This is a genomic window from Glycocaulis sp. (assembly GCF_051859565.1).
Classification (GTDB): Bacteria; Pseudomonadota; Alphaproteobacteria; order Caulobacterales; family Maricaulaceae; genus Glycocaulis.
Genome location: NZ_JBHYFK010000008.1, coordinates 54753 through 110686, shown reverse-complemented (window position 1 = coordinate 110686; position 55934 = coordinate 54753). Strand labels below are relative to the sequence as shown.

General features: G+C 63.2%; 51 protein-coding genes (2 of these 51 cut by a window edge). 29 read left to right on the top strand and 22 right to left on the bottom strand.

Annotated features, from left to right (window positions below; all coding sequences use genetic code 11):
• Both ACTIGC_RS12355 and ACTIGC_RS12350 read right to left on the bottom strand, forming a co-directional pair.
• Positions 1–354: the 5' portion of a reverse transcriptase family protein gene (locus tag ACTIGC_RS12355; protein WP_439634702.1), read on the bottom strand. It extends 549 nt beyond the left edge of the window; only the first 354 of its 903 coding nucleotides appear in the window; it begins with the start codon at positions 352–354; its stop codon lies off the left edge, out of view.
• Positions 355–366: 12 nt separating this feature from the next.
• Positions 367–669, bottom strand: coding sequence for a helix-turn-helix domain-containing protein (locus ACTIGC_RS12350; protein ID WP_439634701.1), 303 nt, complete (start codon positions 667–669; stop codon positions 367–369).
• A gap of 602 nt (positions 670–1271) precedes the next feature.
• Here ACTIGC_RS12350 and ACTIGC_RS12345 point away from each other — a divergent pair.
• The 10 genes from ACTIGC_RS12345 to ACTIGC_RS12300 all read left to right on the top strand — a co-directional run bounded on the left by ACTIGC_RS12345 (position 1272) and on the right by ACTIGC_RS12300 (position 10582).
• Positions 1272–2684 (top strand): M20/M25/M40 family metallo-hydrolase, encoded by a 1413-nt coding sequence (locus ACTIGC_RS12345; protein ID WP_439634700.1) that lies wholly within the window; start codon positions 1272–1274, stop codon positions 2682–2684.
• Between the two features lie 219 nt (positions 2685–2903).
• Entirely contained in the window at positions 2904–4427 is a 1524-nt protein-coding gene (gene ffh, locus ACTIGC_RS12340; protein WP_439634699.1) for a signal recognition particle protein, read from the top strand.
• 28 nt (positions 4428–4455) lie between these two features.
• Positions 4456–4938 carry a 30S ribosomal protein S16 gene (rpsP, locus tag ACTIGC_RS12335; protein WP_439634698.1) on the top strand — a complete coding sequence of 161 codons (483 nt, stop codon included), beginning with the start codon at positions 4456–4458 and terminating at the stop codon, positions 4936–4938.
• 158 nt (positions 4939–5096) lie between these two features.
• The gene (gene rimM / locus ACTIGC_RS12330; RefSeq protein ID WP_439634697.1) at positions 5097–5621 is read left to right on the top strand and encodes a ribosome maturation factor RimM; all 525 of its coding nucleotides are present in this window, start codon (positions 5097–5099) and stop codon (positions 5619–5621) included.
• Between the two features lie 83 nt (positions 5622–5704).
• Positions 5705–6346 (top strand): hypothetical protein, encoded by a 642-nt coding sequence (locus ACTIGC_RS12325; protein WP_439634696.1) that lies wholly within the window; start codon positions 5705–5707, stop codon positions 6344–6346.
• A 10-nt stretch (positions 6347–6356) separates the two neighbouring features.
• Entirely contained in the window at positions 6357–6998 is a 642-nt protein-coding gene (locus tag ACTIGC_RS12320) for a hypothetical protein (protein ID WP_439634695.1), read from the top strand.
• Between the two features lie 47 nt (positions 6999–7045).
• Positions 7046–7750, top strand: coding sequence for a tRNA (guanosine(37)-N1)-methyltransferase TrmD (gene trmD, locus ACTIGC_RS12315; protein WP_439634694.1), 705 nt, complete (start codon positions 7046–7048; stop codon positions 7748–7750).
• Positions 7747–8130 carry a 50S ribosomal protein L19 gene (rplS, locus tag ACTIGC_RS12310; RefSeq protein WP_127568899.1) on the top strand — a complete coding sequence of 128 codons (384 nt, stop codon included), beginning with the start codon at positions 7747–7749 and terminating at the stop codon, positions 8128–8130. Before trmD ends, rplS begins: the two co-directional genes overlap by 4 nt.
• 156 nt (positions 8131–8286) lie before the next feature.
• Complete coding sequence (locus ACTIGC_RS12305) at positions 8287–9369, top strand: glycerophosphodiester phosphodiesterase family protein (RefSeq protein WP_439634693.1); 1083 nt, start codon at positions 8287–8289, stop codon at positions 9367–9369.
• A 58-nt stretch (positions 9370–9427) separates the two neighbouring features.
• Positions 9428–10582 carry an FAD-dependent oxidoreductase gene (locus ACTIGC_RS12300; RefSeq protein ID WP_439634692.1) on the top strand — a complete coding sequence of 385 codons (1155 nt, stop codon included), beginning with the start codon at positions 9428–9430 and terminating at the stop codon, positions 10580–10582.
• A 180-nt stretch (positions 10583–10762) separates the two neighbouring features.
• Here the strand turns inward: ACTIGC_RS12300 and ACTIGC_RS12295 are convergent, their stop codons facing one another.
• The 7 genes from ACTIGC_RS12295 to ACTIGC_RS12265 all read right to left on the bottom strand — a co-directional run bounded on the left by ACTIGC_RS12295 (position 10763) and on the right by ACTIGC_RS12265 (position 17346).
• Positions 10763–12052: an adenylosuccinate synthase gene (locus ACTIGC_RS12295; RefSeq protein ID WP_439634691.1), complete on the bottom strand. Its 1290-nt coding sequence runs from the start codon at positions 12050–12052 to the stop codon at positions 10763–10765.
• A 125-nt stretch (positions 12053–12177) separates the two neighbouring features.
• Positions 12178–12741 (bottom strand): acyloxyacyl hydrolase, encoded by a 564-nt coding sequence (locus ACTIGC_RS12290; RefSeq protein ID WP_439634690.1) that lies wholly within the window; start codon positions 12739–12741, stop codon positions 12178–12180.
• 298 nt (positions 12742–13039) lie between these two features.
• Positions 13040–13564: a DUF3299 domain-containing protein gene (locus ACTIGC_RS12285; protein WP_439634689.1), complete on the bottom strand. Its 525-nt coding sequence runs from the start codon at positions 13562–13564 to the stop codon at positions 13040–13042.
• A 65-nt stretch (positions 13565–13629) separates the two neighbouring features.
• Entirely contained in the window at positions 13630–14397 is a 768-nt protein-coding gene (locus tag ACTIGC_RS12280; protein WP_439634688.1) for a ZrgA family zinc uptake protein, read from the bottom strand.
• Positions 14394–15284 carry a hypothetical protein gene (locus ACTIGC_RS12275; RefSeq protein ID WP_439634687.1) on the bottom strand — a complete coding sequence of 297 codons (891 nt, stop codon included), beginning with the start codon at positions 15282–15284 and terminating at the stop codon, positions 14394–14396. Before ACTIGC_RS12275 ends, ACTIGC_RS12280 begins: the two co-directional genes overlap by 4 nt.
• Before the next feature lie 1256 nt (positions 15285–16540).
• Positions 16541–17023 carry a bacterioferritin gene (gene bfr, locus ACTIGC_RS12270; protein WP_439634686.1) on the bottom strand — a complete coding sequence of 161 codons (483 nt, stop codon included), beginning with the start codon at positions 17021–17023 and terminating at the stop codon, positions 16541–16543.
• A gap of 122 nt (positions 17024–17145) precedes the next feature.
• The gene (locus ACTIGC_RS12265; protein ID WP_439634685.1) at positions 17146–17346 is read right to left on the bottom strand and encodes a (2Fe-2S)-binding protein; all 201 of its coding nucleotides are present in this window, start codon (positions 17344–17346) and stop codon (positions 17146–17148) included.
• A gap of 234 nt (positions 17347–17580) precedes the next feature.
• Between ACTIGC_RS12265 and ACTIGC_RS12260 the strand changes: the two genes are divergently transcribed.
• Positions 17581–19017, top strand: coding sequence for an NAD(P)-dependent oxidoreductase (locus ACTIGC_RS12260; protein ID WP_439634684.1), 1437 nt, complete (start codon positions 17581–17583; stop codon positions 19015–19017).
• Entirely contained in the window at positions 19014–23528 is a 4515-nt protein-coding gene (gltB, locus tag ACTIGC_RS12255) for a glutamate synthase large subunit (protein ID WP_439634683.1), read from the top strand. Before ACTIGC_RS12260 ends, gltB begins: the two co-directional genes overlap by 4 nt.
• A gap of 7 nt (positions 23529–23535) precedes the next feature.
• Here the strand turns inward: gltB and ACTIGC_RS12250 are convergent, their stop codons facing one another.
• The 4 genes from ACTIGC_RS12250 to ACTIGC_RS12235 form a co-directional block, all read right to left on the bottom strand.
• Positions 23536–26406, bottom strand: coding sequence for a PAS domain-containing protein (locus ACTIGC_RS12250; RefSeq protein ID WP_439634682.1), 2871 nt, complete (start codon positions 26404–26406; stop codon positions 23536–23538).
• A gap of 183 nt (positions 26407–26589) precedes the next feature.
• Positions 26590–26736 carry a hypothetical protein gene (locus tag ACTIGC_RS12245; RefSeq protein WP_170175577.1) on the bottom strand — a complete coding sequence of 49 codons (147 nt, stop codon included), beginning with the start codon at positions 26734–26736 and terminating at the stop codon, positions 26590–26592.
• A 148-nt stretch (positions 26737–26884) separates the two neighbouring features.
• Positions 26885–28666: an N-acyl-D-amino-acid deacylase family protein gene (locus tag ACTIGC_RS12240; protein ID WP_439634681.1), complete on the bottom strand. Its 1782-nt coding sequence runs from the start codon at positions 28664–28666 to the stop codon at positions 26885–26887.
• A gap of 46 nt (positions 28667–28712) precedes the next feature.
• Positions 28713–29660: a bile acid:sodium symporter family protein gene (locus tag ACTIGC_RS12235; protein WP_439634680.1), complete on the bottom strand. Its 948-nt coding sequence runs from the start codon at positions 29658–29660 to the stop codon at positions 28713–28715.
• A 150-nt stretch (positions 29661–29810) separates the two neighbouring features.
• Here ACTIGC_RS12235 and ACTIGC_RS12230 point away from each other — a divergent pair, with 150 nt between their 5' ends.
• Positions 29811–31553: a M28 family metallopeptidase gene (locus ACTIGC_RS12230; protein ID WP_439634679.1), complete on the top strand. Its 1743-nt coding sequence runs from the start codon at positions 29811–29813 to the stop codon at positions 31551–31553.
• 56 nt (positions 31554–31609) lie between these two features.
• Here the strand turns inward: ACTIGC_RS12230 and ACTIGC_RS12225 are convergent, their stop codons facing one another.
• On the bottom strand, positions 31610–32530 hold the full coding sequence (locus tag ACTIGC_RS12225) for a hypothetical protein (RefSeq protein ID WP_439634678.1): 921 nt from the start codon (positions 32528–32530) through the stop codon (positions 31610–31612).
• A gap of 238 nt (positions 32531–32768) precedes the next feature.
• Between ACTIGC_RS12225 and rarD the strand changes: the two genes are divergently transcribed.
• Both rarD and ACTIGC_RS12215 read left to right on the top strand, forming a co-directional pair.
• The gene (gene rarD, locus ACTIGC_RS12220) at positions 32769–33719 is read left to right on the top strand and encodes an EamA family transporter RarD (RefSeq protein WP_439634677.1); all 951 of its coding nucleotides are present in this window, start codon (positions 32769–32771) and stop codon (positions 33717–33719) included.
• Positions 33720–33722: 3 nt separating this feature from the next.
• Complete coding sequence (locus ACTIGC_RS12215) at positions 33723–34691, top strand: alpha/beta fold hydrolase (protein WP_439634676.1); 969 nt, start codon at positions 33723–33725, stop codon at positions 34689–34691.
• Here ACTIGC_RS12215 and ACTIGC_RS12210 read toward each other — a convergent pair.
• Complete coding sequence (locus ACTIGC_RS12210; RefSeq protein ID WP_439634675.1) at positions 34688–35539, bottom strand: LytTR family DNA-binding domain-containing protein; 852 nt, start codon at positions 35537–35539, stop codon at positions 34688–34690. The genes ACTIGC_RS12215 and ACTIGC_RS12210 overlap by 4 nt on opposite strands.
• 184 nt (positions 35540–35723) lie before the next feature.
• Between ACTIGC_RS12210 and ACTIGC_RS12205 the strand changes: the two genes are divergently transcribed.
• The gene (locus ACTIGC_RS12205) at positions 35724–36872 is read left to right on the top strand and encodes an acyltransferase family protein (RefSeq protein ID WP_439634674.1); all 1149 of its coding nucleotides are present in this window, start codon (positions 35724–35726) and stop codon (positions 36870–36872) included.
• Here ACTIGC_RS12205 and ACTIGC_RS12200 read toward each other — a convergent pair.
• Together ACTIGC_RS12200 and ACTIGC_RS12195 are read right to left on the bottom strand one after the other, a co-directional pair.
• Positions 36862–37656, bottom strand: coding sequence for a class I SAM-dependent methyltransferase (locus ACTIGC_RS12200; protein ID WP_439634673.1), 795 nt, complete (start codon positions 37654–37656; stop codon positions 36862–36864). The two genes, ACTIGC_RS12205 and ACTIGC_RS12200, sit on opposite strands and share 11 nt — an antisense overlap.
• Before the next feature lie 205 nt (positions 37657–37861).
• Positions 37862–38680, bottom strand: a complete 819-nt coding sequence (locus ACTIGC_RS12195; protein ID WP_439634672.1) for an enoyl-ACP reductase FabI — start codon at positions 38678–38680, stop codon at positions 37862–37864.
• A 254-nt stretch (positions 38681–38934) separates the two neighbouring features.
• Between ACTIGC_RS12195 and ACTIGC_RS12190 the strand changes: the two genes are divergently transcribed.
• Both ACTIGC_RS12190 and ACTIGC_RS12185 read left to right on the top strand, forming a co-directional pair.
• The gene (locus ACTIGC_RS12190; protein WP_439634671.1) at positions 38935–39864 is read left to right on the top strand and encodes an acyl-CoA desaturase; all 930 of its coding nucleotides are present in this window, start codon (positions 38935–38937) and stop codon (positions 39862–39864) included.
• A 114-nt stretch (positions 39865–39978) separates the two neighbouring features.
• Positions 39979–40476 carry a DinB family protein gene (locus tag ACTIGC_RS12185; protein WP_439634670.1) on the top strand — a complete coding sequence of 166 codons (498 nt, stop codon included), beginning with the start codon at positions 39979–39981 and terminating at the stop codon, positions 40474–40476.
• Here ACTIGC_RS12185 and ACTIGC_RS12180 read toward each other — a convergent pair.
• Positions 40452–40865, bottom strand: a complete 414-nt coding sequence (locus ACTIGC_RS12180) for a DUF1499 domain-containing protein (protein WP_439634669.1) — start codon at positions 40863–40865, stop codon at positions 40452–40454. The two genes, ACTIGC_RS12185 and ACTIGC_RS12180, sit on opposite strands and share 25 nt — an antisense overlap.
• 136 nt (positions 40866–41001) lie before the next feature.
• On the opposite strand from ACTIGC_RS12180, the gene ACTIGC_RS12175 reads away from it, so the two are divergent.
• The 3 genes from ACTIGC_RS12175 to ACTIGC_RS12165 are packed head-to-tail and all read left to right on the top strand — an operon-like array spanning position 41002 to position 44619.
• Positions 41002–41949 carry an ABC transporter ATP-binding protein gene (locus tag ACTIGC_RS12175; protein ID WP_439634668.1) on the top strand — a complete coding sequence of 316 codons (948 nt, stop codon included), beginning with the start codon at positions 41002–41004 and terminating at the stop codon, positions 41947–41949.
• A 3-nt stretch (positions 41950–41952) separates the two neighbouring features.
• Positions 41953–43425, top strand: a complete 1473-nt coding sequence (locus ACTIGC_RS12170) for an ABC transporter permease (RefSeq protein ID WP_439634667.1) — start codon at positions 41953–41955, stop codon at positions 43423–43425.
• Between the two features lie 6 nt (positions 43426–43431).
• Positions 43432–44619: an LL-diaminopimelate aminotransferase gene (locus ACTIGC_RS12165; RefSeq protein WP_439634666.1), complete on the top strand. Its 1188-nt coding sequence runs from the start codon at positions 43432–43434 to the stop codon at positions 44617–44619.
• Positions 44620–44632: 13 nt separating this feature from the next.
• On the opposite strand, the gene ACTIGC_RS12160 is transcribed toward ACTIGC_RS12165, so the two are convergent.
• The 3 genes from ACTIGC_RS12160 to ACTIGC_RS12150 all read right to left on the bottom strand — a co-directional run bounded on the left by ACTIGC_RS12160 (position 44633) and on the right by ACTIGC_RS12150 (position 49396).
• Positions 44633–46594: a calcineurin-like phosphoesterase C-terminal domain-containing protein gene (locus tag ACTIGC_RS12160; RefSeq protein ID WP_439634665.1), complete on the bottom strand. Its 1962-nt coding sequence runs from the start codon at positions 46592–46594 to the stop codon at positions 44633–44635.
• A gap of 139 nt (positions 46595–46733) precedes the next feature.
• Entirely contained in the window at positions 46734–48809 is a 2076-nt protein-coding gene (locus tag ACTIGC_RS12155; protein ID WP_439634738.1) for a M3 family metallopeptidase, read from the bottom strand.
• Between the two features lie 374 nt (positions 48810–49183).
• A complete protein-coding gene (locus ACTIGC_RS12150; RefSeq protein WP_127568954.1) occupies positions 49184–49396 on the bottom strand; it encodes a cold-shock protein in 213 nt (70 codons plus the stop codon).
• A gap of 264 nt (positions 49397–49660) precedes the next feature.
• Between ACTIGC_RS12150 and ACTIGC_RS12145 the strand changes: the two genes are divergently transcribed.
• The gene (locus tag ACTIGC_RS12145) at positions 49661–49960 is read left to right on the top strand and encodes a hypothetical protein (RefSeq protein ID WP_439634664.1); all 300 of its coding nucleotides are present in this window, start codon (positions 49661–49663) and stop codon (positions 49958–49960) included.
• Here ACTIGC_RS12145 and ACTIGC_RS12140 read toward each other — a convergent pair.
• Positions 49957–50286: an ArsR/SmtB family transcription factor gene (locus ACTIGC_RS12140; RefSeq protein WP_439634663.1), complete on the bottom strand. Its 330-nt coding sequence runs from the start codon at positions 50284–50286 to the stop codon at positions 49957–49959. The two genes, ACTIGC_RS12145 and ACTIGC_RS12140, sit on opposite strands and share 4 nt — an antisense overlap.
• A 69-nt stretch (positions 50287–50355) precedes the next feature.
• On the opposite strand from ACTIGC_RS12140, the gene ACTIGC_RS12135 reads away from it, so the two are divergent.
• From ACTIGC_RS12135 to sucD, 7 genes are all read left to right on the top strand, one after another.
• Positions 50356–50805, top strand: coding sequence for an SRPBCC family protein (locus ACTIGC_RS12135; RefSeq protein ID WP_439634737.1), 450 nt, complete (start codon positions 50356–50358; stop codon positions 50803–50805).
• A 148-nt stretch (positions 50806–50953) separates the two neighbouring features.
• On the top strand, positions 50954–51508 hold the full coding sequence (locus tag ACTIGC_RS12130) for a hypothetical protein (RefSeq protein WP_439634662.1): 555 nt from the start codon (positions 50954–50956) through the stop codon (positions 51506–51508).
• Between the two features lie 82 nt (positions 51509–51590).
• Positions 51591–52211, top strand: a complete 621-nt coding sequence (locus ACTIGC_RS12125; RefSeq protein ID WP_439634661.1) for a CPBP family intramembrane glutamic endopeptidase — start codon at positions 51591–51593, stop codon at positions 52209–52211.
• Positions 52212–52315: 104 nt separating this feature from the next.
• Positions 52316–53575, top strand: coding sequence for an MFS transporter (locus tag ACTIGC_RS12120; RefSeq protein WP_439634660.1), 1260 nt, complete (start codon positions 52316–52318; stop codon positions 53573–53575).
• Positions 53575–53847: a hypothetical protein gene (locus ACTIGC_RS12115; protein ID WP_439634659.1), complete on the top strand. Its 273-nt coding sequence runs from the start codon at positions 53575–53577 to the stop codon at positions 53845–53847. Before ACTIGC_RS12120 ends, ACTIGC_RS12115 begins: the two co-directional genes overlap by 1 nt.
• Before the next feature lie 126 nt (positions 53848–53973).
• Complete coding sequence (sucC, locus tag ACTIGC_RS12110; RefSeq protein ID WP_439634658.1) at positions 53974–55170, top strand: ADP-forming succinate--CoA ligase subunit beta; 1197 nt, start codon at positions 53974–53976, stop codon at positions 55168–55170.
• 5 nt (positions 55171–55175) lie between these two features.
• A protein-coding gene (sucD, locus tag ACTIGC_RS12105) for a succinate--CoA ligase subunit alpha (protein WP_439634657.1) crosses the window boundary here: on the top strand, positions 55176–55934 show its 5' portion. It continues 150 nt past the right edge of the window; the window shows 759 of its 909 coding nt (coding positions 1–759); its start codon is at positions 55176–55178; the stop codon falls past the right edge of the window.

The window sequence follows — 55934 nt, the reverse complement described above, 5'->3', positions numbered from 1 at the left end:
GTGAGCTCTAACGTTATTAAAAAATGACTTAATATCCACCTTGATAAGGTTGACGTCTGCTCGGTGAGCGCTAGCATTAGTTATATATGAACGCCCACGGATTGCCGAATGGAGGTAATCTGGTGTTTCGATGCGGCTTAGCCACCGGGCAATTTTCTGGTGAATCTTCTTCAGCCGGTCCTTCGGCTCTTGGACAGGTCGCTTCTTGGTCTTTCCAGCGTCGAAGCGCTTATAGTTATCGTGACGATTGGCAAGCTCTTCCAAATCGCACAACTCAACCTCGAGCCGCCGAGCAAGGTCCGCTGGCGAAGTTACCTTGTACAGTTGGGATTGGTTGGGAGGGTAGCGCTTCATCCGACCAGCCCGCTACTCGCGTTCATGGCGGGAAATGGACGACACCCAGTCAAGCATTCTTAGCGCCTTATCGGCAACGAATGTTCTCGCCGCTTCAGAAAAGTCGGCATCGACAGTCCGCTCCGCAAAAAGCATGAGCGACGATACCGGTATATCAAAATACTCGGAATATCGTTCCAGCGTATCGATAGTGACTTTCTTGTTTCCACCTTCTAGCTCGGTAATGAAAGACCGAGAAAATCCCAACTCTCGGGCAAGCTCTGCCTTGCTCATGTCGTGGTAAACCCGAACAAGTCTCAGCGCTTCATTTAGCATTTTTCCTCCAAAACAATAGTAACTTAGAGGTTCTCAATCACCCAACGGACAGCGCGAAACATCGCCACGATTGATGTGGCTAGCTTCAGGACACACAGCAAGAAGCTGCGCTTCCAGCGTCCGCGGCGGCTCCACTTCGAGCGTACCGCAGGCGTTACGAGATTGCTTGACCCGGCGACCGGGGGATCCTTGTCAGAAACTGACATAACTGAGTCCTTTCGTCTCAGAGCACTGGACGGGATTGTCCAGCGTCACGCTCTCAGAGACAGGCTCAGGCCAAGCACCTCTAAGCTACCGTGATCGCCCGCTCACGCGGGGCGATCCTTACCGTGCCGCACGCCCGCCCACCGGAACCCGGGGAACGACGCCGCGCCGCCGACAAGAGGAAGAGACCAAAGCCTCCAAGCGTCTAATGACGCCGCATCTGCGTGGTGCCTTCCCGGTCGCACACCACATCTAGTATGCTGTTCGCGCATGGTCAACAGTTGTTCGCAGCACGCGAACATGCGCCCCCATCCTTGCCCGCCTTTCCCGCGGCGCGTAGATAAGGCCCCTCACGCCTTACCTCACGCCTTACCCCTCGCGACACCGGAGAGACCGCCATGGACGGACACACCAAATCATCCAGCACGCTGGACGCGGTTCTGGCCCGTCAGGAGGCGGGGTTTGAGGCGGCGCTGGCGCGCTATGACCAGCTCTTGCGCATCAAGTCCATCTCCACCGATCCGGCCTACAAGGCCGACTGCCTGCAGGCTGCGCAGAGCCTCGCCGATGAATTGAGCGCGCTGGGGTTTGACGCCCGCGTTGCGCCGGCGATTGGCCATCCCTTTGTCGTCGCCCACCATGAGGGGGCCACGGCCGATGCGCCGCACGTATTGTTCTACGGCCATTACGATGTGCAACCCGTCGATCCGCTGGAGCTGTGGGAGGCCGACCCGTTCGAGCCGGAGATCAAGACCAGAGCCGATGGCAGTAAATACATCCGCGCGCGCGGCGCAGCCGATGACAAGGGCCAGCTGCGCACCTTCATCGAGGCCTGCCGCGCCTGGAAGGAAGAGACGGGCACCCTGCCCTGCAAGGTGACGATCTTCTTTGAGGGCGAGGAGGAGAGCGGTTCGCCCAGCCTTGAGCCCTGGCTGACTGAGCACGGGCAGGAGATCAAGGCGGATTTTGCCCTCGTGTGCGATACAAACATGTGGGACCGCAAAACCCCCGCTATCACGGCGAGCCTTCGCGGCATGACGGCAGGCGAAGTGACCCTGAAAGCGGCGAGCCGTGATCTCCATTCCGGGCTCTATGGCGGCGCGGCACGCAACCCGATCACGCTTCTCACCCAGATCCTCGGTAGCATCCATGACGAGACGGGCCGGGTGACGCTTGAAGGCTTTTATGACGGCGTGGAGGACGTGCCTGCGCCCGTGCTGGAACAATGGAAGGCGCTGAACTTCTCTGACGCGCGTTTCCTCGGCGATATCGGCCTCTCCGTGCCCGCAGGCGAACAGGGCCGCATGGTGCTGGAACAGATCTGGACGCGGCCCACGGCTGAAATCAACGGCATTATCGGCGGCTATACCGGCGAGGGCTTCAAGACCGTGATCCCGGCGCAGGCCAGCGCGAAAATCTCCTTCCGCCTGGTGCCGGGGCAGGACCCGGACAAGGTCTGGAAGGCGTTTGAGGCCCATGTCACCAGCCGCCTGCCCGCGGACTGTGAGGCCGTCTTCCTGCGCCGCGATACCGGCGCGCCTGCGCTCTCGGTGGACGTCACCAATCCCGCCCTGCAGGCCTGCGTGGAGGCGCTGCGCGATGAGTGGGAGACCGAACCCGCCCTGATGGGCTGTGGCGGCTCCATCCCCATTGTGGGCGATTTCAAGCGGCATCTGGGGATGGATACCATCCTCGCCGGCTTCGGCCTTGAGGACGACAATATCCACAGCCCGAACGAGAAGTATGAGCTGGAAAGCTTCCGCAAGGGCATCCGCTCTTGGGCGCGGATACTGGACCGGCTGGCGGGATAACCCCCTCTTTCCTTGACTCTTGGCTGTCCCGCGCGTAATGCCACGCCCTCATAAGCAAGCGTAACGACCGCTTGCCTTGCCAGCACACGGAGCCGTTTCCCGCATCGACGGGGCGGAACAACTCCCGGAGGCTGGGAAGGTGCCCTGCCCGGCGAAGGCTCGCCCGGCGGGGTGGTTTTGCGTTTGCGCGGTATGCAGACCAAGGGTTTGGACAGCAACATGTTCGACGCGCTGAGCGAAAGACTGTCAGGCGTATTCGACCGGATCACCGGCCGGGGCGCGCTGTCTGAAAAGGACGTGGACGCGGCGCTGCGCGAAATCCGCGTGGCCCTGCTGGAAGCCGATGTCGCCCTGCCTGCGGTGAAGGATTTCGTCTCCAAGGTCCGTGAAAAAGCGGTCGGTGAAGCGGTCATCCGCTCGGTCGCGCCCGGCCAGCAGGTCATCAAGATCGTCCATGACGGGCTTGTGGAGCTGCTTGGCGGTGAGGGAGAGCCTGAGCGTCTGGTGCTCGAAGGCGAGCCGCCGGTTGCCATCCTGATGGCGGGCCTGCAGGGCTCGGGCAAGACCACCACCACCGCCAAGATCGCCAAGCGCATTGCCGAGCGCGAGAAGAAGAAGGTGCTGGTCGCCTCGCTCGACACGCGCCGCCCGGCCGCCATGGAGCAGCTCGCCCAGATGGCCGAGAAGGCCGGTGTGCCGAGCCTGCCCATCGTTACAGGCCAAACGGCCGTCGAGATCGCGCGCCGGGCGATGAGTTCCGCGCGTCTGCAGGGCTTTGACGTCGTCATCCTCGATACCGCAGGGCGCACCACGCTCGATGAGGAGATGATGGGCGAGGCGGCGAAGATCGCCTCCGAGACCCGTCCGCGCGAAATCCTGCTGGTCGCCGATGCGCTGACCGGTCAGGACGCGGTGGAAACCGCCAAGCGCTTCAATGAGCGGCTGAAACTGACCGGGCTTGTCCTCACCCGCATGGATGGTGACGGGCGCGGCGGCGCGGCGCTCTCCATGCGCTGGGTCACGGGCCTGCCGATCAAGTTTCTCGGCACGTCAGAAAAGATCGATGGGCTCGACGCGTTTGACGCCAAGCGCCTTGCGGGCCGTATCCTCGGGCGCGGCGACATCGTCTCGCTGGTGGAAAAGGCCGCTGCCGAGATCGACCATGAGAAGGCCGAAGCCCTCGCCAAAAAGATGGCGAAGGGCAAGTTCGACCTCAATGATCTGCGCGACCAGCTGGTCCAGCTGCAGAAAATGGGCGGGCTTGGCGGCATCATGGGCCTGCTGCCCGGCATGAACAAGCAGATGAAGGCGCAGGCCGCCGCGAGCGGCTTTGACGACAAGGCGCTCAAACGCCAGGAAGCCATCATCCTCTCCATGACGCCGCAGGAACGCGCCAAGCCGGACCTGCTCAAAGCCAGCCGGAAGAAGCGCATCGCCGCAGGCGCGGGCGTCGGCGTGCCGGAGGTGAACCGGCTTCTCAAAATGCATATCCAGATGGCCGACATGATGAAGCGCGCCGGCAAGGGCAAGGGCCTGCCGGGCATGCCGGGCGGGCGTATGCCTCCCGGAATGGGCGCTGGCATGGGCGGTCTGGGAGGGCTTGGTGGCGGCCTCGGGGGCGCTGCCGATGACCTTCTGAAAGGAAAATCCCCTGCGGGATTAAGTGGTTTGCCGGGCCTGCCGGGCACTGGCGCACCTTTGGGGCCTGATGGCCTGCCGCCCGGCTTCCCGAAGAAGAAATAATCGTTTCAACACCAAAAGGACTACGAATATGGCCGTTAAAATCCGTCTTGCCCGCGCGGGCGCCAAGAAACGCCCCTACTATCGCATCGTCGTGGCTGACAGCCGCGATCCCCGCGATGGCCGCTTCATCGAGCGTATCGGTTCCTACAACCCGATGCTGCCCAAAGACCACGCCGAGCGCGTGACCTTCGACGCCGAGAAAGCCGCCGCCTGGATCAAGAAAGGCGCCAAGCCGACCGACCGCGTCGCGCGCTTCCTCGCCGCTGAAGGCCTCTATGAGTGGAAAGCGGGCAATAACCCGAAGAAAGCCGAGCCGGGCCAGGCCGCCAAGGAGCGTGCTGCCGAGCGCGCCGAGAAGGAAGAAGCCAAAAAGGCCGCTGAAGCCGAAGCCAAGGCCGCCCCGGCTGAAGAAGCGCCTGCTGAAGAGCCGGCTGCCGAGGAAGCTGCCGCCGAGGCTCCAGCCGAAGAAGCCCCGGCTGAAGAAGCTGCTTCTGAAGAAGAAAAGGCCTAAGGGCTTTTTCCTCCCCCGTTTACGGGGGAGGTGCCTTCGAAGCAGGCGGAGGGGGGCTTTTTAATATTCCCCCCCCCTCGGCCTTTCAGGCGTTCGAAGCTTCGCTTCTCACCCCGCCCGCAAGCGGGGGGAGAAAAAGGTATGAGGCCATACAAAACATGACCAACCCCCTCATCGTCATTGCCGCCATTGTGGGCGCCCATGGGGTGAGGGGCGAGGCGAAGCTGCGCGCCTTTGGCGATGCGGCCAATGTCGCCTCCTACGGCCCGTTCCTCGATAAAAACGGCAAGCACATCCTGACGCCGAAAACCGCCCGCTCATCGGGTGGTGAAGCCGTGATCGTCTCCTTTAAAGAGCCCGTCACGCGCGAGCAGATCATGGCGATGAAGGGCACGCTCCTTCACGTGCCCCGCTCCGCCCTGCCGGAACCGGACGAGGACGAGTTCTACTATTCAGACCTGATCGGCCTTTTGGCCGAACATCTGGACGGCGCGCCCGCAGGCCGGGTGAAGGCCGTGCATGATTTCGGCGCAGGCGAGATACTCGAGCTTACCACCCCTGAAGGCGCGCTCTTCATCCCCTTCACCCGCGAGGCGGTGCCGGTGGTGGAGCTTGCCAAATCCCGCCTCGTCATCAACCCGCCCGAAACGATCGATGCGGGCGATGAGGGGGTGGAGAATTAGCGCGCAGCCCTGTTTGCGCTTGCGCCTCTGACTTTTGCCCGCTTAACCTTCTCCTGTAAGTTGCAGGAGATGGGGGCTGCGCAATGATCCTGATACTGGCAAGTGCCTTCGCGCTGATATCCGAACCGGTGGTGTGCGAACTCGCTCCGCAGGGCCGTGACATCCAGCAACGTGGCCCCACAGGCTTCACCGTGGCCTGCCCGGCAGATCACGAAGACGCCGCCGCCATCCAGTCTGCTGCGGAAGCCTCTCTTGCCGCGATGGATCTGCCGCTGCCGCGCCCGCGCCGTCAGGGCGTAAACCCGCGCCCCCCGGTGGGGGGGGCGCGCCAGATGACCATGCAGAGTGAAAACGGTGTTTGGCAGCCCGCGCCCGGTCAGTCATTGGTTCAGGCAGCACCGGTCCTGTCTGGCCGGACCACGGCGCGAGGATCAGTCAGCATTCTGTGCGCGGTAGGGTTCACGCCCGGCGCAAACGGGGCAGATCCGCAACCAAGCGCAGCATGTGCCAGCAACCCTGTGGCAGACTCCATCGTGCAGCAGCAAGTCTCGGCGATGACGCAACTGGCATCACTCTGGCGCTTTGCGCCTGTTGGCGCCTCGTACTGCGTGGACAGACGCTTCGAGGTTTCGGCCACCCGGCTGGACCGCGCTACCGGCGAGCAGGAAGAAGCACCGCCCAGTCCCGATCCGGCCCTGCTGCCGGATTTGTGCGAACCGCGATAAGGGGGCCACGATGATCCTGTTACTGGCAATCGCTCTGACCGCTTCCCAGCCTGTTACTTGCGCTCTGACGGCGTTGGGGAGCGATATATACGATCAGGGACCAACCGGCTTCACCGTAGAATGTCCGGCTGATCACGCGGATGGGGCCGCCATGCAGTCCGCCGCGGAAGCCGCGATTGCCAGGATCGACTTGCCCTTGCCGCATCAGCGCATCACCGGCCGCGGCAATCGAGCTGTCCATGAAACGGCAGATGCATTGCTGATGGAGCGCGCGGCCGGCGGTGTGTGGAGACCGTCCCTCGGCCAGGTCCTTGTAAGAGGCGTGCCGGTCTTCCCTGCCCGCGCAGTTGAAAATCGCGCCCGTCACATGATGTGTGCGCTCGCTCTGCGTCCTGCGGCCGACGGCGCTGACCCCGCGCCTGAGGTGCAGTGCGTCAGCAATCACAACAGCACCTTCGTCATCCGTCTGCTCACAGACGCCATGCGAGTATCCGCAGAACGTTATCGGTTCGCGCCTGTCGATGTCCGGTACTGTCTGGATGAACAGGTGTCAGCCCACGCCACGGTCATAGTAATGCCGGGAAGGCGGCTCGAGCAGCCCGCGCCGCCACCCGATCCTGACGTGCTGCCTGATTTGTGCGCGACGGGGTAGCCCCGCCCCTTGCCCCGTAGCGCCTGCTGGCGCATACACCCCCTCCCATGACCTTCACCGCCACCGTTCTCACCCTCTATCCGGAAGCCTTTCCCGGCGCGCTTGGCGTGTCGCTGATCGGCACTGCGCTCAAAGAGGGCAAATGGGCGCTAGAGACTGTGGACATCCGCGCATTTTCCCGTCATAAGCACGCCTCCGTTGACGACACCCCCGCTGGCGGCGGCCTTGGAATGGTGCTGCGCCCGGATGTGATTGCGGAGGCGGTAGACAGTGTGGAGCGTAAGGCGCGCCCGCTGATCTGCCTCACACCGCGCGGCAAGCCGCTCACCCAGACAAAAGTCAGGGAGTGGGCGGACGGGCCGGGCGTGATTTTGGTATGCGGGCGCTTTGAAGGCTTCGACCAGAGGGTCATCGAGGCGCGCGGCATGGAAGAGGTAAGCGTCGGCGATGCCGTCCTTGCCGGTGGAGAGATACCCGCGCAATACCTCATCGAGGCGTGCGTGCGGCTGATCCCCGGCGTACTGGGCAAGATGGCCTCGACCGAGGAAGAGAGTTTCGAGGGTGATCTCCTCGAATATCCCCAATACACCCGCCCGCGGGTGTGGGAGGGACGGGAGATCCCCGAAGTGCTGCTGGGCGGCGACCATGGAAAGGTCGCCAAATGGCGGCGCGAGCAGGCAGAACAGGCAACGAAGGACCGCCGTCCGGATCTCTGGGCGAGACATCAGCGGCGGGATGGAGAGACGAGATGAACCTCATTCAGAAGCTCGAGCAGGAAGAAGCCACGCGCGTTCTTGGCGAGAAAGTGCTCCCGGAATTTTCCGCCGGTGACACGCTGATCGTCGGCGTGCGCATCCGCGAAGGCGAGCGCGAGCGCGTCCAGCGCTTTGAAGGCGTGTGCATCGCACGCAGCGGCGGCGGGCTCAATGAGAGCTTCACCGTGCGCAAGATCTCGTTTGGCGAAGGCGTCGAGCGCGTATTCCCGCTCTACTCGCCGCTGATCGACAGCATCGAAGTGAAGCGCAAGGGCCATGTGCGCCGCGCCAAGCTCTACTATCTGCGTGACCGCCGCGGTAAGTCCGCCCGTATCGCCGAGCGCACCTCGGGCCACGGCATCGAGAGCCGCGACTAATTCTTTCGGCTTTGCCGGAATGCAAAGACGCCCATCGGCAACGGTGGGCGTTTTTCGTGTTGGCATACCGCCCGGCCGTCATGGATTTGTCACTGCCACTGGCAGGCCAGACCGGCTAACCTCCCGGCCGAAACGAATCCAGCCTTGGGGGCCATCATGTCATTCCTGCGCACCAGTCTTCTCCTGCCTGCCCTGCTCGTAGCGCTGGCCGCGTGCAATCCGGCAGACGAGCCGCCCGCTGGGGACGTGGCCCCGCCCCAAGGCGCGCCTGATGCAATTTCCGGCCAGCTGGCCGAGGATGCCGCAGAGATCGGCACTTTCCCCACACTGACAGGCGAGCTGCCCGCCATCATCGCCCATAGGGGCGCCAGCGGATATTTCCCCGAACATACCCTGCCCGCCTTCCAGCTCGCCAATGAGCAAGGCGCGGACATTCTCGAACCCGATCTGATGGTCTCGCGCGACGGCGTGCTGATCGTGCGTCACGACCCGTATCTCTCCACTTCCACCGATGTGGAAGCCCGCGAGGAGTTTGCCGACCGCCGCCGCGAACTGATGGGCCGCAATGACTGGTGGGTGATGGACTTCACCGCCGGGGAGCTGCAATCGCTCAACGCGCGGCAGGTCTTCCCCGACCGCTCGCAAGAGCATAATGACCGCTTCTCGGTCATGACCTTTGGGGACTTCCTCGACATGGTGGACGGTATGCAGGCGCGCTGCCGCTGCGAAATCCCGGTAGAGCCCGAAATCAAGCTGCCGGCTGAACACACCGCCATGGGGCTTGATCCGGCTCCCATCCTCATTGCAGAGCTGGAGGCACGCGGCCTCAATACAGAAGACTCCCTCGTTATCATCCAGTCCTTTGACGCACCCTTCCTGGAGCGCTTGCGTCCGCTGACGCCGCTGCCGCTGGCCATGCTGCACTATGGTGATGAGGAAGGCGGGAACATGAATGGCTACAGCCTGGAGCAGGTGGCCGGGTTCGCGGACGCTGTAGGTGCCTACAAGGGCCTGCTGCTCAATCCTGACGGCTCCAGCACCGGTTATCTCGAACGCGCCCATGCCCTCGGTCTGGTGGTCCACACCTGGACCCACCGCGATGACCGCCCCTCCCTGCTCACAGACGGCGATACCGATGACGAGCTGCGCGCCCTGTTCGCGCTGGGCGTGGACGGCGTGTTCACCGACTTTCCCGACACGGCCGTGCGCATCCGCGAGGAGATGCTGAACGCGGAATAGATTTTTTGCTGGGCTAAGGGCAGGCTTGGCGCCTTCGACATCCTCGTGAGGCCAGCCCATGGACCGCCGTTCCGCCCTGAAACTCCTGTCTGGCGCGGGCCTTGGCCTTGCCGCCGCGCCTCTGGTCTCTGCGGGCCGCGCTGGCGCACGCACGCCGTCGCTGGACCAACCGCCCAACTTCGTGCCCGCCGACATCTCACCCCGGCGCATCATCCGGCAGGTGGTGGGGCTGAGGCCCTTCCGCGAGGCAGGCTATGTGGTGCGCGCCGAACGCTTCGACCGCCGCAAGACGCTTGTTCACCACTACGGCCATGGCGGCGCGGGCGTGACGATGAGCTGGGGCACCGCCGCCGAGGCCGAACGCGCGCTTCTCACCGCCACCTCCGAGCGCTCTGTCGCCGTGCTGGGCTGCGGGGTGATCGGGTTGACGACGGCGCTGCTCCTGCGCCGCCGGGGCATGGACGTGACCATTTATGCGGACGCGCTGCCGCCACATACCACCTCGAATATCGCAGGCGCGGTCTGGGGACCGTCCAGCCTCTATCGCCGCCACGCGGTGGACGAGGCTTTTGTGGCGCGCTTCATGACGGCGGCACGCGTCAGTCAGCGCGCCTTCCAGCACTATGCCGATGATCCGCGCTACGGGGTTTACTGGCTGCGCCAGTATGATTTTTCCTTGCGTACGCCCGATGCCCCGCGCGAGCCGCAGCCGCTCGACCATCTCTATCCGGGCCTCATCCGTCATACCGACCCGGACCGCTGGTTCGGCTATCCAAGCGTAGTTGAAAACCACGTTCTGATGATCGACCCGGACATTTATCTGCGCGCCCTGATGGGTGAATTTGAGAATGCAGGCGGGCGCATCGTGACAGCGCGTTTCGAAACGCCGTCAGATGTGGCGCGCCTCTCCGAGCGGGTGATCGTCAACTGCACGGGGCTCGGCGCGCGCGATCTCTTCGGCGATGACGAGCTGCGGCCCATGGCGGGCCAGCTGACCATGCTCCTGCCCCAGCCGGAGCTCGATTACGCCTATAGCGCGTGGGAGGGCGGGATACTCTACATGTTCCCGCGCCGCAGCTCGGTGGTGCTGGGCGGTACGACAGACCTTGATCTGGCCGACACCCACCCCTCAGCCGACGAAACCGCCCGCCAGCTCGACGGCCATGCCCGCATTGCAAGGCGGGTTGCGGGGCTGGAGAGGGTGGGGGAGTAGTGCGGTCGCCTCAATTGGTGCTGAAACCCCGGGCGAGCTCTCGCGAGACCCGGGGCCTCGCTCCGGATCACCTGAGATAGAGGCAGGCAACGCTGTCTCCCCGATCAAACCTGCCTGAGGTCCCGGTTCTGCTGCGCAGACCGGGATTTCACAGGTGGCGGACCGTGGATAGCCAGCTCTTTATGTCCTAAACGGGTCCTGCATCAGGATCACGTCCTCGCGCTCCGGGCTGGTGGAGACCATGGCGACCGGCGTTTCGATCAGCTCCTCGATGCGGCGCACATATTTGACGGCCTCGGCCGGCAGATCGGCCCAGGAGCGCGCGCCTTTCGTGGAGCCGCTCCACCCTTCCATCTCCTCATAGACGGGCTTTACGCGCGCCTGCTCGGCGGTGGAGGCGGGCAGGCGGTCAATGATTTTCCCGTCCAGCTCATATCCGGTGCAGACTTTGAGCGTTTCAAACCCGTCCAGCACATCGAGCTTGGTCAGCACGATGCCATTGAGCCCGTTGATCTTGGCAGACTGGCGCACCAGCACCGCGTCAAACCAGCCGCAGCGGCGCTGACGGGCGGTGACGGTGCCAAACTCATGGCCCTTCTCGCCAATCAGGCGGCCGGTCTCGTCGGTCAGCTCGGTCGGGAACGGGCCTTCGCCCACGCGCGTGGTGTAGGCCTTCACGATGCCAAGCACATAGCCGGTCTTGCCGGGGCCAACGCCCGTCCCGGCTGCGGCCTGTCCTGCCACCGTGTTGGAGCTGGTCACGAACGGATAAGTGCCATGATCCACATCGAGGAAGGCGCCTTGCGCGCCCTCGAAGAGCACTTTCTTGTCTTCGGCGATGGCTTCATCCAGCAGCCGCCAGACCGGCGCGGCATAGGGCAGGATTTTCGGCGCAATCTCCAGAAGCGCAGCCACCAGCTCGTCTGCAGAATATTCCGTCTCGCCATAGCCGCGGCGCATGGCGTTGTGATGGTGCAGAAGGTCGGCGACGCGGGCGCGCAGTCCTTGCTCGTCTGCCAGGTCAATCACGCGCACGGCCCGGCGGCCCACCTTGTCCTCATAGGCAGGGCCAATGCCCCGGCGCGTCGTGCCGATCTTCATGCCGTCATCGCGGTTCTCGCGGAAGCCATCAAGATCGCGGTGGACGGGCAGGATGAGGGCGGCGGTCTCGGCGATCTTTACAAGGTCCGGCGTGATGGCGACGCCCTGGGCCTGCACCTTTTCGACCTCGGCGAGGAACGCCCAGGGGTCGATGACAACGCCATTGCCAAGAAGCGAGAGCTTGCCGCGCACGACACCAGAGGGCATCAGCGACAGCTTGTAGACGACCCCGTCCACGACCAGCGTGTGACCGGCATTATGGCCGCCCTGAAAACGTGCCACCACATCGGCCCTGAGGGAGAGCCAGTCGACAATCTTGCCCTTGCCCTCGTCACCCCACTGGGCGCCGACGACGACTACATTGGCCATGAGAGAAACTCCGCTTGATACGCGGAATGACGGCTTATAGGGCATGGACGCGCCCGGCAAGGGCGCGTCTTCACGTGAGTGTGGATTGTCCCTGCCCGGAGCGCTGCATCCAGTCAGATGGGCGTCTAGCGCCCGAACCGCCAGCTGATGCGCGCGCCAATCTCGTCCAGGCCCTGATTGCGGCCCTGGCCGAGAATCTGACCGTTGGAGAAGTGCTCGTAATACACGCCAACAGCAACGCTGGGCGTCACGGCATAGTCCAGCCCCAGCTGGGTATGAAAGAGGAAACGCGAGCCCAGAAGGGCGCGCGAATTGGCAAGCCGGATACGGTCCGGATCGCTGGGCGGCAATTGCGACACATCACGCACCCCGTCGTGATAGGCAACACCAAACCCGCCATCGACCGACCAGCGCTCGGAGAAATTGCCGGTCCACAGGAAGCCCGCTGCCCCCAGATTGGTGTTACCCGCCGAATTGAACGAGCCATACAGATACGGGCGCGGCGACCACACCGGCGAGAGAAAATCCGGGCTGTCAAACACGATCTGCCCGCTTATCTGCACCCCGTCCTCGATATTGCGTGCCAGATCATGGGCGACGACGCCCAGACGGAACTCGCTGATCTGGGCCTGGGCCGTACCGGCCGTCAGCGCCACGAGAGCAAGGCCGGAGACAATAAAATTACGCATGGGATTCCCCTCAATGAGTCGAGGGCAGCATATGTCGCAAAGCGGGGAAATAAAAGCACCGCGAAAGGCGAAAAGTGGGACCCGCCACGGCGCCGCGCTGGCGCTCCATCGCCCCCCTCAGTGCGATTTGTGTGCCGCGCTGGGACATCCGGGCGGATCCCGGCACACGCTTCGCAAGAATGGTGCTTGCGCGCGTACGCCAAGCCGGAGTCGGCATCTCCGGCCACCCATGACTAGCGGCCAAGAAAGGCGGTTAATGTCCGTTAATAGGGCAATTGCGCGGCGGCGCCTGGCACGTTCACGGACGATAGGGCGTGATCGAATCCAGCTCCAGCGTGTAGGCCACGCTGGCAAGATCGGTGTCCTGGCGCTGGATGCGCAGTATGCCTTCGGCGAAAACCGGATCCCACAAGCCATCGACCTGCACCGGCTCGGAGGTCTCGACATAGACCAGCTGGTTGGGCGGAGGCGGCGGCACGTGGATGCACGCACCCACATAGGGCACCAGCAGGAAACGGGTCACACGCCCGCCGGAGAAATAGTCAAACGGCAGGATATAGCCGCCGAGGCGCACGCGCTGGCCGTCCAGCGCCTCGACCGCGGCAAAGCTCATGATCTGGGGAAACTGCTCGGTTCCGAAATGATCAAAGCCAAGCTCCACTGCCTGCATCTGCTGCAGGCGGGCAAGACGCTCCCCCTCGCCTTCGGGAAGCAGATCGGCCCAGACGATGGAGCGCACACTGCCACCATCGCCCGCATGGGCGGTCCCCGCCAGCAGGCTGACGGTCACAAAGAGGCTGATCAGAAGAGCGCGTAACACCATGGGCGGAATGTGTGCACACACTCCGCCCCCGGCAAGCACGGCTTACACGTTATAATATAACGGCTTTAGCGGATCGAGAGTGCTGGCGATGATGGCGTCAGCGTTTCTGCCGCACTGCGCGTGCCATCAAAAAACTGAATGCTCACGCGCTCCAGACGGTCAAAACCGGCGAACAGGCTGCCCGCATCAATGCGGGTAAGCCGCTCCGGCGATGTGCAGGCAAACGTCCAGGTCACAAAGCCGTCAGAATAGCGCCGTTCGCCTTCCCCGTGGCTGTGACCGTGGCTGTGACCGTGGCTGTGGCTGTGCCCATGGTCATGGGCGTGATCCTGGGGCGGTGTTTCAGCTTCGCTGTGATCGCCGTAATGATCATGCGTGTGATCGTGGTCATGATCGGCTTCATCATGACCGTGCCCGTGATCATCATGGCCATGGCCGTGTGGCTCCTCGCCATCATGGTCCATGTGCTCATGCTCGTGATCATCGTCGTGGTGGCCGTGCGCGCTGGCGGGCGGGAAACCCTCAAGCTGAGTTTCGGTCAGGCTGCAGCCGGCCTCTGCGTTGAAGGCCGGGCGGGCATCGCTTTCGAGGGCGGCAATCGCCTGCCCCACCAGCGCATACTCGCCCTCATCGCGCGGCGCGCGTTCAAAGCCGATCAGATTGTAGAGCGGGCTTTCAATTTCGGCGACCAGCGTGCCATCGGGATTGAGCGCCACGGCCAGCTCGGCAAGGCCGTGAACATGGGTGCCCGCGTGGCGATGCTCATGCTCCTGCGCGAGGGCAGGCGCGATGGCGGTTCCGGCAAGAAGCGTGGCGAGGATGAGACGTTTCATGGCTGCTCTCCTGATTGGCTCACACGATGAACGCTGGCCGCGCCATCGCCGTTCCTCGGTGAGGCTGGACCGCCCACGGGGCCAAAATGCGGCGCGGCGGAAATCACCAGCGCATCGTCATGGGCGTGATCATGGTCATGATCGTGGGCATGATGGTGATGGTCGTGCCCGGCCCGGTGGGCCGCTGTGAGGCCGGTTGCTGCCACAATCCCAAGCACCACCATCGGAACGGCGCGGCGAAGCCCGCCCGTGCGCGCATGTACCAGAAGATGGGCGGCAGAGACATGGATCAGCACGCCGGCAGCCAGACCCAGCAATCCCGCCACCAAAGCAGGCGACAGCGCACCTGCAAACGGGGCGGTGATGCCCGCAAATACCAGCGTGGAGGCGCCAGCGGCCACAAAGGACCAGAGCGCGGCGCGGCCGTCGCTGACCCCCGCACGCTGCAGAAGGATAAAGCACACGGCGGCATCGGCCGGCTTGTGCAGGAGCAGGCCCGCGCCTGCGGCCAGACCGGAAAAGGAGTCCGAGGCGAATGCGATCGTGTAGGTCAGCCCGTCGAAGCTGGCGTGCAGGGCAATTGCCAGCACGGGCGCGAGCGCGGCGGCAGAATCGCGGTCCGGCGCGAACAGGCCCGCAGCCCGGCGCAGGACGAGGCCCAGCACCAGCCCGCCCCCGATCATCCACACCGCGATGGGAGACCCGGCCAGCGATTCAGGGATCAGGTGAAGGACCGCAATGGTAAGGAGGAGACCAGCGGAAAACGCGGCGAGCAGGGGCGAATGCGCGCGCGTATAGCGCGCGGCAAAGCGCATGCCGGCGAGCGTGGCCAGCACCACACCCGCAGCCAGCAGGGCAAATACAAGCGTGAGCGTCACCGAATCCAAGAGGGCTCCAGACCGGCAGTATCAGCGCCATCCGGCGCGCTGCCGTAATGTTATTCTGTAACGAGGTCTGGATTTAGCGGTTCAGCGCCGCGCTGGCAAGGCGGGGCGGGTGAGAAAAGTGTGGGGGGTCTCGCAGGGCAGGGTCAGGTTTCCGAGTTTGAGGGAGAGAAATAGAATAGCAAGACGAGTCACGGCCAATAAATTATCTTATAGAAAATAATATATGAGCGGCAATGCATATTATAAAAGAAAATCGTGCCCACCAAATGTCAGAGTTAAAAATGAAATCAAAAATATAATGATAAAAACCAAAACTCTGATCAATAAGCCACTATCAGGTATAATGCTATTTACAGAAATATAGGACACAATCGCCGATGCCACAAAAGAAAGAAGTATGTTTAAACGTCCAAATGAAAGAAGGCACCAAAAAGCAAGCAGGTCAGAATCGCCATGCCGACCAATTTTAAAATGTATTTCATGGAATAATTGATAAATTTACCCATCCCTCGCTTCATTCTATATATTTAAATTCATCGCCTCTACTGCCAAATAATACCCCGAGGTTGTGGAGGTTTCAAGCCAAACTGTCGCCGCCGCAATGCGCGGCGTTGGACATCAAAGCCAAGTTCGCCTGCGCCCGCGCAGGCGGGCGTCCGGGCCAGCCATGCCTCAGAGGTGCTTTCCCCCGTGCTTCGAGACACTCGCTACGCTCGCCCTCAGCATGAGGGGAAAAGCACAACCCAAGCCCTCATCCTGAGGGGCTTCGTCAGAAGCCGTCTCGAAGGACGAGGGCTTGTGGCATGGATCACCCGCATGAAGCGGGTGATGACAAGGGGTGGTCAGAGAATGGCGGCCCGCCTACTCCTGCTCGCCCATCATCGATTGCATGTAGCGGATTTCATCGTTGACGCTGACGCCATAGGTGAAAAGTCACACTGGTAATCACCGCGAACCCAATCGCGGATACCACGGACGTGTCCAGCGGAATGTCATGCCCCCTCATCGCTATCCACAGGCGTGAAAGCAACAGAAACGAGAAAAATATCGCAGCAAAAGAGAAAAGGATTTTCAGGGCAGGTTTCATATTCGCGCTCCCAACGCCGGAGGTAGTCTAGCGCTCAAAGCTTCGCAATCGCAACGCCAAGCTAGAGTACGCGAATAGGGTTTGTTAGGGGCTGCAATGTTGCTGAGATCTAAATTCCAACGTCGTTCGACGTCATGGCAATCTGAGTTTTAGCGCGCCCCAGCCCGCCTTACCCCGCCTCCTGCTCGCCCATCATGGACTGCATATAGCGGTCCTCGCCTATGCGCTCGATCAGCTCGAGCTGGGTTTCCAGAAAATCGATATGCTCTTCTTCCGATTTCAGGATTACTTCGAGCAGATCGCGTGAGCCGTAATCACGCACTTCCTCGCAATAGGCGATGGCGTCCTTGTAGATCGGGTGAGCTTTCAGCTCGGCCTTGAGATCGAGCTCCAGACATTCTTTGAGCGTCTCGCCGATCATCACCTTGCCGAGATCCTGCACATTGGGCAGGCCTTCCAGGAAGAGGATGCGGTCGATGAGCATGTCGGCATGCTTCATCTCGTCGATGGATTCCTCGTACTCGATCTTGGCGATCTTGTTGAAGCCCCAGTTCTTGAACATGCGGGCATGCAGGAAATACTGGTTGACCGTGGTCAGCTCCAGTTTGAGCGCCTTGTTGAGATGCTCGATAACGCCGCTATCGCCTTTCATGGCTCTCGCCTCCTGCCGGTTTGCCTGATTTGCACGCAGACTACAGGATAGAGCGTGGAGACGAAAGTCCAAGCCCCTGATTTTGTTTGCTTTTGTTTCTAAGAGGCGTTTGCAGCGCGCGCCTATTCGGCGGCGATGGCGTGCGGCATCGCGTCCATGGGTGCCATCGATTGCTCGATCAGGCTGGCGGCTTCTTCAAAGCAGCGCCCGCAGCGCGGCTTGGCCCCGCACGCCTTGAACGCGCTGGTCACGTCCTGCGCACCGCCTTGCGCGGCCTCGCGGAATTGCGAGCATTTCAGGGCGTTGCAGATGCACACATACATGGGCGGGACCGCTTCTGGCTGCCGGGAAATGCGCCTTATCGCGACGCATTCGCATTTGCATGTCTCACACCTGCGAATGATTGTCAATTACGCCTGGCAGGAAGAGGCGTAGAGCCGCTTGCGGAAGTGTCATCTTCATGTTGCAATGCAGCACTTGTACGGACAAAGCGCGGCTCCGTTTGGCGCGCGCCGGACAACCGCCTTCACTAGTTTCTCGCCGAGAAGGAGAGCGCCATGCTCCGTTTCACAGAGCTGGACCAGAGCTACCCTGCCAAGCGCCCCGCCAATGAGCGGCGCGGCGATTTCGACGAGATTTACGCGCCCTTCAATCCCAAGGCCGGCGCCGATCAGGCGGCTCGCTGTTCCCAGTGCGGTGTGCCTTTCTGCCAGTCGGGCTGCCCGCTGCATAACGATATTCCAGACTGGCTGATGCTGGCCGCCGAAGGGCGCATGGAAGAGGCCTGGGAGCGCTCCAGCGCCACCTCCACCATGCCGGAAATCTGTGGCCGTATCTGCCCGCAGGATCGTCTGTGCGAGGGTTCGTGCGTGATCGAGCAGTCCGGCCATGGCGCGGTCACGATTGGTGCGGTGGAAACCCATATCACCGAGACAGCGTGGAAAGAGGGCTGGATAAAGCCCATCCGGGTAAAGCACGAGACGGGTTTCAGCGTCGGCATTGTCGGCGCTGGCCCGGCGGGCCTCGCGGCGGCAGAGCGTCTGCGCGAGCAAGGCCACTCCGTCACCATATATGACCGGCATGACCGCGCGGGCGGGCTGCTGGTCTACGGCATTCCCAATTTCAAGCTGGACAAGTCTGTCGTGGAGCGGCGTACGCAGCGTCTCGAACAGAGCGGCGTGGCGTTTCAGCTCAATACCGAACTCGGCAAAGATGTGAGCCTTGATGAGCTGCGCGAGCGCCATGACGCGGTGTTCCTCGCCATCGGCACCTACAAGGCGCGCGCCCTCACCTGCCCCGGTGCTGGCAGTGAAGGCCTGATCCCGGCGCTGGATTATCTCATCGCCTCCAGCCGGCGCGGGTTTGGCGAGACGATTGCCGATGAGGCGCGCCTGCAGGCCAAAGGCCGCAAGGTGGTCGTCATTGGCGGCGGCGATACGGCGATGGACTGCGTGCGCACCGCGATCCGCCAGGGCGCAGCCGCTGTCACCTGTCTCTACCGGCGCGACCGGGAGAACATGCCAGGCTCCGTCCGCGAGGTCGCCCATGCCGAGGAAGAGGGCGTGGTGTTTGAATGGCTGTCAGCCCCGCTGGCGCTGAAAGGCGATGCCACGACGCTGTCGGGCGTGCGCGTGCAGCGCATGGGGCTTGGCGCGCCCGACGCTGATGGCCGCCGCCAGCCGGTCGTGCTGGACGGCGCGGAGGCCGATCTGGACGGCGATCTCGTCATCGCGGCGCTCGGCTATGAAGCCGAGGATGTGGATACGGCCTGCGGCGGGGGCGGTCCTGTGCTGACCCCGCGCGGCACCGTCCGCGTGACAGAGCGCTGCCGCACCAGCGTCCCTGGCGTCTATGCGGGCGGCGACATCGTACGCGGCGCGTCGCTGGTGGTCTGGGCCATCAGGGATGGTCAGGACGCGGCCACCATCATCCATGCCGATCTGATGGCCCGCGTCGCAGAAGAGCAGACGCGCGAGCTGGAGCCTGCCGAATGAACGAGATCACGCAATACCTGCAAGGCCGCCAGCGTCTCATCGAGGCGGGCAGCTATGACCCGGCTTCTGAACGCGATGCGTGCGGCGTCGGCCTTATCGCCGCGATAGACGGCCAGCCACGCCGGGAAGTGGTGGAGCTGGCGATCAAATCGCTCAAAGCGGTCTGGCACCGCGGCGCGGTTGATGCCGATGGCAAAACCGGCGACGGGGCAGGCGTGCGCGTCGGCGTGCCGCAGGACTTCTTCAAGGAGCAGGTGGCACGCACCGGCCACGTGCCGGGCGAAGGCCCGGTCGCCGTGGGCATGATCTTCCTGCCGCGCACCGACTTTGCCGCGCAGGAGCGCGGGCGCACCATCGTGGAGACCGAGATCCTGCGCGCGGGCTTCCGCCTCTATGGCTGGCGCCAGACCCCGGTTGACCCGTCCTGCCTCGGCGAAAAGGCCAATGCGACCCGGCCCGCCATCGAACAGATCCTGTTTGACGATCCGCGCGGCAAGAAGGCCCATATCCTCGACCGCCAGCTCTATATCGTGCGCCGGCGCATCGAAAAGCGTGCGCGCGAGGAAAACCTGCCCGGCTTCTATATCGCCTCGCTCTCCACGCGCGACATCATCTACAAGGGCATGTTCCTGGCCGAAGCCATCGACCAGTTCTATCCCGATCTGAAAGATGAGCGCTTCGTCTCCTCCTTCGCGATCTTCCACCAGCGTTATTCGACCAACACCTTCCCCGAATGGAAGCTCGCCCAGCCTTTCCGCATGCTCGCCCATAATGGCGAGATCAACACGCTCAAAGGCAATGTGAACTGGATGAAGAGCCATGAGATTCTCATGGCCTCCCGTGCCTTTGCCGATGCCGAAGATGTGGTCAAACCCGTCATCCAGGCAGGCTCGTCAGATTCCGCCGCCCTCGATCAGGTGTTCGAGGTGCTGGTGCGCGCCGGGCGCACCGCGCCCATGGCCAAGGCCCTCCTCATCCCCGAAGCCTGGTCGAAAAAGGCCGATATCATGCCAGCCCGCTGGCGCGGCCTCTACGAGCACTGCAACTCGGTGATGGAGCCGTGGGACGGGCCGGCCGCGCTCGCCGCTTGTGACGGGCGCTGGGCGGTGGCGGGGCTGGACCGTAACGGCCTGCGGCCCCTGCGCTGGCTGCGCACCCATGACGATCTGCTGGTGGTGGGGTCTGAAACCGGCATGACGCCTTTGCCCCAGTCACGCGTGGCGCGGCGCGGCTCCATCGAGCCTGGGCGCATGGTGGCGGTCGATCTCGATGCCGGGCGTTTCTATGACGCCAATGAGATACTCGACCATCTGGCCGCCAAGCATCCCTATGATGAATGGCTGTCCAATATCCGCGATATCGAGGCGGAGGTTGGCCCCGGCCCGGAGCCTGTCCTGTGGGATGAGGCAATGCGCGCGCGCCGTCAGGCCGCAGCCGGGCTCACCCTGGAAGAGATTGAGATCATCCTCGCGCCCATGGCCGAGGACGGCAAGGAAGCCATCGGCAGTATGGGCGATGACAGCCCGCTGGCCGTGCTCTCCACGCGCTACCGGCCCGTCTATCACTATTTCCGGCAGAACTTCTCGCAAGTGACCAACCCGCCCATCGACCCGCTGCGCGAAGGCCGGGTGATGAGCCTGAAAACACGCTTCAAGAACCTCGGAAACATCCTAGCCAGCGACGAGACGCAGACCGATGTGTTCGTGCTGGACAGCCCGATCCTCACCAATGGCATGTATCAGCGCCTGCGCGGCGTGCTGGGTGAGGGCGTGGCCGAGATCGACTGCACCTTCGCGCTTGAAGACGCATCCGGCGACGGAACAGGGCTGCGCGATGCGCTGGACCGTATCCGCGCCGATGCAGCCGCCGCAGTCCGCGACGGCAAGGCACAACATCTGCTGCTCACCGACGAAGCTCTGGGGCCGGACCGCTGCGCGGTGCCGATGGCGCTGGCGGTGGGCGCCGCCCACACCCATCTGACACGCGAAGGGCTTCGCACCCATGTCTCGCTGAATGTGCGTGCCGCCGATGCGATGGACGCCCATGCTTGCGCGGTCCTTGTCGGTCTCGGCGCAACAACCGTGAACCCCTATGTCGCCTTTGAGACCGTGGTGACGCGCACCCTGCGCGGCCTCGGCCAGCTCAGCCCGGAAAAGCGCGCCTTCCAGATGAAGAAGGCGCTCGATGCGGGCCTGATGAAAATCCTCTCCAAGATGGGGATTGCGGTCATCTCCTCCTATCGTGGCGGATGCAATTTCGAGGTGCTGGGCCTCTCGCGCGCCGTGGCCTCGGAATATCTGGGCGGGGTGACCAGCCGCATTTCCGGCGTCGGTCTTTCCGGCCTTGAACAAAAACTTGCCGAGCTGCATCGCTGGGCGTGGGGACAAGAAGGCGCGGTGCGCCTGCCCGTCGGCGGCTTTTATCGCCAGCGCGCCTCTGGCGAGGTGCATGCAGTGGAGGCCGAAAGCGTCACCGCCCTGCAAAAGGCCGTGCGTAATGAGGATTACGCCTCCTTCCGCCGCTTTGTGGAGCTGCAGGCGGCCAAGCCGCCCATCCAGCTGCGCGACCTTCTGGATATGCGCGCGCTTGGTCCGTCGATAGACATTTCGGCCTGCGAGAGCGTCAATGAGATACGCCAGCGCTTTGTCACGCCCGGCATGAGCCTTGGCGCGCTCTCGCCTGAAGCCCATGGCGCGCTGAACGTCGCCATGAACCGGATCGGCGCCAAATCCGTCTCCGGCGAAGGCGGGGAAGACCCGGCCCGCTACAAGCCCCTGCCCAATGGCGACAACATGAATTCCGCCGTGAAGCAGATCGCGTCCGGGCGCTTTGGTGTCACCGCGCAATACCTCAATGAATGCCGCGAGATAGAGATCAAGGTCGCGCAAGGAGCCAAGCCCGGCGAGGGCGGCCAGCTGCCCGGCTTCAAGGTGACGGAATTTATCGCGAAAATGCGCCATGCCGTTCCCGGCACGACGCTGATCTCGCCCCCGCCGCACCACGATATCTATTCCATCGAGGATCTGGCCCAGCTCATCTATGACTTGAAGCAGATCAACCCCGATGCGCGCGTGGCGGTAAAACTCGTCAGCGCGGCCGGTGTTGGCGCGGTGGCGGCAGGCGTCGCCAAGGCCCATGCCGATGTGATCCTCATCTCCGGCAATGTCGGCGGCACAGGCGCAAGCCCGCAAACCTCGATCAAGTTTGCCGGCGCGCCGCTGGAGCTGGGCCTGTCTGAAGCCCATCAGGTTCTGTCATTGAACGGCCTGCGCGAGCGCGTCACCCTGCGCGCCGATGGCGGCATCCGTACGGGCCGCGATGTGGTCATTGCCGCCATGCTGGGCGCCGAAGAGTTCGGCATCGGCACGACCAGCCTCGTGGCGCTCGGCTGCCTGATGGTGCGCCAGTGCCACTCCAACACCTGCCCTGTCGGCGTGTGCACGCAGGATGATGAGCTAAGGAAGCGCTTTACCGGCCTTGCCGACCATGTCGTCAATCTGATGACGTTTATTGCGCGGGATGCGCGCGAGATTCTCGCAAGGCTCGGCGCAGCATCGATTGAAGACGTGATCGGGCGAGCGGACCTGCTCGATCAGGTCAGCCGGGGCGCGGAACATCTCGACGATCTCGACCTCAACCCGCTTCTGGTACGCGTGGACCCCCATGCCCGCCCGCCGCGCTCCACGCGTACACAGCGCAATGCCGTCGCACCGAGCCTGGATGAGCAGATCCTCAAAGACGCCAGCGCTGTCTTCTCGCGGGCTGAGAAGATGCAGCTGGTCTATGACGTGCGGAACACTGACCGCGCGGTGGGCACGCGCGTCTCTTCGGCCATCGTGCGCAAGTTCGGCCCCGATGGGCTGAGCGATGGCCAGCTTACCCTGCATCTGAACGGCTCTGCCGGGCAGTCGCTCGGCGCCTTTGCCGCCAAGGGCCTGCGTATCGAGCTGGAAGGCGATGCCAATGACTATGTCGGCAAGGGCCTGTCCGGCGCCGTCATCGCCATCCGGCCCTTTGGTGGCTGTACGCGCGAAGCGCCAGGCGACGCGATCATCGGCAATACCGTGCTCTACGGGGCAAGCTCCGGCGCGCTTTATGCCGCGGGCGGCGCAGGCCAGCGCTTTGCCGTGAGAAACTCCGGGGCCACGGTCGTGGTCGAGGGCTGCGGGGCCAATGGCTGCGAATACATGACCGGCGGGGTAGCGGTGATCCTTGGCAAGGTGGGCGATAATTTTGCCGCCGGCATGACAGGCGGGGAAGCCTTCGTGCTGGATGAGGATGACAGGCTGGAGCCGCGCCTGAACGCCGAAACCGTCTTCGTCAGCGATCTCGACGGCGAGGCGGAGACCCGTTGCCGCACCCTGATCGAAACCCATGTCGCCGCCACCGGCTCACGCCACGGCGCGGCGATACTGGCCGACTGGGAACGGCGCAAACGCGCCATCCGTCATGTCCGCCCCTTCGAGGCGGGCTATGTGGAGAGCGGCGGGGTGGCGAAAGCGAAGGCTTGAGGCGCCCCTAACCCGCAGATGAACCGGTAAGCCGCCGGATCGCCCGGTCGAGCGCCAGCTCGTCATAGGGTTTGGCGACAAGACCCGCATGCTCGAGCCCTTCCAGGCACTCCTCCCCGGCCCTGCCGGTGGCGAACAGGACCGGCAATCCGGGATGGCTTTGCCTGACCTGATCGGCCAGCGCCCGTCCATTCATGTCCGGCAGGCCCATATCGGTAACAAGAATATCGATTGAGTGCTCGCCGAGCGCGGCGAGTGCCTGCCTGCCATCGGCAGCCTCGACCACCGCCATGCCCAGACTTTCCAGTATGGCTGACGTGCTCAGGCGGATCAGCGGATCATCCTCGCACAACAAGACACGCATCATTTTGACCGGGGGATCGTGTCTCGCGGGCGCGCCAGAGGCGCTCTGTCCTGCCGCGTTCAATACTTGGCGGACCTTGATGGCCAGCGCCTCACGGCTATAGGGCTTGCCCAGCAGATGAACGCCCTCGGTCAGACGGCCATGCTGGACGATAGCGTCCTCTGCATAGCCCGACGTGAACAGAACGGCGAGCCCGGGCAGAAGCGCCTGGGCCTGCCGGGCAAGATCCGTACTCTTGAGCGGGCCTGGCATGATGACATCGGTGAACAGCAGATCAGGCCGGGCACCCGCCTTGATCGCATCCAGAGCCCCTTGCGCGTCGTGTGCGGTCACCACGGTGTAACCCAGGTCTTCAAACAGGGCTGCTGCGGTGGCCAGCACGGCCGCGTCGTCCTCGGCAATGAGCACCGTCTCCGTCCCGCCACTGACTTCAATACCGGCCAAAGCGTCGCCGCTCTCCAGAACGGCCCTTTCGGTGCGCGGCAGATAGATGGCCACACTTGTGCCCTCGCCAGGCGTGGAATCGATCGTGACACACCCCCCGGACTGGCGGGCAAAACCATACACCATGGAGAGGCCAAGTCCGGTCCCCTTGCCTTCGGGCTTTGTGGTAAAAAAGGGCTCGAAGGCCTTTTCCCGTACCGCCTCGCTCATCCCCTGGCCGGTATCGCTCACCTCGATCATCACGTAATCGCCGGGCTGGGTCTCGCCCACGCCATGCTCGATGCGGGCGTTTGCCGCACGCAGGGTCAGCCGCCCATGGCCGCCCATCGCATCGCGGGCATTGATGGCAAGGTTGAGAATGGCATTCTCGACATTCAGCGGGTCTGCCATCGCATTCCAGAGCTCGGGCTCAATGACCGTTCTGATCTCGATAGCCTCTCCCAGCGTGCGCTTGAGTATGTCTTCCATGCCGAGGACGAGGCCGCCCGGCGCCACGGCCCGCGGCTCAAGGGGCTTGCGCCGTCCGAACGATAATAGCTGGTCGGTCAGGCTGGCACCCCGGCGCACCCCTTCAAGCGCGGCGGTTATATAGCGGTGCGCATCCTCGCCACTATCGGCCAGCGCGCCCAGAAGCTGGAGATTGCCACTGATAACCTGCAGCAGATTGTTGAAGTCGTGCGCGACACCGCCAGCAAGGTTGCCAATCGCCTCCATCTGCTGGCTGCGGCGCAGGGCTTCCTGGGCATCAAGCAATTCCCGTGTGCGTTCGGCGACGCGCTCCTCAAGATGAGCGTTCAGGTGGGCAAGCGACTCCTCGATGCGCTTCTGCTCGTGAATATCGGTATTGGTGCCGACCCACTGGACCACCTGGCCCTGCTGGTCATGGCGCGGGGTCGCGCGGGCTATGTGCCAGCGGTACTCGCCCGAAGCATTCCTGAGGCGGAATTCCACCAGATAGGGCTGGCCTGTCGCAATCGCCGCCTGCCAGGTGCCCACCACTCCGGCAAAATCGTCCGGGTGAACCACCCTGCCCCAATTGGCTCCGTCCAGAGCGTGTTCCGCCTCTCCTGTGTAGTCGTAAACCTGCTGGTTGAACCAGTCGAGCTGGCCATCGGGTGTCGCCGTCCAGACATGGTTGGGCAGTGACTGGGCAAGTGTACGGAAGCGGGCTTCGCTTTCAGAAGCGGCCTCCTGCGCCGCTTTTTTGGCCGTGGTGTCATGGCCTTGCACGAATATGCCCGACACATCGCCGTGCCGGTCCCGGACAGGGTGGTAGATGAGATCGACGAACCGTTCCTGGGGCTCCCCGGTGCCACCCGGCCTGATCGTCACCTTGGCGTCATGGGCGATGAACGGCTCGCCAGAGGTGTAGACCCCGTCAAGCAGCTCGAAGAAGCCCTGACCTTCGATGTCGGGCAATGCTTCGCGCACTGTCCGCCCGATGAGCGCGCGTTCGCCGACAAGGTCCACATACGCGCCGTTGGCGAGGGTAAAGACGTGATCGGGACCGGTCAGCACCGCCATGAAGCCGGGGGCCTGCTCGAACAGGTCCCGTAGCCGCTCACCCTCCTCGCCCAGCATCAGATTTTCGGCCCCGACGGCGTCGGCGCGGCGCATGATGTCGGACTGGACGCTCATCGAGCGATCCGCAGCCTCCTGCCGCAGAAGGTGCAGTTCGGTGACATCGGTTGTGTGCTGAAGAATAAAGGCTACACGGCCATCCTCATCCAGAACCGGCGTGTTCGTCGCGCTCCAGAAGCGCTCCTCCATCGTCCCGTCAGGGCGTGCGATGGGATAGGGTATCAGCGACAGATGATCGGTCTGGCCAGTGTCGAAAACCTTGCGGAAGGACGTACGCAGCATGCGCCCGGGCACCGATTGCGGGTCGCTGGGAAAAGCCTCGAACATGCCTCTGCCCGCTATCGCCTCGCGTGTGCGCCCGGTGACCGACAGATAGGCCTCGTTCATACCGACAATTACAAAATCGCGGTCGATCAGAACATAAGGATTGGGCGCAATGTCAAACAGGCGCGCGGCGTCGATAGCCTTCACGTCGAGTGCTCTGAGCATTGATCACCCCCTCATAACCGGACCTGTTCCGGCCCAGCTAGCCGGAACGCTTTGGAAAGGCGTTGGGTTCCCGGACGGTTACGGCCTTTCGCAGTGCCAGTTGAACGCGCTGGCAGCGGCTCGCATCAATGAAAGAGCTGGAGCGTAATTCGCTCCGGGGCGAAGCCATTATGCTGACAGGCCCTAGCTCGGCTTGCGGGCCTTGGAGCGGTCCTGCGACTCCTTCATCCGGTCAACAGCCGTGCGCGGCGGCGCGGCGGCCGTAACCTTCGGCTTTTCCTTCTTGGGCTTTTTCGCTTCCTTGTTGCCCCGCATCTGACCTTTGGCCATGGGCATCACTCCGCCGGCTGACCCGCAAAGCTTCGGCCCATGCCGGTGCGGGCAGGGCGCGCCGGTCTGCCATCCGTCCCATTGGCGGATGGCGCGCTGATCCCTAGAGGTGAACCATGCGCCTGAACGAAGCCTGTGTCGATGGGGACTATTCCGCCGCCATCGCCATTTGCTGTCCCGCGCGGATGAGGCGGCCGGGGCGGGCATCTGTCACTGTGTCATTGCGCACCACGACCTCGCCGGAGACGATGGTCGCCTTATACCCGGTTGCACCCTGCAAGAGACGCTGACCGCCCGCAGGCAGGTCGGCCACCATGTGCGGGGCTTCGAGTTTCAGATTATCGAGATCAATCACATTGATGTCGGCTTTCAGGCCCGGCTTGATCCGCCCCCGGTCATTGAGCCCCAGGAAGTCTGCAATATCGCTGGTCAGCATCTGCACGGCGCGGGGAAGCGCGATGCGATCACCGCGGGTGCGATCCTGCGTCCAGTATTTCAACAGATAGCTCGGGAAGCTCGCATCGCAGACCGTGCCGACATGCGCACCGCCATCGGAGAGGCCGATGAGCGCCTGCGGGTGGCACATCATGGTCAGCACATTCTCATAGCTCATCTCGGTATAGTTATAGATCGGCAGGTAGATCAGCTCCTTGCCATCGCGTGCGATGACCGTGTCATAGAGCTCCTCCCACACGGAAACCCCGCGCGCCCGCGCCCGGCCTGCAATCGACTGCTCGCCTGACTGCTCGTAATCGGGATCATCGGACAGCATGAAGAGCTTCTCGGCGACGAACTCCATCGCTTCCAGCATCACATCGGCGATCGGCGGCACTGACGAGCCTTCAACCGACACCTTGTCCGGCTTCTCGGAGAGGATCTGCGCCTTTACGCCTGCATCCTTCATCCGCGCCACCCGGTCCTCCAGCGGCAGATGCGCGATGGCCTTGTAGGAGGGATGACCCATGAAGGGGTGGAAGGTGCATTGCAGCCCCAGAAACACGCCAATGGCGCGCGGGGCGACCTGCACACGCATATCGACGCCCTCGGCGTTGAGTTTCTCAACGCCTTTGAGAATGTCGCGCCACTGATTGGGGGCGAGATCGCGCTGCATGAGGGAGATGGAGGCCGGGCGTCCGCCGCCCGCCTTCACGTATTTCTCCACCACTTCCCACTCCTTGGGGAAAGCTTCCTCGGAGCGCTGCAGGTCAAAGTCGGAGACCGCCTGCAGCACGCCATGGGTGAGGCCGTGGAAGGCTTCGGCAATGCCGGTCAGCTCCTTGGCGGTGGCTTCAGAGGCCGGCGTCCACTCGCCGTCGGCGGTACGGTGCAGATCAGAACGCCCCGTTGAAAAGCCGATAGCGCCCGCCTCCAGCGCTTCGCGCACCAGCTTTCGCATCGTGGCAATATCCTCGTCGGAGGCCTGCGCATCAAAGCTCGCCCGCTCGTCCATCACATACACGCGCAAGGGATCGTGCGTAATCATGGCGGCGATATCGATGGTGCGCGCCATGGCGTCCAGCGCATTGAGGTAATCGGGAAAGCTCTCCCAGTTCCATTTCAGCCCCTCATGCAGGGCCGTGCCGGGAATATCCTCCACCCCCTCCATCAGGCGCACCAGACGGTCATGGTCGGACGGGCGTACCGGCGCAAAGCCAACCCCGCAATTGCCGACAATGGCTGTCGTGATGCCATGGTTGATGGACGGCTCCATCCGGTCGTCCCAGGTCGCCTGCCCGTCATAATGGGTGTGAATGTCGATAAAGCCCGGCGTAACGATGCACCCCTTGGCATCGATCACTTCGCGCGCGTCACCCGGAACAGTACCCACCGCACTGATGCGGCCATTATCGATGGCGATATCGGCCTTTACCGGCTCGGACCCCGAGCCGTCATAAACAAGGCCGTTCACGATTTTCAGCTGATGGGTCATGTCTGTCTCCTCCCGGGAACATTGTCCCCCGGCCTGCTGGGCGCTGTCATACGCCTCGTGAAGCAGGCACGGCTGTTTTCTTCTTGCGCCAATGGTCCGTCAGGCGGAAGCCATAGGCAAGCCCTACGCCCGAAATCAGATGCCACACACCCCAGACGGCAATGACCGCCGCCGCGCCGCCCAGCCCGCCAAGCGCGCCCAGCAGGATGACAAGGCCAAGCCCTGAATTCTGGATACCGACCTCTATCGTCATGGCGCGCCGCCCGCGCGCATCAAAGCGCAACGCCCATCCGGCCGCATAGCCCAGCAGCAGCGCCATGGCATTGTGCATGATGACGGTCGGCAGGATGGCAATAGCCCCCATCAGCAGCAGATCGGCATTACCGGCAAGGCTGCCAAGAATGATGAGGACAAGAATGGCCATGGCCAGCATCGACATGAAGGGCCGCAGCCGCCGGGCCAGCCCTGCATGCCGGGACGCCAGATACATGCCCGCAGCCAGCGGCAACGCGAGGATCACCATGGTCTGCAGGACAAACGGCACGGCATCGACATCCAGCGCGTCCATCAGCTCGCGCGTGGGCCCGTAAAGCCCGCTCCAGAACAGGATCGAGACCGGCGTGGCGAGCGCCGCCAGCAGGCTCGACGTTGCCGTCAGCGACACCGAAAGCGCGGTATCGCCCCGCCCCAGATGGGTAAAGAAGTTCGACATGTTCCCGCCCGGACAGCACGCTACCACGATCATGCCAAGCGCTATCGAGGGCTGGGGCTGCAGCACCATGACCAGAGCCAGCGTCGCCATGGGCAGCAGCAGGATCTGTGTCAGGGCAGCCCCGCCAAAACGCAGCGGCCGGCGTATCACCTGAACGAAATCATCCACCCGCAGCGACAGCGCCACGGTGAACATGATGACAGCAAGGCTAACGGGAAGAACGCTCTGGAAGACTGGGCCGAGGCTGAGCTGGACCGCATCAAGGCTGGCGGGATCGGTCATCGGGCGCTCCCGGAGGCAGGACCTGGAAAGGCTGCGCACATTGGACGGTTCTCGGGCGTTCTGTCGAGTGGTGCGCATGCGGGCTTTGACCTTTACGTCAGACAGGGCATGCTGGCCAAAAATAGGCTAAACCCTTGGGAGGGCGTTATAATGTTACGTTTCTGGACCCTGACAGCAGCCGCTGCTCTGCTGGCTGCCTGCGGCGAACCGGCTGCCAATGAACCCGCCGCTCCGGCAGAAGCACCTGCACAACAGGCTGCACCGGAATCATCCGCCGATGAGGCTGGCAATGGCGGCGAGTGGCCGCCCGTTGGCGAGACCAGCGCCGAGATCACACAGGACGATTTGCATTTCCGCATCGCCACGCTCGCCGATGACCGCTTCGAGGGCCGCGCACCGGCGGCAGAGGCGGGCGAACGTGCGGCGCAGTGGATTGCCGATGAACTGGCGCGTGTGGGTGTCCAGCCCGCTGGCACGCAAGGCTGGTTCCAGCCCGTCCCGCTGATCGAGGCCACGCTCGTCGAGGAGCGTTCGCGTCTCGATATCACAATCAATGACGAGCCGATGGGCCTGACCATGGGCCAGAGCGTCGTCTACTGGAGCCAGAACCCCGAAGAACACGTGGCAATCGCCGACACCGAGCTTGTGTTTGTGGGCTATGGCGTTGTCGCGCCCGAATATGGCTGGAACGACTATGAGGGCCTCGATGTCGAGGGCAAGACGGTCGTCATCCTTGTCAACGATCCAGGATATGCCCGGCCTGATGCAGGCCGGTTTAACGGCGCATCCATGACCTATTACGGCCGCTGGACCTACAAGTTCGAGGAAGCGGGCCGTCAGGGCGCGGCCGGCGCCATCATCGTCCACCAGACCGAACCGGCGAGCTATGGCTGGGATACGGTGGCCGCCTCGTGGACGGGCTCTCAGTTCACGCTCGACATGCCGCCTTCCGACCTGGTGCCGGTGCAGGGCTGGATCCATTTGAACGCCGCGCGAGAGCTGTTTGCCGCAACAGGCCATGATTTCGATTCGCTGGCCGAAGCCGCTGCGGAGCCGGGCTTCACGCCCGTAGCTCTGGAAGGGGCAGTCATGAGCGCCGAGCTGCACACCAGCCTTCGCCGCCTGACCTCCAACAATGTGGTCGGCATGGTCGAAGGGTCGCAGGCACCTGACGAGTACGTCCTGCTCATGGCGCACTGGGACCATCTGGGCGTGCGTCTGAACTTTGCCTCCGACAACAATATCTATAACGGCGCGGTCGACAACGCGACCGGCACAGCCGCCATCATGGAAATGATGGAAGCTTTTGCGCTCGGCCAGCAGCCGCGCCGCTCGATCCTGTTTGTCGCTGTGACCGCCGAAGAGTCCGGGCTTCTGGGCTCCGCCTGGTTTGCTGCCAATCCCACCGTTCCGCTCAACTCAATCGTGGCAGGCCTCAATATCGATGGCGAGCTGCCTGTTGGCCGCACCGAAGATGTCGTGGTTGTGGGGTATGGCGCATCCGAGATCGAGGACATTCTGCGCGAGGAAGCCGAGGCGCAGGGCGGACGCTATCTCACACCCGACCCGAGCCCGGAAGCGGGCTATTTCTACCGCTCCGACCATGTCAGCCTGGCGCGCGTCGGCGTGCCCATGCTCTATGCCGGGGGCGGTTCGGTGCATGTGGAACATGGCCGCGAATTTGTGGAGACAGCCGCTCTCGCCTACCGGATGAACCGCTATCACCAGCCCGCCGACGAGTATAACCCTGACTGGGACCTCTCCGGCCTGGAAGAGGACACACGTCTGCTCTACGCCGTCGCACGCCGCATCGCCGACAGCGATGAATGGCCAAACTGGTATGAGGGCAATGAATTCCGCAGCCTTCGCGATGCCATGATGGAAAACCGCTAGGACCTCCACAACGCGTGTCGTGCAACCGGCCCCGCCCCTCCGGGCGGGGCCTTTGATCAAGTCACAAGGATGAGGAGGAGGAGTGCCGCTATTACCCAAGCGGCGATCCCCAGTGACGTGAGCAATGCGACGGTCTGGACATTAGCCTTCGCGGAACGCTGCGCGGCCACCAATGCCTTGTCTGGCGGCACCTCTACCAACTCGTCCTGCCAGTCGTCATCTTCGTCAGCCTCCGGCGCGGATTGCTCGAACGTCAGCTTGCGAACCAAGGTGAGTGATACTTCACCCACCTCGCCAAGCCGGGGCGGTACGATCTCGCTGCCGTCGAGCAACTCGACCGGATGGTCCTTCTCATTACCTGTCAGCACCTTGATGTTATCGGTCGAAATGGCCGGCGACCAATCAGAATAGAAACCGGCAACGCGCTTCACGTACAGGACCGCCGCATCCACCTCAGCGGCCAGGACGGTCCGCACGTAATGCTCGAAAGTCTCTGGCCGGACATACAGATGGAAAGTGACAGCATCGTCTGTCGTCTCGTCCCGAAAGTCGATGTCCATCGTGTAGCTGACGCTGCCCCATACCCGGCAACTGTCCTGTTCCTCGTCCTCAGCGAGCGGCTCAATTGAAAGCTCGAATGCGGTGATCGTCCGGTCCGTGCCAAACATGGAGTAGGAGGGATGGCGATTGCGATGCCATTCTTGCGGGCTTCCGGGCCGCAGCTTCGCGCGAATTCTCCGGCGCTTGCGGGTGACAATTGGCATCTCTTCGTCATCGCTGCTGTAGTCCGGCTCGATGGTCAGGCCGTCATTGTAGACGAGCTCGGTAGCGGTGAAGTCCAGACCCCAAACCCACGGGACCAAATCACGTCCGACTTTCGCCCCTTCTTCGTCCAGCTCTTGCAGCGACCACTTGTAGAGGTTCTTGTATTCTGAGTCCTCGCTGAGGATCACGCGCCGGTCTAAATGGTGTTCCAAGGATACTCCCCCCTAGCCCAACTAAGCCACAAATAACGCTGCAAGAAAAGGGCTCAGCCGGGACATTCACAAGCCCTGCGTCACCCCTTCCCGCTATCCTCTTCTCGAATACCAGCTGTGACCGTTGGAAACGATGGAACGGCAACCGCCCCTCCGGGCGGGGCCTTTGCATGGCGTACTGCATCTGCCGCAAGAAACAGAATGACTACAGGGCACTGGCAGGAGTAAGAGCGCGGCCATGGCCACTCCCGCTGACCCGTCTGCCGCCCCTGTTGCCCCGCCGCCCGATAGCGGTCGGCTGGAGGCAGGCCGGGCAGGCGTCGCGGCCCTCTCTGCCTATGTGATCTGGGGCTTGTCGGCGGCCTTCTACAAATTCCTCGCCTTTGCGAGCGCCACCGAGATCGTGCTGCACCGGGCGATCTGGTCTGTGCCTTTGCTCGCGCTGCTGGTGTGGATGGCGGGCCGCGCGCCGTCTGCCTGGCGGTTGATACTGGACCGGCGGGCCATGGCGACCCTACTCCTCAGCGCCATCCTCATTGCCTCGAACTGGTGGGTGTTTGTCTGGGCGATCAATGCTGACCGGGTGCTCGACATATCGCTGGGCTATTTCATCAACCCGCTGATGAATGTGGCTGTCGGCGTGTTCATCGCAGGCGAACGCTTCGGACGGCTACGAATGATCGCCGTGGGCCTTGCCGTGATCGGCGTCATCAACCAGATCGTCGCGGTCGGGGAAATCCCGTGGATCGGTCTGTTCCTCGCCGCCTCCTTCACCGCCTATGGCTATATCCGTAAGACTATCGCAACCGATGGCCGGGTGGGCCTGTTCTGGGAGACGCTGATCATCTCCCTGCCTTCGCTGGTCGCGCTCTTCTTCCTTGAAGCCTCAGGTAGCGGCGGCAGCTTCCTTGGCAGTCCGTCGCAGGCCCTCCTCCTGATCCTCACAGGTCCGATGACGGTAGCACCCCTGCTGCTCTTCATCATCGGGGCGCGCGGGCTGCACTTTGCGACGATCGGGCTTTTGCAGTTCGTCGCGCCGACCCTGCAGTTCGCGGTGGGGATCATCTGGGGCGAGATTTTCACGCTTGCCCACGCCATCACCTTCGCCTTCATCTGGGCGGGGCTGGCCGTCTTCGCCTATGATCTTCTAAGCTCACGAAGACGCGCCCTCAAACAACCGCAGAGCTGATCCATGTCCCATCCGCCCATGCCGCCCGCCCGCCGTATCGATGTGGGCGAGGTGACGCTGTCCGTACACGAGGCAGGACCCAAGGACGGCCTGCCTGTCCTCCTCCTGCATGGCTGGCCGGAGCTGGCGCTGTCATGGGCGGCGCAGATCGAGGCACTGGCAAACGCCGGATACCGCGTCATCGCGCCGGATAATCGCGGGTTTGGTGCGTCCGATGCGCCCCATGAGACAAGCGCCTACCATGTCGACCGGCTGACCGGAGATATTGCGGGCCTGCTGGATGCGCTGGGCATCGAAAAAGCGGTAATCGTCGGCCATGACTGGGGCGGCATCCTCATGTGGATGGCAGCCTGCCTGATCCCGGAGCGGTTCCTCGGCGCGGTAGGCGTGAACACGCCGCACCTGCCGCGCGGCTCCAAACCGCCCACGGAAGTTTTCCGCGAGATGGGCGGGGAGGAGCACTATATCGTGCGCTTCCAGGACGAAGCGGCCGACGGGATATTCAAAGGCCGCGAAAGCGATTTCTTCGATTTCGTGTTCGGCGCCTCCTTTCCCTCCGCTGACATCGAAAAACTGCCACCCTCTGTCACGCATCTGCCCAAGCGCTTTGAGAATTTCATCGCGCGCGGCGGGCTGAAATCAGAGGACGATGTGGTGGTGTCGAAAGATGCTCGCGCCGAGTACGCCCGCATCTATGCAGAGACAGGCTTCCGGGGCGGGCTGAACTGGTACCGCAATTTCGATGCGAACTGGCAGCGCATGGGCGGTGTCGATCACCGGCTCTCCATGCCCTGCCTGATGATCTCGGCCGAGTGCGATTTCATGCTGCCGCCCAAGCTCACCGCCTGGATGCCTGCCCTGTGCAAGGATCTGGAGATGCATGTCATCCCCGAGATCGGCCACTGGACCCAGTACGAGGCACCGGATGAACTCAACGCCCATCTCATCGACTGGCTGAAGCGGCGGTTTTAGCCTCCACTCAGACCCGCCCGGTAGCGGCGGCTGACGGGTATGCGCGCGCCACTGGAGAGCACGGCGATCGCGTCTCCGCTTTCGCCGGGAATGATCTCGCGCACGGCAGGGCGGGCGACGAGGCAGGAGCGATGCACCCGCACAGTGTCAGCGCCGGCTTCCTTCAGCAGCGTCTCCAGCCCGCCCAGCGTGATGCGCGCGAGATGCGAGCCGGTGGGGGTGGCGACCTCGACATAATTGCCCGCCGCTTCCGCCGAGATGATCTCTGCGGCTGGCAGGCGCAGCTCGCGTCCGCCGCATTTGAGCACGATGACGCTATCGCCCTTGGCGCGGGCATGGCTCTCGGCCAGTTCCAGCCGGTAATCCTCGATCCGGCGGGCCAGGCGGATCACCAGCACCAGCGTCGCATAGGTGAGGAAGTCCTTGCGCGCCTCATAGATGAAGTCGCGTATCAACACGTCGAAATAGGTGTAGCTGCCGCCGATCACGGCGGGCCACAACAGTTCACGCAGCAGCATCATTCCCCACACATGGGCGGTGGTGAAGGCGAGCGCCGCGACGAGGTGCAAGGGCAGAGCGACCCGCCAGCCAAGCGCCAGCGGAATACGCCGGTCGAGCGCGATCACCGCCGGAACCAGCGCCAGCAGTACGACAAGGCTCGTCAGCTCCAGGAGCCAGGCCTGCGCCGGATTGAACGCGGCGGCGCCGCGCGCCAGCTCGGTATTGGTCGAGAGCGCATTGACGATCACGGACGCGCTGGCAAAGGCGGAGAAGATCAGCCCCGCCTGAAGGCCCGCCCGGCGTTCGGCGCGGCGCTGCGGATCGAGGGGGGTGTTCTGTGCCGTCATGGCGCGGAGCATGGCGGCACATGGCGATTCCGGCAATGCCGCCTGTCCCTGATGAGATGCCGTCTGGCCCGGAACTGCACACCACCATCCCGTGAGCGGCCGGTTTCATCACATGCCGCGCGACGGGGGCCGCAATCAGACGCAGAACGGCAGGCGAGTTTCCTTCAGCCTACGGACCTGCCCCATGATCGATACACCGCCTTCCGCCCGCCGCCCGGATCTCGACGCCTTGCGCGTTTTCGCCTTCGCCATGCTGATCCTCTACCATACCGGCATGGGCTATGTGACGTGGGGCTGGCACGTCAAAAGCGCCTATGCGGGCGATACGCTGGAACTGCCCATGATGCTGATGAGCCCGTGGCGCCTGCCTCTGCTCTTCTTCATCTCCGGCGTCGCGATGGCGATGCTGGCAGCAAAGCTCGGCACGGGCCGGTTCATGCTGGAGCGGGTCTGGCGGCTCTTCGTGCCGCTCGTCTTTGGCATGGCGGTGATCGTGATGCCGCAAACCTATTTCGAGCTGCGCACCAACGGCGAGATCGAACCGGGCATTCTCGCCTTCTGGCCGCAATATCTCGATTTCGGCAGCGGATTCTCGGTCACCACGCCGACCTGGAACCATCTCTGGTATGTCGCTTATATCTTCGTCTATGCACTGATCCTGGCGCCCTTCCTGCCCCATACAGGCAAGCTGGCACGCCTGCGGCTGGAGCGGGTGTGGAGCGGGCGGCTGGGCCTTGCCGCCTTCCTCATCCTGCCCGTCCTGCCGCTCTTGCTGATCCGCTTCACGCTGGCTGACCACTTCCCGACCACGCACAATCTCACGCGCGACTGGGCCAATCACGCCTACTCGTTCACATTCGTGATCTTCGGCGCGCTGGCCGCGCGTTCCGAGGGCTTCTGGCAGGCGGTGGACCGGGTGGGCAGGCTGGCGCTCGCCCTCACCGTTGCGGGCGGCGCATTGCTGGTCTTCGCCTATCTCGATTTCGATGCCCGCTTTGCCGATTCCGTAGAAGCCACGCTCTGGCGGGTCATGCGCCTTGCCTATGCGTGGTGGATGATCGTGACGCTGATCTGGCTCGCAAGGCGGCTGATCCGTTCGGGCTCGGCCCTGCTCTCGCGGCTCAACGTGCTGATCTTCCCGGTCTTCATCCTGCATCAGACGATCACGGTCAGCGCGATCTATCTGATTACGGCATGGGATATCCGCCTCGGGGGTCCGGGCGAGTTTGCGGTCGTCGCCGCGATCACGCTTCTGGGCAGCTGGGCCATCGCGGAGGCCGCATCACGCATCGCGCCGCTGCGGCCCCTGATGGGGATGAAGTTCAGACCCTGACCGCGCACGACAGCGCTTCGGGCGGCAGCAGGCGTTCCAGTGGTGCGCTGGCGGCTTCCCCCCTGGGGCGCAGAAGAAAGAACTCGGCGGCGAACCAGCCGGCTTCCTCCATCGCCAGCGGCGGGCGGCCAACCTTCTTCAATCGCGAGAGCGCGCCATGGCGCTCGGTTGCGCCGGTGAACTGGCGCTGCGGGAACACATGCCCGTCGAGCTTCTCGGTGACATAGCCGAACGCCTGCAAGGCTTGCGAAATCGCCTCCATCGGGAACTGGCGCAGGACAAACAGCGCCATCCAGGGCGGCGAGCCATTGGCGGCCTCGGCAATGCGGGTAAAGGTCGGCGCGCCGACATAGCCCACCGCACCGGTGGAAATGACGATATCGCTATGGGCAAAGACCCGCGCCTCGTCATGCTCGGGCGGCAGGCCCTGCCCGTCCGCCTCCAGATCGCAGGCGAGACCGAAATCGAGAAGCCCCGCGGCGCGCGCATAGGCGATGGCTGGGCCTGAGCTATCCAGCCCGGTAAATACCAGATCATCCACCGGCTTCAGTGACCGATACCAGGCCTGGTCCTCCGCCAGAAGCGCATCGCGCTCCAGCCCGCCAATCAGCCTTGCGGTATAGTGGGCATGGAGGCGCGAAACCGACAGCGGAAACTTGTGAAGCGCGGCATTGATCCCGTAGGAGCAGCCGACATCGGTGACATGTAACCGGCTAAGCCCGCGCGCTTTGCGGATCGCCCGGTAGCAGTTGCGCAATACCGGAGCTGCGCACTCCGCAATCATATAGTTGTATTGGCACAGCCTGCTGAAATAAAGCCGCGGATCATTAGAGTTATATATATCATCAAAGGAGGCCTTCCCTGTCTCGTCTACCGAGACAGGGTGCTTTTCATCGAGCATATCCTGATTGTTCCCCGCATATCTGCGTGAAGGGATACTATCAGGATAAGCATTTTGACTCAACCGCAGGCGATGAAATCAGGCGTTGTCAGCCTTCTTCACCCAAGTCCGGCACGCCAACGGCGTGGAAACCGGCATCGACGTGCAGCACTTCGCCGGTGCAGGAATGACCGAGGTCTGACAGCAGGTAGAGCGCCGAACCGGCCACACCTTCCATGCGGGTGTCTTCCTTGAGCATTGACCAGTCCTTGCCGGTCTTCATCAGCGTGCGCCCGCCGGAAATACCGGCCATGGCGAGGGTGCGCATCGGGCCTGCCGAGATGGCGTTCACGCGGATGCCCTGCGGGCCGAGATCACGCGCGATATAGCGGGTGGACGCTTCGAGCGCGGCCTTGGCAACGCCCATCACATTGTAGTTCGGCACTACGCGCTCCGAGCCCAGATAGGTCAGGCACACCATCGCGCCGCCATCCGGCATCAGCGCGCTGGCGCGTTTTGCAGCATCCACAAACGAGAAGGCCGACACGTCCATGGCGCGCTTGAACCCTTCGCGCGTGGTATTATGGGTGAAGGAGCCCTGCAGCTCGTCCTTGCCGGCAAAGGCGATGGCGTGGACGAGGAAGTCCATCTTGCCCCATTTCTTCTCCAGCGCGTCAAAGCAGGCGTCCATGGAGGCATCGTCGGTGACATCGGCGGTGACCATGAAGGGCGAACCGGGCAGGCTTTCCACCAGCGGGCGTACCCGCTTTTCCAGCTCCTCGCCCTGATAGGAGAAGGCCAGCTCCGCGCCCTGGGCTGCGAGTTGCTGGGCAATGCCCCAGGCAATCGAGTTCTTGTTGGCCACGCCCATGACAAGCCCGCGCTTGCCCTTCATCAGATTGCCGGCCGGAAAAACGCTGTCGCTCATGGGGTTAGTCCCTCCCGAATTGATGGCTGCGCCGTGCTGTGATTCTGCTTCGGCGCAAGACTGTTTCCCGTCGAATAGCGGATAGGGGCTGCGGCGTCGAGCCGCGCGCGTATGAACGCCCCGGCCATAATGACGTCAATTTGATCGGGCCATAATGGCCGAACCATCTGGTCAGAGCTGTCATATCATGTCAGCGTCTGTCCCCTGACCGCACCCCGTTGCGGCCGGTTGTACCTGAAGTCTGAGGATCAAGTTTGACGAAAATTGTTGCCCACCCCCGCTCCGAAGCAATCGAGAAAAGTTGGGGCAATCTGGACTGGACCAGCGTGTTTGCCGCGCTGATCTACCCAGCCATCGGCGTCATCGGCATGATTGGCGCCATTGTGCTCGGCCTTGCGCTGGAATCCCTCGCATTTCAATGGTGGTATGTGCCGCTGGCCATGACCGTTGGCGCGGTCACCCTGGTGATCTGCAATTTTGGCATCGGCGTCCTGCACCGTGTCTGGCAGCACCGTTCCGGCGAGCTGAAATGGCCCGCCCAGATGCTGACCGCACTCAATTGCGTGATCGCGATGCAGGGCCGGTTCAAGGACTGGATCAACTACCATTCCCAGCACCACCGCCTGTCGGACAAGCCCGGCGACCCGCACAACCCGCATGAGAGCAAGGTGTGGGCGTGGTTCGGCTGGATCATTTTCCGCGATCCCAACGATCTTCAGCGTCCGCTGGCCATGTGGCTGCGCGACATGCCGGGCGTGAAATGGGTGGATCATCACTATAACTGGTTGTCGCTGGTGGTGCATCTGGTCATCCCGGGCCTGATCTATCTGGCCGTCTTCCTGTCGGGCGGCTCGCTTCTTCTGACCTTCCTTCTCCACGCCGCAGCCGTCACGGCGCGCGGTGTGCAGTTTCACGCGACCACGCTGGGCGTGAACGTGTTCGGCCATTTGAAGACACCGGCCTGGCTGGACTGGACGCTCGCCCTGCTGACCGGCGGCGAGGCCATCCACGACCATCATCACGAGCATCCGCAAAGCGCACTGCACCTGCCGCGCAAGGGGCTGATCAATCGCGTGGTCGACTATAACGGCACGCTGCTCCTGCTGTTTGAGAAGCTCAAATGGGCCAGCGATCTGAAGATCGCACCGCAATTTGCTGCTCAACCGGCCATAGCACGCCGCTAGGCCGTACCGGGCGATCCCGGCCTGCCGATATGTGGGCCGGGATTTGACCGGGTCATTCCTTGCTCTACACCTGATGGCAGGTAAAGATCGCCATCAGCGAGGGAAGACAAAGCCGTGCACGACCATTTCCGCCGTTTTGCCGCCTACAATGCCTGGGCCAATGCCCGGCTTTATGACGCGGCGACCGCGCTGAAAGACACCGAACGCAAAAAGGATGTGAAGGCTTATTTCCGCAGCCTGCACGGCACGCTTAATCATCTGCTGGTCGCAGACCGTATATGGCTCTACCGGCTAACCGGCGAGGGCGAAGCTCCAAGCCGCCTCGACGCCGTCCTTTACGAGAATTTTGGCGAGCTGCGCGCCGCGCGCGAGGCCGAGGACCAGCGCCTGATCGCCTATGTTGCGGGCCTGGACCCGGCCAACTTCGCAACCGTGATCCGCTATGGCAATACGCGCGGTGAAGCCAAGGAATTGCCGCTGGGCGTGATCCTGGCCCATCTGTTCAATCACCAGACCCATCATCGCGGTCAGGCAAGCCACATTCTGCGCCAACTGGGTGTCACCGAGCCGCCATCTCTGGACCTGCTCTATTTCGCCCTGCCTGCAGCGTAGAACGCATCCAGCCAGCGCGTGACGCGTTTGCGGTTAACACCAAAATCGTAATACCCCACCAGCGCGCGCGAATAGACCGCCAGCACGGCCCTGTCCGGTCCTGCCGCCATCGCTTCGGCTGTGATCTTGTCGGTAAAGCCGAAGACTGCGCTTTTCTGCTCCAGCTCCACCTGCAGGCCGGCCTCGCTGACAAGGCGCGTGCGCGGCGCAGCAAGGGCGATTGCCTTGAAACGAGCCAGCGCATCCGCTGGCGTCATGGCAACCGGCGCCGTGCGCTTATGGGCCTCGGCCGGGCTGTCAAAACCCTCCGGCAAGGCGAGGAACCAGCACGGCTCACGCGGCGGCGTCAGAGATGAAAAATCCAGCGGAAAGGTACCGGCCCGGCTCATGTCGTGCGCTCCTGTCACATTAAATCCCAGTCAGGTGTCCGAATTATTGCCAGGCCGGGATGACAGGCCGGGGCGGGCATCCTAAACACGGCTCCAACATAGTGTGATTTCCCGCCAGACAACCGGATTTTCGACGATGACAACGCCTGCACTGGACGTAACCGGCCTGACCAAGACGTTTTCCGGCTTTCCGGCGGTCCGGGATGTCAGTTTCACGGTGCCTGCAGGGTCCATTACCGGCTTTCTCGGTCCCAATGGCGCCGGCAAGACCACAACGCTGCGCATGGCGCTGGGCATAATCCGCCCTGATGCCGGCAGCGCGACACTTTTCGGTCAGCCGCCGACATTGCGCGCGCTCGACCGGGTGGGCTTCCTGCCGGAGGAGCGCGGCGTGTACCGCAAGATGACGGCCGAGCAGGTCATCGCCCTGTTTGCCCGCCTCAAAGGCGTCCCGGCAGTGGAGGCGCGCAAACGCGCCGCGGCAGCGCTGGAGCGCTTCGGGCTGGCCGCCAGCGCCGGCAAGAAGGTCAAGGAGCTTTCCAAGGGCATGGCCCAGAAGGTCCAGATCATCGCGGCCATTATTCACGAACCCGATTTCATCATTCTCGACGAACCGTTCTCGGGTCTTGATCCGGTCAATCAGGCCATGCTGGAGGATGTGATCCTCGAACAGGCTGCCGCCGGGCGCACCATCCTCTTCTCCACCCACGTCATGGCTCAGGCTGAACGCATCTGCGACCGCATCGTGCTGATGGCGCGCGGGCAGAAGATTTTCGATGGCAAGGTGGATGAGGCGCTGGCCGTCGTGCCCCGCCTCGTCACCATTGGCGTTGACTCCGATGATGATATCAGTGCCCTGCTCTCAGGGTTCGGCGAGGTTACGCGCGCGGAGAAAGATGCCGATGGTGTGACGCTCTGGCAGATTGCCCTGAAGCCGGGCGTCGACCCCCAGCACGTCCTGCGGGCCTGCGTGGAAGCGGGCGTGCGCCTTACCCGGTTCGAGCCGGTGCGCCCCCATCTGCACGACGCCTTTGTCCGGCTGGTATCGGCCGGTGACCCCCTTCAGCCTGTGGAAGGCCAGTAAGCCATGCGCGCCATCTATCTCATCGCCCGCCGCGAATACCTGTCCTATGTCGCGACCTGGGGCTTCTGGCTGTCGCTGGCCTCGGTGCCGCTCTTCATGCTGATCGGCGCGTCCATTCCCGCGCTGGTGCAGTCGGCCCAGCCGGTACGGCATTACGTCGTAATCGACGAAACCGATCGCGGTCTCGATACCGTGATACAGGCCTCCATCGAACGCGAACGCCGCGAACAGACGCGCGCCGCCCTGGAAGCGGCCGCAGCCGTCTCCGCTGACACGGCAACGCGCGAACGCGCACTGGCGGCTTTCGACGCAGATCCGCTTGGTCTCGGCGGCCTTGATGACGCGCTGGACATCCTCGGCATGCAGGGCAGCGCCGACATGATCGCGGCAGGAACAGGACGCATGATCCGGCTGGAAGCCCCCGCGCGCACGCTGGATGAATTGCGTCCCTATCTGCTCGGCGAGCGGCAGGTGGCAACACCGGACGGACCGCGCAGTCTCTTCGCCGCCATATTCATCAGCCAGGAAGCCGGCTCCGACCTGCCGCTGATCAATTATTACTCGACCAGCGTCACCGAGCAGAGCCTGTCAGGCGCCGCCCGCCGCGCGCTTCGCGACCATGTACGCGAGCAGGCTCTGGCGGCACGCGGGCTGGACCCGGCAGAGATCCGCGAGCTGTCCTCGCTGGAGCCGGAAATGCGCAATTTCAACCCGGCTACGGTCGATGACAGTGAGGTCGGCGCTGCCGACTGGGCCCCGTTTATCGTCGCTGTGGTGCTGGCCATCATGTTGTGGACGGCCATCTTCTCGGTGGCCAACATGCTGCTGACCAGCCTTATCGAGGAAAAGGGCGGCAAGATTATCGAACTGCTGCTATCGACCGTGCGCGTGCGTGATCTGCTGATCGGCAAGCTCCTGGGTGTCGCGGCTGTCTCCTTCACCCTCTTCGCCGTCTGGGGGCTTATCGGCACCACGCTGATGCTGATTGCCGGCACCTTCCTGCAGGGCATCGACCCGGAGATTGCCGGCTTTATTGCCGAAGCCGTGCAGCCGGGCCTCTTCCTGGCGGCGCTTGGCTATTTCCTCGTCGGCTATCTGATGTATGGCGCGATCTTCCTGGCGCTGGGTTCCTTGTGCGAGACGCTGCACGATGCGCAGACCCTGATGAGCCCGCTTATCCTGGTGCTGATGCTGCCCTTGATGATCCTCGTCTTCGCCATGCGCTCGATTGATTCCGTCGCTGTCCAGATCGTGTCATGGGTGCCTATCTGGACGCCCTTCATCATGATTGCGCGCCTGCCATCCGATCCGCCTTTGTGGGAGATTGCCGGCACCACCGCCGTGATGCTGCTGACACTGATTGTGGTGCTGTGGGGCGCGGCGTCCGTGTTCCAGCAGGGCGCGCTGGGCCACGCCAATGCCGACTCCGTCAAGCGCGTCTTCTCACGTAAGAAACCTGTCAGGGACGAGGAATAGGCGGCTATGGGCCAGTCGGGCAACGACACTTTCTACCGCGAACGCCGCCTGCCGCCTTACGTCTTCGCCGAAGTGAACCGGATGAAGGCGGCGTGGCGCAAGGAGGGTCGCGACATCATCGATTTCGGCATGGGCAATCCCGATCTCGCGCCCGCGCCGCATATCGTGGAGAAGCTCAAAGAAGTCGCCGCCGACCCGCGCGCGCACCGCTATTCAGCCAGCCAGGGCGTGCCGTCCCTGCGCCGCGCCTTCACCCGCTATTACGAGCGCCGGTTTGATGTGGGTCTGAACCCGGAAACCGAAGTGTGCGTCACGCTTGGCTCCAAGGAAGGCCTCGCCAATCTGGCGCAGGCGATCACCGCGCCGGGCGATGTCATCATCGTGCCCGACCCGTCCTACCCCATCCACATGTTCGGCTTCATCATTGCCGGGGCTGCCGTTCGCGCGGTCAGCTTCAACTCGCCTGAACAATTCCTCGCCGACGCGGTGACCGCCTGCAAGCGCTCGGTCCCGGCTCCGTCGGCCATGGTGCTGAACTTCCCGTCCAACCCGACCGCGCAGGTGGTCGATCTCGATTTCTACCGCGAGGCGGTGAAGGTCGCCAAAGCCAACGACATCGTTCTCATCTCCGATCTCGCCTATTCGGAGATTTATTTCGACGGCAACCCGCCCCCCTCCATCCTGCAGGTCGAGGGCGCGCGCGATGTGGCGGTGGAGTTCACCTCCATGTCGAAAACCTATTCCATGCCCGGCTGGCGTATCGGCTTTGCCGCCGGGTCAGCGCGCCTGATCGCGGCACTGAAGCGGGTGAAATCCTATCTCGATTACGGTGCCTTCACGCCGGTACAGATCGCGGCCGTGGCGGCGCTTGACGGCCCGCAGGATCATGTCGCCATCGCCCGCGAGACCTACAAGAAGCGCCGCGACGTGCTGGTGGAAAGCTTCTCGCGCGCCGGGTTCGACATCCCCTCGCCGCCCGCCACCATGTTCGCCTGGGCGCCCATACCAGAGCGCTTTGCCCATATGGGCTCGGTGGAGTTTGCCAAGGACCTGATGGAGAAGACCGGCGTGGCGGTGGCCCCCGGCCTTGGCTTTGGCGAGCGCGGCGATACCCATATCCGGCTCGCGCTGGTCGAGAACGAACAGCGCATCCGCCAGGCGGCCCGCAATCTGAAGGGCTATTTCCAGCCCTGACCGGCTAGCCTGGTCAGTTGACCGCCCCCGCCTCCCACACATCGGTGCGGAAGCGGGCAGGCGGGCGTTCCCCGCGTACCTCGAACACAATCGTATCGCTATAGCGGAGCCCGTGCCGGTCCGTGCTGGTGACGGTCAGGCGGTGAACGCCTTCGGCCAGATCGGCGGGCAGGCGCGCTGTCCACAGATGCATGTTGCGGTCAGCCAGCGAGCTTTGCGGCTGAGGTGTTCCACGGAAGCTGCGCCCCTGAAAGGCTTCAAAGCCCTGATTGCGCTCCTCGCCCGACCGGCTCTCGACCGCATAGCGCCCGACACTCGCCTGACGCTGCACGGCGAACGGGTCGGCATACATCGCGCCTATACGCACCGCCTCGCCCGCGCCTTCCTGCGTGCGCTCCAGTGCGAAGGCCGCACCGTTATGGATACGCGCCTCGACAATGGTTTCCGCCGCGCCATTCCATACATTGGCGGTGAGATACGTGCCTTCGGCCAGATCCTGGCGGGTCAGGATACGCGTATCCGGCAAATCGTTGATGGAAACGGGCGGGACCGGGTCGCGCTCCTGCCAGGGCTCGCCGCGCCAGGCATTGAGCACATCAAACCAGCTGCGGAAGGCGGGCGTGTTGAAATCGACCCATTGGCCACGCTCTTCACCGAGCCGCGAGCCCACATAGCGCTCCTGATAGGCCGTACCCGCAAAGTCGATCATCAGCACGCCCTTGGGCGCGCCCATGCGCTGCAAGGCCTGCGCATCACCATCGAGATTGAAATCACCCTGCCACCAGTTTCCTGATGCCGCCCCGGCAATGATATGGCGGAAAGGCAGCGGGCCGACGCCCACGCTTTCCTGCCAGCCTTCAAAATACTGGCCGGGAGAATGGTTCTCGGTGGTATGGGTATGGCCCGATAGGGACAGCGCCTCACGGCCCTCCAGCAGCGCGTATATGGCCGCAGCATTGTCTGTCTGGTGAACCGGGCTCGCCGCGTCCACAAAGCTCACAAATGGCGCGTGGTGGGCGATGACGATAAGCCGGTCTTCATCGATATGCTCAAGGAGGTTTGCCAGCCATTCCATCTGCACATTGTCAACGCGCGCATTATAGCGGGCGCGCTCGCTCTCGGTGCAGAACTCGCGGCCCGGCACGTCCGCATCCTCAATCCCGCAAGGGAAGTAGATATTGTTGAGGACGATGAAGCTGACCTCGCCAATCTCGAAGGCATAATAGGCAGGGCCATAAAGCCTGCGCCATGTGTCGACCGAGTTGGCATGAGACCTGGCGTCCAGATCGAGATCGTGATTGCCCGGCAGCGCCCATTGCGGCACGCCAACGGCTGATCCGACCTCAAAGACCCGCGTCAGCAGATCAAGATCGTCGCCCACCACATCGCCCAGATAGAGCATGCAGTCATTGCCGGAGAGGCCGCTGGCAACAAGGTCGGCAATCGCGCTGTCACGCAGCTGGCTGATCTCGAAATTGGAATAGGTCTGGCTGTCGCCAATAATCGCACACGTGAAAGCATCATCACCTTCCACCCGGCGCAGCGGGAAATTGACCGCCCGGGGGGCAGCGCCCGTGTCCGGCAGGCCGCCATAGCGAAGAGCCTCCGGCGTACCGCCCGGCTTGTGGGTATGGGAAAACTGCGGGATCTGGCGCTCATTGACCGGCACGCGGAAGCCCGAAGGCTGTATGACGAAGAGGTCCATATCCTCTCGTACCGGCAGGGTGTAGGCCCCCACCCGGTTCGTCACCGTCACATCCCGCCCGTTGGACACCAGGACGTGCTGCACGCCCGGCTCATCACGCTGATAGACGCCGTCGCCATTGAGGTCCTCGAACACGACACCGCCCACAAAGCCGTCAGACGCGCCCTCAATCACTTCAGGAGACGCAATCCAGGGTGCATCGGCCAGCGCCGTTGCCGGCAGGGCGGCAAGGGCGAAAAGGGCAAGACCGAAACGGGCATGGCGGAGCATGGAACAGATCCTTCCTGAGCAGACGGGTGGCGTAACTCTCTAGGCGGGGCGTTTGTCAGTTGTGTGAAAGCGGGTGGAAAAGAAAAGGGCGCGCTCCGGCAAGAAGCGCGCCCTTCTCATTCACGACGCAGTCGCGGGTCTAGCCTTCGACTTCGGTCAGCAGGCCCCGGTTGCGCAGCAGCGGCTCCACCGAAGGCTCACGCCCGCGGAAACCGGTATACATCTCCATGGCCGGACGCGTATTGCCCCCCGAAAACACCTCATAGAGGCGCTGCGCGGTTTCCGGATCGAAGATGTCGCCTGCTTCTTCAAAGGCGGCAAAGCCGTCATTATCGAGCACGCCCGCCCACAGATAGCTGTAATAGCCCGCCGCATAGCCCTCGCCGGAGAAGCTGTGCAGGAAGTGGGCCGAGCGGTGACGCATCGGGATCTGGCGCAGATTCTGACGGCTTTCCAGCACCTCGGCTTCAAAAGCCTCCACATCGATCTCCGACGGGTTTTCTTCCAGGTGGAAGGCCATGTCGACAAAACCGGAATTGAGGAATTCGACATTCTCGAAACCGGCATTGAAGGTCTGGGCTTCCAGCACCCGCTCAAGCAGTTCGCGCGGCATCGGCTCGCCGGTCTCATAGTGGGTTGCGTAGGTCTCGAGGATTTCCGGCTGGGCCAGCCAGTGCTCGAGGATCTGCGCCGGGAATTCCACGAAATCGCGGTCCACGGAGGTGCCCGCCAGCGACGGATAGTCCGTGTTCGAGAGAATGCCATGCAGGCCGTGACCCAGCTCGTGGAAGAGCGTCGTCGCGTCCGTGAAGGAAATGAGCGCGGGCTCACCATCTTCCGGCTTGTTGTAGTTGCAGTTGTTCAGGATGAGCGGGATATCGCCCGTAATCCCGTTCTGGGCGCGGAACGCACTCATCCACGCGCCGGAGCGCTTGCCCTGGCGGGCGAAATAATCGCCGTAGAACAGAGCGATCACCTCCCCATCGGCATTATGGACTTCCCACACGCGGACATCAGGATGGTAAACCGGGATGTCGTTGCGCTCGTGGAAGGTGATGTTGAACAGACGCTCCGAGGTGTAGAACATCGCGTCGATCATCCGGTCCAGCTCTAGATACTGGGCCACTTCTGACGGATCGATGCTGTAGCGTTCCTCACGCACGCGCTGGGTATAATAGCGCCAGTCCCAGCCCTCGGCTTCATAATCGCCGCCTTCGGCATCGATCATGGCCTGGATATCAGCGAGCTCTTCAAGCGCGCGCTGCCGGGCCGGCCACCAGACCTGTTCCATCAGGTCGATCGCCGCTTCAGGCGTTTCCGCCATCGTGCCGCCGGTGCGGTAGTGGGCCCAGCTTTCAAAGCCGAGCATCTGCGCCTGCTCCTGACGCAGAGCCAGAATATCGCGGATCAGCTGGTTGTTGTTGAACTCGTTGTCGTTATTGCCGCGATTATAGAAGCCGCGCCAGGCACGTTCGCGCAGCTCGCGGTCCGGCGAGGTCTCCAGGAAAGGCTCCACGCTGGAGCGGTCCAGCGTGATGATATGGCCATCCATGTCCCGCGCGCGGGCGGCAGCGCGGGCGGCGCTGACCATGGACGCAGGCAGGTCTTCCAGGGCGCTTTCCGGCAGTTCCATATACCAGAGTTCCCGGTCGCCGAGCTCGTTCTGGGAGAACTGGGTGTAAAGCGTCGCGAGCTCGGAACGGATCTCTGCAAAGCGCTCACGCTCCTCCTCGGTCAGCTGGGCGCCGGCGCGGACGAAATTGTCGTGATAGACTTCCAGAAGCCGGGCCTGCTCGTCGGTCAGGTTCAGATCGGCACGGTTCTGGAAGAGCGTGTCGATGCGGGCAAACAAGTCTGCATTGAGCGTGATCGATGCGCTGTGGCGGGCCAGCATCGGGCTGACATCACGCTGGATGGACCGCAACTCCTCATTCGAGGCCGAGCTGGTCAGATTGCCGAACACCGCCCCGACGCGGCTCAGGCCGCTGCCCGCCATCTCCATGGCCAGAAGCGTGTTTTCAAACGTGGGCGCTTCGGGATTATTGGCAATCGCCGCAACTTCAGCCGAATGGTCAGCCATCGCCGCCTCGAAGGCCGGCATAAAATGCGCTTCGGTGATACGGTCGAGGGGCGGCGCGCCGAAATTCTCCGTCCACTCTTCGGCGAACGGGTTGTTGTCCAGCGCGGCCAGTGCGCCGCCCTGCGCCGCAAGCATATCAGCCGGACTGGCCGCCGTCTCTTGCTCAGGGGCCGCTCCGGTTTCGCTTGCGCCGGTCACTTCCGGTGCGGGCGCGGCAGGCTGCTCTTCGCAGGCTGCCAGCACCAGGGCCGCAGCAGCTGCACCGTACATCAGACGATCAATCATATCCTCACCTTTGGTATTGTTAGTGGGCTTGAGTTCAGAAAATCGGGTGGCATCCTAGCGCTGCGCGCGGACAATTAAAGCCATCGCGCTGTTAGCGCACGAAGGTGTGATCCCGTAATACTATTACATGCCGGCGCGGGATACAAAAAGGCGCGGAAGGGATCCCTTCCGCGCCTTTTCTGTATCCATGGCACGCTTCTGATCAGGAAGCGAACCGCAAACGGCTAGTCGGCCAGTTGCAGGTCAACCGCCTTGGGGCCTTTCCCGCGGGTGTCCGGCTCGGTCTCGAAAGACACGCGCTGGCCATCGTTGAGGCCCGTCAGGCCGGCAGCCTGAACAGCGGTGATGTGCACGAACACATCCTTGCCGCCATCATCCGGGGTGATGAAGCCGAAGCCTTTGGTGGTGTTGAAGAATTTGACAGTTCCGGTCGTCATTTCGGGGTAACCTTTCCCGTAGTATTGCGCCGCGTCCGGCGCAAGAGTTCAGTCGCGTCCGGCGTCCCGGTCGCGGCGAACGGACTTGCAATGCGGGGAAGGCTGAAGGGGTAGGCGTTGTATCACGCGGGGTCTTCCAGTATTCCGCCGGGCCGAAACGGCCGCCCGTGCCACTCTGTTATGCCGTAAAATCGCCTGCCCGGCAAGACAAGGCGAAAAGCGCTTCCGCGTTGAACCGGGCTGCAGGGATGCTAGCTTGCGGTCATGAGCCGCCGCCCTTTCCTCTCCCGCACCCATCGCGCCCGCGCAGAGCGTGCCCGCCAGAACGCCTCCGGCGATCCGGGCGGCACCATGCGGCTGGCGGTTCTGGTGGCCCTGGTTCTGGTAGCGCTGGCCGTTGCAGCGGGCTTTCGCGGTGAAGAGACCGCGCGCGGCGTCGGCGGGCTTGTAGCGCGGCTGGGTCCGCTGGCAGAGCCGCGCCTGTTTGGCGCGTCCATTCTGGAGCTTCTCGCGATTCTCGCCGTGATCGGCGCGTGCGCCCTCATCCTCTGGCGCAAGCGCTAGGACGAGCCTTCAAGATCTGATGTCAGCCGGTCCAGCACGGTAACTGCATGATCGGCATGCGGTCCGATCCAGCGTTCCTGGATATGGCGTATGGGCAGCGGGTTGATATGGTTCCAGCGTTCACGCCCCTTGCGCTGGACGATTATGAGATCAGCGCGCTCCAGCACTTTGAGGTGCTGCATCACCGTGCAGCGGTCAATGACCGGGAAGCGCTCGCACAGCGCGCCCGTGGTCTGCGGATCATCCTTCAGGCAGTCCAGCAATTCCCGCCGCACTGGCGAAGCCAGAGCCTTGAAAATACTGTCCATTTTATCTGCGCTTGACATGTTATAATTTTATAACATGATTTGGCGCCATCAAGGCAAGCCCATAAGCAGGACAGGTGCAGTATGGAAATGGAGCTGAAATTCCGGGTCGGCGCGCGTATTGCCCGGCCCGTATCAGAGGTGTTCGAGGCCATCGTGAACCCCGAGACACTCTCACGATACTTCACGACCGGCGGCGCGAAGGGCCGCATGGAAACCGGCGCCGTCGTGTACTGGTCGTTTCACGACTTCCCAGGCAGCTTCCCCGTCAATGTGGTGGAGGTCGCCGACAACGAGCGTATCGTGTTCGACTGGGACGCCGACGAGCCTGACGCACCCTACAAGACGCGCGTGACGATGAGCTTCGAAGCACTGGAGGACGGCCGCACGCTGGTCTCCATCCGCGAGGAGGGTTGGCGCCAGACACCCGCAGGGCTGAAGGCCTCCTACGGCAATTGTGGCGGCTGGATGCAGATGCTGTGCGCCCTCAAGGCCTGGACCGAGCACGGCATCAATCTGCGCGAAGGCATGTTCAAATAGCCCAGCCGGCTCATGCACCCAGCCGCCTCTTGATAGACGCGGCGGCGTGGCGCCAAAGCCATACCCGCCCCTTCGCGCCGGCCGCGCGGAGGGGTTTTCATTGCTCTGACCGCGCCGGGCATTATGATCGGCGCCAATGGGGGGATGGATGCGCGATCAACGCACCACGCGATTTATGAGCCTTTATGCCGATGCCGCTGGCGAAGCCGCGGGGCCCGGCGCTCATCCCATGGATTCATGGTGTCCGCCCTGCCCGCCCCCGCGCCGGCATGGCAGCACGCCCATTGATGCGATTATCGGCCTTGCTGTCCGCCTGGGGCTGGCGGCAGCCTTGTGGAGCTGGGCGAGGGCCAACGCCTTGCCCGTGCGGGACTGGGGGGAATGGCAGGGCTGGTTCCAGCCCGACCCCGGCCTTGTGGCCGCCGCCTCGGTCTGGTTTACGGGCCTGGCCGATGCCCAGGCCATGGCGTTTCAGCTGGTCCTGTGGGGCACGCTTCTGCCGGTAATCCTGCTGGCCGGGTTTCTCACCCGGTTTGCCGGACTTGGCATATTGCTGTGTGCGGTCTTCTTCACCATCGCCATCGAACCACAAGGATGGAGCTTTGCCCTGATCGCGGGCGCGCTGGGGCTCTATCTTGCCTTGCGCGGGGCCGGACCGCTTTCCATCGACTGGGGCGCTGCCCGTCTGACCCGGATGGGGTAGGCCTCGTCCAGTCTGTACTGCATTTAACTTTCCAAAGCACCAGAGACGGTCCACGGTCTGCGTAAGGACAGGGGAGGCTGGGATGGTTCAGGAACTGATCAATGCTGGCGTCCAGATTGCGCTGGCAATGCTGCTTGTCTTTCTGGTCTGGCTGATATTTGCGCGCAAGCGCTCAGGGTTTCTAAAGTTTTCCGGTCTTTACGGCGCGCCTGTCCAGGCGATGGGTCTGGCCCTGATTGCCGCGCTGATATTCGCCCCGCTGACCATTGCCCTGTTCATGCTGCCCGGCCTGGCGGATGCCGCAGCGGGGCCGGATACTGTTACCGGGCGGGTTCAGGCGCTGGGCATGACACCCGAAACCGCCGTCATCATTTTTATCATCGCCTTCCTGAAAACGTCCGGATCGGAAGAGATCGTGTTCCGGGGCCTGATCGCCAAGCGGCTGATCGCCTGGCTTGGTTTTGGTGCGGGCAACACAGTCCACGCCCTGATCTTCGCCTCGATCCACCTTCTGATATTCGTGGCACCGGGCGGGCCTGCTTTTGATCCGGTCCTCGCGGTGGCCCTGACGGGCGTCGGCTTCACCGGCGGCTGGGCGATGGCATGGATCAATGAAAAGCGGGCGGGCGGCTCGATTGCGCCGGGCTGGCTGATGCATGGCCTCTCAAACGCGATTGCCTACCCCGCACTGGCGTTTCTCTAGCCTGCAAGGGGCCGCCCTGCGTGCCCAGCCTTGAACCGGACGGGCGGGCATGATGAGTTGGCTGGCCAATCTTTCGCTTCATACGCCCCCGGACTGCTACAACCATGCTGATTTACAGAAATGTCGGTGCTGTGCTTGGCGGCGCCATGCTGCTCCAGATTTCTGTCGGGGTGCTGGGCGTCTCGCTGCCGCTGGCGATGGCGGCGGCCGGGTGGTCAGGATCGACCATCGGCCTGGTGGCCGCCGCTTACGGGGCCGGCTTCATGGCCGGAGCGTGGATCGCGCCCGGCTCGATCCGCCGCATCGGCCACATTCGCGCCTATGCCGCTTTTGCGGGGCTGTCGGCTGCGCTGATACTGCTTCTGGCGCTGGAATCCCATGTCATCTGGTGGCTGGCAGCCCGGTTCGGATTTGGTGTGTGCACCGCAGGCCTGTTTGCCGTCGCGGAGAGCTGGATCGCCGATGCAACCCCTTCCCAGCGGCGCGGCGCAGTCATTTCCGCGTATCAGATCGTGGGCCGCGCCGGATTGATCCTCGGCCCGTTCATCATCGCCCTGTCAGGCCTTGAACTGACCCAGAGCTTCATCGTGGCCGGGATATTCCTGGCGCTGGCGCTGGTGCCCATGACAGTCACAAGGCGCGCCCAGCCCTCGATTCCCGACGGCGAGCGGGCCCCGCCCTGGCGCGTGTTCGCCATAGCACCAACCGCCGCAGTGGCCGCCTTTGCCGCCGGGCTGGTCAATTCCGGCCTTCTGGCTTTTGTGCCCATCTGGGCCGACAGCCTTGATCCCGCCCGCGCCACAGGCGCAGCCGCCCTTGTCATGGCCGTGATCTATGGCGCCTCCATGGTGGTCCAGTGGCCAGTAGGGCGCATCTCCGACAAGCTCGACCGCCGCCTCGTCATCGCCGTCAGCGCAGGCCTTGCTGCCATCATGGCGGGAGCGCTCGCCCTCTTTACGGCGCCCGGCCTCCTATGGGGCGCAGTTCTGGCAGGCGCCTGGGGCGCGGCAAGCCTGTGCTATTACGGCGTTGCCGTCGCCCATGCCGCCGACCGGGCAAAGGCGGAGGAGTTGCCAGCCATCGCCTCTGGCGTCCTGCTGCTCTGGGCCGCCGGATCCATGGTGGGGCCGCTCATTGCCGGTTTCGCCTATGAGAGCCCGCTGGCAAGCCGCGGCCTCTTCCTGGTCGGCGTGGCCGGCAATCTGGCCTTGTGCGTGTTTGCGCTTCTGCGCTCGCAGGCCCGCGTGGCCGTGCCGGAGGAGGAACGTGAGCCCTTCATCAACCTGATGGCAACATCAGCCGAACTGGCCGAGATCGACGCGCCCGAGACCGAGGGCGCACCCCGGCGTGCGGAGGACATCTAGTGCTGATCGCAATTTTTCTGGGCACGGTGGTGGGCGTGGCCGCCGCATTCGGCCTGCGGCGGCACCTGAACGCCCTGGCATTTTTGACCTGGATTGGCTGGCTTCTGGTGGGCACGGGCATCCCCCTTCTCACCGGCCAGATCGTATTCCTCATGCTGGCACAGGGCCCGGGCGAGGTCTCTCCGCTGGCTATCCCGCTTCTGGTGGCAGGGCTGGGCGCCGGCATTGCCTGGGCCGCCTGCGTGGTGGGATTACGCCTGACCCGAAAGTAACCGCGATAGCCTACATGCCTCGCGTTGCACTGCGGCAAGGCAATGGTATAAGCCGACGCGACTCTTCTCCTGCGACGTGCCGCTTCGCCGGTGCGTTCCTCCCGGTAACTAGGTGAGTGCTGCCCCATGAACATCCACGAGCATCAGGCCAAGGCCGTCCTGAAAGCCTTTGGCGCCCCCGTCGCAGACGGCGTTGCCATTTTCTCTGCCGACGAGGCAGGCGCTGCTGCCGACAAGCTGCCTGGGCCGCTCTGGGTGGTGAAGTCGCAGATCCATGCCGGTGGCCGGGGCAAGGGCAAGTTCAAGGAACTCCCCAGCGATGCCAAGGGCGGCGTGCGCCTCGCCTTCAGCCGTGACGAAGTGATTGCCCACGCGAGAGACATGCTCGGCAACACGCTCGTCACCCATCAGACCGGCCCGGCCGGCAGACAGGTCAACCGGCTCTATATCGAGGACGGTGCCGATATCGAGACCGAGCTTTACCTCTCGCTTCTCATCAACCGTGATACCGGACGTGTGGCCTTCGTGGTCTCCACCGAAGGCGGCATGGATATTGAAGCGGTTGCCGAAGAGACACCGGAAAAAATCCTCACCATCAATATCGACCCGGAAACGGGCGTGACCTCTGGCGATGCCGGGAAGATCGCCGATGCGCTGGAACTCAAAGGCGCTGCGCGCGAGGACATGCTGTCGCTTGCCCCCATCCTCTACCGGGCCTTTACCGAGAAGGATATGAGCCTTCTTGAGGTCAACCCGCTCATCGTGATGAAGGACGGGCATCTGCGTGTTCTCGACGCCAAGGTGTCGTTCGACGGCAATGCGCTTTTCCGCCACGACGATATTCGCGCGCTTCGCGACCTCACCGAAGAGGACGAGAAGGAAATCGAGGCGTCCAAATACGACCTCGCCTATGTCGCGCTCGACGGCAATATCGGCTGCATGGTCAACGGCGCAGGCCTTGCCATGGCGACGATGGACATCATCAAGCTCTATGGCGCCGAGCCGGCCAACTTCCTCGACGTGGGCGGCGGCGCATCAAAGGAAAAAGTCACCCACGCCTTCAAGATCATCACCGCCGACAAGAACGTCAAAGGCATTCTGGTGAACATCTTTGGCGGCATCATGCGCTGCGACGTGATCGCGGAAGGCGTGGTCGCAGCCGTGAAGGAAGTGGGCCTGAAAGTGCCGCTGGTGGTGCGCCTTGAAGGCACCAATGTCGATCTTGGCAAGAAAATCCTCAATGAGAGCGGGCTGGACATCACCTCCGCCGACGATCTCGACGATGCCGCGCAGAAAATCGTAGCTGCCGTGAAGAAGGGCTAGGAACCATGTCCGTACTGGTAAACAAAGACACGAAGGTTCTCGTCCAGGGCCTGACCGGCAAGACCGGCACCTTCCACACCGAGCAGGCGCTTGCCTATTACGGTACGAAAATGGTGGGCGGCATTCACCCGGCCAAGGGCGGCGAAAGCTGGACCAGCGGCCTGGACGGCGCGGCTTCGCTGCCGATCTTCTCCACCGTGGCCGAAGGCAAGGAGCGCACCGGCGCAACCGCCTCTGTGGTCTATGTGCCGCCTGCGGGCGCTGGCGCTGCCATCATCGAGGCCATTGATGCCGGTATCGAGCTGATCGTGTGCATTACCGAAGGCATTCCGGTCATGGACATGGTCAAGGTGAAAGCCCGCCTCGAAAAGTCGAGCTCGCGCCTTCTGGGGCCGAACTGCCCCGGCGTGCTGACCCCGGAAGAGTGCAAGATCGGCATCATGCCGGGCAATATCTTCAAGAAGGGTTCTGTGGGCGTGGTATCGCGCTCCGGCACGCTCACTTATGAGGCCGTGTTCCAGACCACCGCAGAGGGCCTTGGCCAGACGACGGCCGTAGGCATTGGCGGGGACCCGGTGAAAGGCACCGAGTTCATTGACGTGCTGGAGATGTTCCTGGCCGATGACGAGACCAAGTCGATCATCATGATCGGCGAGATTGGCGGCGCGGCCGAAGAAGAAGCGGCCCAGTTCCTTCGCGATGAAGCGAAAAAGGGCCGCAAGAAGCCGATGGCAGGCTTCATTGCCGGACGCACCGCGCCCAAG

What these genes read in the sequence shown, in the direction of transcription:
- ACTIGC_RS12350 (WP_439634701.1), bottom strand. Translation starts at nt 669, where the DNA reads ATGCTAAATGAAGCGCTGAGACTTGTTCGGGTTTACCACGACATGAGC.
- ACTIGC_RS12345 (WP_439634700.1), top strand. Translation starts at nt 1,272, where the DNA reads ATGGACGGACACACCAAATCATCCAGCACGCTGGACGCGGTTCTGGCC.
- ffh (WP_439634699.1), top strand. Translation starts at nt 2,904, where the DNA reads ATGTTCGACGCGCTGAGCGAAAGACTGTCAGGCGTATTCGACCGGATC.
- rpsP (WP_439634698.1), top strand. Translation starts at nt 4,456, where the DNA reads ATGGCCGTTAAAATCCGTCTTGCCCGCGCGGGCGCCAAGAAACGCCCC.
- rimM (WP_439634697.1), top strand. Translation starts at nt 5,097, where the DNA reads ATGACCAACCCCCTCATCGTCATTGCCGCCATTGTGGGCGCCCATGGG.
- ACTIGC_RS12325 (WP_439634696.1), top strand. Translation starts at nt 5,705, where the DNA reads ATGATCCTGATACTGGCAAGTGCCTTCGCGCTGATATCCGAACCGGTG.
- ACTIGC_RS12320 (WP_439634695.1), top strand. Translation starts at nt 6,357, where the DNA reads ATGATCCTGTTACTGGCAATCGCTCTGACCGCTTCCCAGCCTGTTACT.
- trmD (WP_439634694.1), top strand. Translation starts at nt 7,046, where the DNA reads ATGACCTTCACCGCCACCGTTCTCACCCTCTATCCGGAAGCCTTTCCC.
- rplS (WP_127568899.1), top strand. Translation starts at nt 7,747, where the DNA reads ATGAACCTCATTCAGAAGCTCGAGCAGGAAGAAGCCACGCGCGTTCTT.
- ACTIGC_RS12305 (WP_439634693.1), top strand. Translation starts at nt 8,287, where the DNA reads ATGTCATTCCTGCGCACCAGTCTTCTCCTGCCTGCCCTGCTCGTAGCG.
- ACTIGC_RS12300 (WP_439634692.1), top strand. Translation starts at nt 9,428, where the DNA reads ATGGACCGCCGTTCCGCCCTGAAACTCCTGTCTGGCGCGGGCCTTGGC.
- ACTIGC_RS12295 (WP_439634691.1), bottom strand. Translation starts at nt 12,052, where the DNA reads ATGGCCAATGTAGTCGTCGTCGGCGCCCAGTGGGGTGACGAGGGCAAG.
- ACTIGC_RS12290 (WP_439634690.1), bottom strand. Translation starts at nt 12,741, where the DNA reads ATGCGTAATTTTATTGTCTCCGGCCTTGCTCTCGTGGCGCTGACGGCC.
- ACTIGC_RS12285 (WP_439634689.1), bottom strand. Translation starts at nt 13,564, where the DNA reads ATGGTGTTACGCGCTCTTCTGATCAGCCTCTTTGTGACCGTCAGCCTG.
- ACTIGC_RS12280 (WP_439634688.1), bottom strand. Translation starts at nt 14,397, where the DNA reads ATGAAACGTCTCATCCTCGCCACGCTTCTTGCCGGAACCGCCATCGCG.
- bfr (WP_439634686.1), bottom strand. Translation starts at nt 17,023, where the DNA reads ATGAAAGGCGATAGCGGCGTTATCGAGCATCTCAACAAGGCGCTCAAA.
- ACTIGC_RS12265 (WP_439634685.1), bottom strand. Translation starts at nt 17,346, where the DNA reads ATGTATGTGTGCATCTGCAACGCCCTGAAATGCTCGCAATTCCGCGAG.
- ACTIGC_RS12260 (WP_439634684.1), top strand. Translation starts at nt 17,581, where the DNA reads ATGCTCCGTTTCACAGAGCTGGACCAGAGCTACCCTGCCAAGCGCCCC.
- gltB (WP_439634683.1), top strand. Translation starts at nt 19,014, where the DNA reads ATGAACGAGATCACGCAATACCTGCAAGGCCGCCAGCGTCTCATCGAG.
- ACTIGC_RS12250 (WP_439634682.1), bottom strand. Translation starts at nt 26,406, where the DNA reads ATGCTCAGAGCACTCGACGTGAAGGCTATCGACGCCGCGCGCCTGTTT.
- ACTIGC_RS12245 (WP_170175577.1), bottom strand. Translation starts at nt 26,736, where the DNA reads ATGGCCAAAGGTCAGATGCGGGGCAACAAGGAAGCGAAAAAGCCCAAG.
- ACTIGC_RS12240 (WP_439634681.1), bottom strand. Translation starts at nt 28,666, where the DNA reads ATGACCCATCAGCTGAAAATCGTGAACGGCCTTGTTTATGACGGCTCG.
- ACTIGC_RS12235 (WP_439634680.1), bottom strand. Translation starts at nt 29,660, where the DNA reads ATGACCGATCCCGCCAGCCTTGATGCGGTCCAGCTCAGCCTCGGCCCA.
- ACTIGC_RS12230 (WP_439634679.1), top strand. Translation starts at nt 29,811, where the DNA reads ATGTTACGTTTCTGGACCCTGACAGCAGCCGCTGCTCTGCTGGCTGCC.
- rarD (WP_439634677.1), top strand. Translation starts at nt 32,769, where the DNA reads ATGGCCACTCCCGCTGACCCGTCTGCCGCCCCTGTTGCCCCGCCGCCC.
- ACTIGC_RS12215 (WP_439634676.1), top strand. Translation starts at nt 33,723, where the DNA reads ATGTCCCATCCGCCCATGCCGCCCGCCCGCCGTATCGATGTGGGCGAG.
- ACTIGC_RS12210 (WP_439634675.1), bottom strand. Translation starts at nt 35,539, where the DNA reads ATGACGGCACAGAACACCCCCCTCGATCCGCAGCGCCGCGCCGAACGC.
- ACTIGC_RS12205 (WP_439634674.1), top strand. Translation starts at nt 35,724, where the DNA reads ATGATCGATACACCGCCTTCCGCCCGCCGCCCGGATCTCGACGCCTTG.
- ACTIGC_RS12200 (WP_439634673.1), bottom strand. Translation starts at nt 37,656, where the DNA reads ATGATTGCGGAGTGCGCAGCTCCGGTATTGCGCAACTGCTACCGGGCG.
- ACTIGC_RS12195 (WP_439634672.1), bottom strand. Translation starts at nt 38,680, where the DNA reads ATGAGCGACAGCGTTTTTCCGGCCGGCAATCTGATGAAGGGCAAGCGC.
- ACTIGC_RS12180 (WP_439634669.1), bottom strand. Translation starts at nt 40,865, where the DNA reads ATGAGCCGGGCCGGTACCTTTCCGCTGGATTTTTCATCTCTGACGCCG.
- ACTIGC_RS12175 (WP_439634668.1), top strand. Translation starts at nt 41,002, where the DNA reads ATGACAACGCCTGCACTGGACGTAACCGGCCTGACCAAGACGTTTTCC.
- ACTIGC_RS12170 (WP_439634667.1), top strand. Translation starts at nt 41,953, where the DNA reads ATGCGCGCCATCTATCTCATCGCCCGCCGCGAATACCTGTCCTATGTC.
- ACTIGC_RS12165 (WP_439634666.1), top strand. Translation starts at nt 43,432, where the DNA reads ATGGGCCAGTCGGGCAACGACACTTTCTACCGCGAACGCCGCCTGCCG.
- ACTIGC_RS12160 (WP_439634665.1), bottom strand. Translation starts at nt 46,594, where the DNA reads ATGCTCCGCCATGCCCGTTTCGGTCTTGCCCTTTTCGCCCTTGCCGCC.
- ACTIGC_RS12155 (WP_439634738.1), bottom strand. Translation starts at nt 48,809, where the DNA reads ATGCTTGCGGCGCAGGGCGGCGCACTGGCCGCGCTGGACAACAACCCG.
- ACTIGC_RS12150 (WP_127568954.1), bottom strand. Translation starts at nt 49,396, where the DNA reads ATGACGACCGGAACTGTCAAATTCTTCAACACCACCAAAGGCTTCGGC.
- ACTIGC_RS12145 (WP_439634664.1), top strand. Translation starts at nt 49,661, where the DNA reads ATGAGCCGCCGCCCTTTCCTCTCCCGCACCCATCGCGCCCGCGCAGAG.
- ACTIGC_RS12140 (WP_439634663.1), bottom strand. Translation starts at nt 50,286, where the DNA reads ATGTCAAGCGCAGATAAAATGGACAGTATTTTCAAGGCTCTGGCTTCG.
- ACTIGC_RS12135 (WP_439634737.1), top strand. Translation starts at nt 50,356, where the DNA reads ATGGAGCTGAAATTCCGGGTCGGCGCGCGTATTGCCCGGCCCGTATCA.
- ACTIGC_RS12130 (WP_439634662.1), top strand. Translation starts at nt 50,954, where the DNA reads ATGCGCGATCAACGCACCACGCGATTTATGAGCCTTTATGCCGATGCC.
- ACTIGC_RS12125 (WP_439634661.1), top strand. Translation starts at nt 51,591, where the DNA reads ATGGTTCAGGAACTGATCAATGCTGGCGTCCAGATTGCGCTGGCAATG.
- ACTIGC_RS12120 (WP_439634660.1), top strand. Translation starts at nt 52,316, where the DNA reads ATGCTGATTTACAGAAATGTCGGTGCTGTGCTTGGCGGCGCCATGCTG.
- sucC (WP_439634658.1), top strand. Translation starts at nt 53,974, where the DNA reads ATGAACATCCACGAGCATCAGGCCAAGGCCGTCCTGAAAGCCTTTGGC.